Source organism: Thermanaerothrix sp. (assembly GCF_056331585.1).
The window spans coordinates 57672-102706 of record NZ_JBWGPQ010000005.1 but is presented as its reverse complement, the minus strand read 5'-3'; the positions used below and the strand labels follow the sequence as shown (position 1 = coordinate 102706).

Sequence of the window (45035 nt, the reverse complement as noted above, 5' to 3'; positions counted from 1 at the left end):
TTGATCAGGTGGGGTAATCTTAATTCGCTAAGCATAGGGCCTTTCAGGTTATCCGTCTTCCCCCTTTTGGCTAGTCCTCGCTCCTGCCTTTTTTCATATTGAGAATTGCTGGAACAACGCGGCCGGCTTGCAATCCATAGTTCATCATGTTATAATCCAATTACCTTATGGAGCGAGCATATCACTTAGGGGGCCGCTCAGAATTTCTTCATTTATGCGTATGAAACCTCAGAATTAGCGGCTAAAGAGCATGAATGCTCCTCTATAGGCATGGTATAATTCCAACCCCATTCTAAACCCAAACCAATACGGATAAACCCATATGAAGTTCCTTGAGCTTGAAAAAGCCACCCTGGCGGATCTGCGCCAGATCGCCAGAGAAATGAATATCCCCAATGCCTCGCGCATGAAAAAAGAAAACCTCATCCTGGCCATCCGCCAGGTAGAAGCCGAACGCGAAGGGCTAGAAGTGCGTGGGGGAATCCTTGAAATCCTGCCCGAGGGAATTGGCTTCTTGCGTAAAAACTATCAAATTGGCCCGGACGATGTCTATGTCTCGCAGGCTCAGTTACGGCGTTACGACCTACGTATGGGCGATCTGGTTATCGGCGTCGTGCGTCCTCCCCGCGAAGCCGAACGTCACTATGGGCTAGTAAGAGTCGAAACGATCAACGGTCTTTCACCCGAGGAAGCGCGTGATCGCCCTGTGTTTGAACGCCTCACCCCAATCTTCCCCAACAAGCGCTTCGACCTGGAAACTGATCCCACCATCCTTTCAACCCGCCTGATCAATTTGATTGCCCCTATCGGGCGGGGACAGCGCGGACTCATCGTCTCTCCGCCTAAAGCGGGCAAGACAACGATCTTGAAACAGATCGCAAATGCTATCTCCACAAAATACCCTGAGGTTCACCTTATCATTGCCCTGATCGGTGAGCGTCCGGAAGAAGTGACCGACATGGACCGCTCGGTTGAAGCTGAGGTCGTTGCCTCAACCTTTGATGAGCCGGTAACCTCACACGTGCGAACCGCGGAAATCACACTCGAACGTGCCAAGCGCCTGGTAGAGATTGGGCGTGATGTGGTCATTTTGCTTGACTCACTCACCCGCTTGGCTCGTGCTTATAATCTCGTGGTGACCCCATCTGGACGTACACTATCGGGTGGTATGGATCCCTCAGCGCTTTACCCACCCAAACGTTTCTTCGGTGCCGCGCGCAACGTCGAAGAAGGTGGATCACTCACCATTATCGCCACGGCGCTGGTGGATACCGGATCACGGTTAGATGATGTGGTGTACGAGGAATTCAAGGGCACCGGTAACATGGAATTACACCTCTCACGCCGTTTGCAGGAGCGCCGCATCTTCCCCGCCATTGATATCGAGCGTTCCTCAACCCGCCGCGAGGAATTACTTCTTGGCCCTGACATCTTACAGCGCGTCTGGTTAATGCGGCGCATGTATTTGCAAATGATCAGCCCACCACCACAAGGCGCAGGCATGGATCCGGCTGTTGCTACTGAAGCCATTTTGCAACGTATGCTTCGCACTAAAAATAATATGGAGTTTCTGGAAACCTTAACGGAGGAATTGTGACCCAAGTCACCCCGACCCGCGCACCGCGGATTCCGGAGACTTCGGGGGACACTTCATTACCTTGGCTGGCACGGTTACTTTGGCTGGTTGCCGCCGCGATGCTGGCGTTGGCAGTGTTTCTCATTGTCCAACATGTGACCGCGGCATCTTCCTCTGCCCCGAGCGACTCTTTACATACGCCACCAGAACTACCAGCCAACAGCGGCGCTGCCACGCTCCCACCGCTTCCGGAATCACAAGGTCAAGATTTCATAACCCGCACGGCAAACCCCCACACGATTGTGGCTTCCCAACCCCGGGAAGGTGCCATTACTTATGAGGTTCAGAAGGGAGATTCCATTTTTGGAATTGCCAAGAAGTTCAACCTCAAGCCCGAGAGCGTCTTATGGGCGAATTACGACGTCTTGAATGATGATCCACACATGATTGAGGTTGGGCTTAAATTGATCATCCCCCCCACCGATGGGGTTTACTACAAATGGAAAGAAGGTGATACTCTCGAATCGGTTGCCGCTTCTTTCCAGGCCAAACCCGAAGACATCTTACTCTGGCCAGGGAATAAACTGGATATTACCAATCCGGTTATCGAGCCGGGCCAATACGTGATGGTTCCGGGTGGGCGTCGCGAATTCCGCACTTGGGTCGTACCCAGCATTCCGCGCGGTCCCGCGGGGGTTAATAAGAGCATCCTTGGTCCCGGTGCCTGCGATACCAGCCAAGGCGGCGCTTATGGAAGCGGCACCTTCATCTGGCCCACGCCACAACACGTCCTTTCGGGCAATGATTACTGGGATGGCCATATGGCCATTGATATTGCTGCCGGCATGGGCGATCCGATATATGCCGCTGATAGTGGCGTGGTGGTCTATGCTGGTTGGATCAGCGGCGGCTACGGGAATATGGTGATGATTGATCACGGTAACGGCTATCAAACGCTATATGCCCATCTTAGCGCCATCCGGGTAAGTTGCGGTGCAAGCGTGCGCCAGGGACAGGTCATCGGCCTGGCTGGAAGCACAGGACGATCCACTGGCCCTCACCTTCACTTTGAGGTGCGCTATATGGGTGGGTTTGTCAACCCCTGGTATGTGCTACCTTAGTTAGTATTCCGCTCGCATTCTAGAGCAGGCTAGGCGGGTCCACTTCGACCCGCCAGTCTTTTAATTCGGAAAGGTGCGGACGCAATAGAAGGGTTGGATCTTCGCCGCGCAGAACAATCTGCCAACGATACCGGCCTTCTAATCGAGTGTAAAAACAGGGCGTCGGCCCAATCACCTCGCAGCGAGGTTGGTCACTTTCATTCATCCAACGCCGGATATGCTCCGCCATTCTCTCACTTTCCTGTTCAACCGTACGCCGATCTTTATGCCGGAATTCCAAGCGTACCAGACGGGCAAAAGGTGGATAGCCTATGGTGCGCCTTAACTCCAGTTCATGATGGAAAAAGCCTTCATAATCGTGATGAGCGGCAAAGCGAATGGCATAATGCTCGGGCTGAAACGTTTGCAAGATCACGCGCCCCCCCCATGGCCCACGCCCTGCCCGTCCGGACACCTGCGTGAGCAGTTGAAAGGCCCGTTCCGCAGCCCGAAAATCCGGCAGGGTTAATCCTACATCAGCAAGGACGATGCCAACCAATGTAACCAGCGGTAGATCCAATCCTTTGGCCAGCATCTGTGTCCCAATCAAAACATCGGCCTGATGATGAGCAAAATGGGTCAAGATCAAATCTACTGCGCCCTTGACCCGGCTGGTCGAAGAATCCAATCGCAGAATGCGGATTCCCGGAAAAGTGCGCCCCAGTTCCTGCTCCACGCGCTCTGTCCCCAAACCATAATGGCGAAATTCATGCCCTCCACATTGAGGGCAGGTCTTCGGCACCAGCCGCCGATAGTTGCACCGATGACAAATCAATTCAGCCGGATCTAGATGGTAAGTTAAGGGGATATCGCACCGCGGGCACTTAAGCACATAACCGCACTCACGACAAAACACATAAGTAGACGCTCCTAAGCGGTTCAGGTAAAGAATTGCCTGTTGCCCCGCCTGAATGACCTGCTCCAGATTCTCTAACAATGCCCGACTGAAAATGGAACGATTACCGGCCTTAAGTTCCAGCCGCATATCCACAATTTTGACTTGGGGGAGAGGAGCCGGCATAACCGTCACACTTGGGCTTTCTTGCCCTGTTGGAGCCAGAACAGTCTGCACCCGTTCGGGTAACCTTAAAACTGGCCAACCCTCTTTCTGAGCCCGATAATACTGCACAATATCGGGGGTTGCAGATCCAAGTACTAACACACTACCGGTCAGGCGCGCGTATTCTATGGCGGCCTGTACCGCATGGTAATAAGGGGGAGTTTCACTTTGGTAATATGAGGGCTCATGGGCTTCATCTAAAATAATCAGCCCCAAGCGCTCCATGGGCGTAAAAAGCGCACTCCGTGGGCCGACTACAACACCCAAACGCCCATCCCGCGCCCGGCGCCAGGTGTCATAACGCTCCCCCGCAGAAAGGCGCGAATGGATCAGACCCACCTGACCTGGAAAGCGCGCTAGGAAGCGCCGCACCAGTTGAGGCGTGAGCGCAATTTCCGGCACCAGGACAAGCGCCTGCTTTCCTTGTACCAGGGCTTCCGCAACACTTTGGAGGTAAATCTCAGTTTTGCCCGATCCCGTCACTCCGAAGAGCAGAATCGGTTTTTTGGCGGCTTCCTCAGACAGATGCAGACATTCTAGAACGACCTCTAGAGCACGCTGCTGATCAGAGGTAAGGTTAAGCGGCGCCGTGGGTTCGTCTACTATAGCAATTCCTTCCAGCGGATCACGCCAAACCTCAGTTTCACTCAGCCGAATTAATCCCATCTCGGCTAAGTAATCCAAATCGGCGCGGTTTCCCCCACTCACGGCATACAACCAGGTCACATCTAGCGGCCAGGGTTCCTGGATCAGAAAACGCAACATTGTTTGACGACGTATAAGTGCCACAGAACCCGGTCGCCCAAGATAGGGCAACTGGGCTTGCGCCTCTTCCGGTGAGCAAGCCAACTGAGCAGTACGCACGACCTTGGGGCGAACCGAAGAGGGCGGCAAAACTGGCTCGGCACGCAGCAATCCGCGGCGGATCAGGCGGCGGGCGGCAGTGCGCCAGTCCCGATAAGGCAGTGCTGCATCAATCTGTCGCCCCCGTAAGGGACCACGCCGCACCAATAAGCGCATGAGCGCCCTTTCGGTTTCACCCACTTCGCCTATCTCGTCCGCACCAAGCCATGTGTAGAGCACATCGGCTTGCTGGGATAACCCTGGGGGCAACATAGCAAAAAGGATAGCGCCTAAGGGTGAGAGGGTGTTTTCGCTGAGGATACGCGCCAGTTCTATTTGAGAAGGGGTAACCACCGGACGGTCATCCAGCACAGACTCAATCATCCGCTGAGCATACTCGGATTGAGTACAAGTTTCTATGACAATCCCGTAAGCCCGCCGGTCGCTAAACGGGACCACCACTAATGTCCCTTTCTGCACCCGTCCCTGCAATGCCAAAGGAATTACGTAGTCAAATTCTCGCCCCACCCCGGGGAGATCTAATACAACCCGAGCATAACGATGCACTTCGTTGCCCAAAGTTCACCTGAAAATCTATGCGTTAGCGGCGGAGGATAGCAGCAGCACCATACCCTACCACCGAGGTGGTATCCCCCGTGGCATCAGCTGAGGTAGTGTAATCCAGGATTTCGACGTGGTTGGCGCCCAAAGCCTTTGCGGCAATCAGAACAGTTACCACCGCCGCCACACCACAGGCATAACCCGTACCGGTTTCCTCCGCCTGTAAGACCCCTTCGGGAGAGAAGCGCGCTATCTGGCGCAACATCTCACCATCCAAACGGCGCGCCACTTTTTCCGGATAAAAGTGGGATAAATCCGTGCTGGCCACTAATAAATAACCCTGCCCCTTAACCACTTCGGCTAATGTTTGCCCTAATACCTTTAATAAGGTGTCATTTTTACTCCGCAGCATAAGTGGAAGCAGACGAAAACGCCCCCGCAACGCCCGCTGTAGAAATGGAAGTTCAATTTCGAGCGAGTGTTCATCATCATTTGCAATCGAGGTTAAGCCCACCTGAAATTTTCGCCTCAATGCCTGATCCAGTTCTTCTAATAGATCATGAGCAACCTCAATTGTGCCCAATGGTGTCTCGTACATCTGGTGAGCTGTGGTCAGAACAGGAGCCGGATGAAAGCGGTGAAAAGGCGATACCACGACCACTAAATCCCGTTCTTGGTCTAAAACAGTTCGAAAAGCGTAACCCGCCGTACGCCCCGAGTAGCGATGTCCGGCATGGGGGGCAACTACTCCTACCACCTCTCCCACCAGAGGGGGTAGTTTAGCCTCGGCAAGGTAACGGTCCACCCGCTCAGCCAATTCGAGCGGATCACCGCTATACCATAAACCTGCGATGGGTGAAGGACGTACCTCTGGAACGACGGTCATTGAAAACCTCCGCTCTGGTGTTTTATTATAGTATAACCAGTCCCACAAGGGTTTCAACAGGCTTTTTTAAACCCGTGAGCGGAGTTCTTCTCCTTTGCTTACTATCGCCCAGGGGGGAAAATTGCCACCTGATCCCCCGCCACCAATCGCCATTGCTTGGGTTCGAGATAGGCTATATCCCGTCCATTTCGTAGCACCCGCCAACCAGAACGAGGTTGGTAAATCCTTTCCACACCCATCCAGGGGTTTCCACGAGCGTCTTCATGGTGATGGCTTTCCCACCGGCTTTCCAAAGCCTCTGAACGAACTTGAGGAAAATAATTGAAAAACTTGCGCAAGATATCCAAGACGGTCTGTCCGGAAAAGATCCTAATTGAGATCGCCTCTCGTCCAATAAGCATCCGCATACGCCCATAAACATTGACCCTAATCTCAATATCTCCCTCATCAAGCGCCAAAGCACTCTGATAGCCACGCAGCATCATCTGGAGGTGCAGAATAAACACCTTATTCCAACCCGCCAGTGCTCTCAACCTGACATTGGCGTCTAGTTGAGTTTGCTCCAAGACGCGACCAAACGCTGCCGTCATTAACCCAATTGCCCCGGCGACGTAGATGCTTGGGATGTGGATGTGTCGCTTGCCATGCCCGGCGTGCATTTGGCCTGCACGGAAGAGATAAGAGGCGAAATCATGACCAAAATCCAAACCCAGCGTACGCGCTAACCATACTGAGAAAAAGCGCCGCCGCTCGGCCAAATGCGCCGCATCCGCACCCCCACGCCACCCCAATAATGCCGCCGTTTCCGGAAAGGATTCTAAATAAGCATAGTTTTCCACCACTAGGGAGTGCCCTTTTTCCAGCAAGGGCTCAACTGTTTCAAGCATGGCTTGAATATCATCCTCCTCAAGATGGAGAAATGCCTTTAGGTGATCCCACATTTCTTGGGGTAAAGGATCTAAGCCACGAAGTTCCCATGCCGGGGCACTTAGATTCGTTACAGTCCATGCCAAAGGAGTAATCTGCCAATCCAACACTTTCTCCATAATATCTCTGCCTTTCTACAAGGGGAATTTCTTTCATTATAGGAACAAGAATGAATAATGAGTTTGCGATAACGCAACAAGAAATTTGCGCCAACGCAAAGCCGTTTTTTCTACATCAAGTTATAGTAGCCGCAATCTCCAATTTAGAATGTATCGCAATGACAAAACTTTACACTCTTTACAAAGATCTATCCACCATCGTCCCTAACCCACCTCCCAACAGCATATTGAGCCACTCCCTTCTTCAGCATCCCCGCCTAAAGGCCATTCTCTTCCTCTTCGCCACCGGACAAGAACTATCCGAACACACTACCTCCGTTCCAGCAGTCATCCATATCCTCGAAGGTGAGTGCGATTTGAAGGTCGGTGGAGATGAGTACCGGCTCCAAAGCGGTGCTTGGCTCTTTATGGAAGCCAAAACCCCCCACACCCTGGTGGCTCACACCAACGTGCGCATGCTTCTATTGATGCTCCCGGATCCTCTCGTTCATAAGGATGGAGAATGATCACTCGGTTCATCAGATGATGGGGTTTCCGCTTTAGTGGAAGATTGGGTATCTTCAACCCAGATCAAGGACTTCTTTTTAAGATAACGGCGGTAATGCCAATAACCCCATAACACCGCACTCACCAGAAAACTCCCGCCCAAAACAACCGCCCAGATTACCCCCTGAGGATCGGGTTGGAGAGGTTTCGTACTGGTGGTTGCACTCGGCGTAATTATCGGAGATTCGGCGGATGCCTCCGCAGTCTGTGGCGATGGCGGCGTGGTCATACCACCGCTTGGATAACCCTTTCCAGGTGTGATCGTCGTTTGAACTGGAGTTTTTGCCCCTGGATAGGCCGGCTCAGATGTCGAACCGGTACCAGTTGGAGATGACAAGGGATAACCTGCAGGGGTTAGCGTCTGACCTGAAAAACCCGGCGGTGTTGGGGTCACTGAAAAAGTTACCTGACTTGTCAGGGTAACAGTCATCCCACCAAAAGGGGTTCGCGATGGTGTACGCGTCGCGAAAGGTGTGCGAGTGGGCGTCGGGGTACGTGTACGAGTAGGTAAGAGTGGGCGGGTGGGCGAGCGTGTCCAGGTGGGAATGGGTGTAATTGTGCGAGTTACAGTACGAGTTGGGGTGATGCTAGCAGTGAATGTGATCGTAGGGGTAAAAGAGGCAGTTAGCGAAGGTGTTAGGGTTTCTGGGCGGGCTGGTAAACCTACCACAAAAGGCAAGTAGCTCAAATCAGAAAGCAAGTTGGGGCGCCCATCATTATCAATGTCCACCCGAATTTCCTTTTCGTTCGTCAAGCATACGGTCGTTTGACCATTACTTCCCGCTGCTGCCGAACCCGTTGGACGTTGCCCTGTTGTATCCCAGCCTTGGGTGATATTACCGGCCGGATGATACCACCACAGGGGATAAAGCGCCGGATTGCCGCTACCGCAGTACAAAGCAGATTCAACGCTAGAAACGCACCCCGGACTCAGATCATAGCGAAAGAATAGGTTTAACGTGCTGCTCGGAGATGATCCCTCAGCCAAAAAGATATCCCAATAACTACTACAAGGGATCAGGTCATCACTTGAGCCCCCGGTAAAGGGGACATTAAGCGTACTACCTGCTCCATGTTCAATGAGGTAAAGATCAAAATCAGTCCCCCCAACACGCTGGAAGGCAATACGCCTCTCAAAAGCGTAGGTTTTAGTCTCAGTAACTGTTACTCGGGTACCACTCACCCCGGCTTGCTCATTACGGCGTAAAATCGGTGCTCCAAGGGCTTTAATCGGGTCGAATTCACATTGGGACACGGCAGACGTAAGCGAACCGCCCCACCCCAGAAAATTATGGTTGACCTTGCCACGATTGTTGCATTCCACCTGAGCCCCAGCGCGATTTCCATAGAGATTATTCCCTACAGCCACTATCCTGCCGGAAGATGAGTCGGGTTCGCTCAAAATTGCATACCCTTGATTGCCCTGGATGTGGCTAAACTGAACCAGCACCTGCCCGCCGCCACTTAACACATGAAGCGCATCTTTACCATTGATCAGCGTGATATGTTCTACACGCACATCTCCTGTGGGTTCGATGATGACAAGATCACGACTGGGTGAGGAACAAGCGCCATCCTTGATTGTCAAATCGCGCAGAGTCACGCCACCTTTGAGATGAAGCATAGGCTGATCACAAATACTGCCCACATAGGTTAGTGCGGCGTTATTGATCCCTTGAAGAATCAGGGGCTTATCAACGACCACCGTTTGACCTTTGATGCTGTACTCCCCCAGTAGATTGACCACACTCCCGGGATCTACAGCATCCACGGCGTCTTTTAACCCGGTTCCAACGCCGTTGGTGAGGTCATCGTAACTATTGACATAACAAGGGCTGAATTGACCACAGGCTGTAGCATCATTGGCGACATAAACGTTGGTTGCCTTCGGAATGATCCACAGGTAAAGGAAAAGGTCCTGGAATCGCACCCATCCACTACTGGTCCTTTCTAACACTCGGACTCGCAGCGTGCCAGAGGATCCAGCATTTGCCCCAATGCGAAATGCAAAATCTAAGGCATCGCCAAATTGATCTACCCCCAGCGTTGCGCTGGCTCCGTTTTTCAATTCATACCCTGAAGGTGCCGGTTCGCAGGCAGAAAGGTCGCCCACTGCATAAGTTGCGCCGCTAATGATTCCTTCGGGCGAAAAAGTCACCTCGGAAACAGACCAGTTACCAGGAGTGTACACACACACCTGTACATTTGGGGACTGGTTCGGGTCATACACCCCAACCGAGAACGCGGCCCGCACGTTCAGACGCTGCCCAGCCGCACACCCTGTGGTTGGACAAGCCAAAGGACCCACCAAAGACAAGGTATTTGACTGTGCTGTCTGGGCTTGCGCTAAAGGGAGAGTCCCTAGTTCCCAACCAACAAGAATCCCTATCCCGATCAGAATCGTAATAAACCGCTCCAAACCGCGCATATGACCCCACTTAACTTAATACTCAACCAAAACCCTGCCCGTTTAGCGCCATTAATGCAGAACTTTGCTCAAGAATGCACGGGTACGTTCGTGACGCGGGTTGTTAAATAATATGTCCGGCGGGGCTTCTTCCACAATTTGCCCCTCGTCCATCAGAATCGCGCGATGAGCAGCGGCGCGGGCAAAGCCAATTTCGTGGGAGACCACGACCATGGTCATTCCCTCCCGCGCCAAACTAAGCATGACATCCAGCACCTCCTGAATCATCTCCGGGTCGAGAGCACTGGTTGGCTCGTCAAACAGCATGATTTTAGGATTCATAGCCAAAGCACGAGCAATCGCCACCCGCTGCTGCTGCCCGCCTGAAAGTTGAGCCGGGTAATTATGCGCCTTTTCGGGAATACCGACCTTGCGCAGCAGTTCCATGGCAATGGCTTCGGCTTCTTCTTTCTTCCGCTTGCGCACAATCCGCTGAGCCAGGCAAATATTTTCCAGCACGCTGAGATGAGGGAAGAGGTTGAACTGCTGAAAAACCATCCCTACCTCAGTGCGTACAGCATTGATGTTTTCAGCACTGTCCAGTGGGATTCCATCCACAATGATCTTTCCCTCATCGAATTCCTCCAAACGATTGATGCACCGCAGTAAGGTAGACTTACCCGAACCCGAGGGTCCGATGATGACCACAACCTCCCCTTTGTATACATCTAAATTTACTCCACGCAGGGCGTGCACGTGCCCAAACCATTTGTGCACATTTTCAATATGAATAATCGGCTCTCGTTCCATATCCTATTTCTCCAACCGCGTCTTATATTCAATCCAGGCCACCACTCGCGTTGCCAGCAGGGTCATCACCAAGTATAACAAACTCACCATTAACCAGGTCTGCAAGGGGATAAAACTGGCCGCCATAAATTCACGTCCACGCCGAGTCAGTTCTGGCACGGCCACCACGCTGGTCAGGGATGAATCCTTAAGCAACGTAATGAATTCATTCCCTACTGGCGGCAGGATTACCCGCACCGCCTGAGGCAGGATCACGTAACGCATCGCCTGAAAATAGGACATGCCTAGGCTGCGCGCAGCTTCCATCTGCCCCCGGGGGATGCTTTGAATACCCGCGCGGTATACCTCGCTCATATAGGCGGCGTAACAAATGGTCAACCCCAAAATGGCCATGGCCACAGGATTAGGACGATATTCTATTAACGCTTGCCAGCCCAACGAGCGTCCGATATCCTGGACCAACGATGGGAATGCAAAATACCAGAAAATTAATTGCACCAAAACCGGGATACCGCGAATGACTTCAACATAAACGGTGGCGATACCGCGCAATAAAGTTAATTTTGAGAGGCGAATCAAGCCAACAACTAACCCCAGCATCAACACCAAGGCAAATGAAACCAGTGTGACATAAATGGTGACCTGGATCCCGTCCCGAACAAACAATAGAATGCGCTGGAAAGGATCGGGCTGCAACAAGACCAACGCCACAACGATAAGAACAATTGCCAGAACCAATAGCCACCAGGGGTCGCGAAACTTTTTTGCTGCTTGCGGTTGGATCGGGCCACGCATGGTGAGATTCATGGGAAAAACCTCAGATCAAATAGAATAAATGACAAACAGGGCCGGTGCCTAACGCATCGGCCCTGTTAAGGTCTTTTTATCATCACTGAGCGGCTGAGGCAAGCCACTTTTGCTCGAGTTGCTGAATGAATCCCTCATCCTTAAGCGCTTTAAGTGCGGTGTTGATTTTATCCACCAGGTCAGCGCGATTCTTACAGATAGCAATGCCATAGGACTCCTCGGTAAAGACCTCCCCTACGGTCTCCAGTTTCTCCGGGTTTTTACCGATAAAACCAAGTGCAGTTGGATAATCGGCTATCACAGCATCGATCTGACCGTTGGCAAGATCCAAGAAGGCTAAATCATACGTATCATAGGGTTTGAAGTTTACATTGGGGATTTTCTGGGCTTCAATAGCGCCGGTCGTTCCAAGTTGTGCGCCTACCGTCATGCCACTCAGATCATCCTTGCTCTTGATGCGCGTTTCACCTTTGCGCACGACAACAATCTGTCCCGCGTTGATATAGGGATCCGAGAATAACATAGACTGCTTGCGTTCATCGGTAATAGTGATCGCCGCAATGGCTGCATCATATTGGCACTCAGACAGGCCAGCAAGCATTGGATCAAAAGGAAGGTTAGTCCACTCCAATTTGAACCCCGCCTTTTGGGCAATCGCGTTCATCAATTCCACATCAAAGCCGGTTAGTTCCTTCGTGGTTTCATCCACTAGCTCAAAGGGTGGGAAAGTAGCATCGGTCGCCACCCGCACTGTGATTTGTGTCGCAGCAGGATAAGCAGTGGCTTGTGTGGCGGCACCTTCACTCGTCGGTGCGGGATATCCCCTCTGACTACCCGCCGCAGGGGTTGATGTTGCGGCCGATTGACATGCGGCAAGCAGCAAGCCGAAAACGACTCCCAACATCAGGACTTTGAGACCAAACTTTTTCACGGCATCTCCTCCTTTTCTCTTCGATTGGGGAATTCTAAAACTGGATGAGGGTTGAAATTATTATACCATCCCTGTCTCGACCACCCAGCAGGTATAATACGGCAGATGACGAACAAGCCGCTATCCGTTTACACCTTGTGGCGACGCCTGGGACTGGGCTTAGTCCTGGGGTTTCTGGTGATCTTGGGGCTAGCCTTGTTCGGTGACATTCGCCAAGTCATTCAAACGGCCCAAACATTTAAGTGGCGCGTTTATCCACTCGCTTTAGGACTGACCCTATTCAACTACACCTTGCGCTTCATAAAGTGGCATTATTACCTTCATCAAATGGGGGTCACCAACCTGCCTTGGTATCGCAGCCTGTGCCTCTTTGTCGCCGGTTTTCCTCTGGCTGTTACCCCAGGTAAGGTTGGAGAGGCACTTAAAGCCGTTTGGGTGAATCAGAAAAGTGGTCTCCCCATCCCTCAGGGCATCTCGGTTGTCCTTGCCGAGCGCATTAGCGATGGTTTGGCCGTGCTGATTCTTTCGATCTCCGGTGTCCTCGCCTATCCCCAATACTGGCCAGCTTTCGCTACAATTACTCTGCTTTTGGTGACCGGAGTAATTCTCTCTCAGATTCGGCCTTTGATTTTGGGAGTTCTCAACCTCATAAGTCGGCTGCGTTGGTTAAGTCGCATGGTCCCTCCGTTGCGCCAATTCTATGAAGGTGCATTTCTTCTCTTCCGACCCCAAGCAACATTCATCGCGGTCTCACTGGGCAGCATTTCTTGGCTTGGTGAAGGCATCGGTTTTTATATAATCCTGACCGGTTTGGGGTTACCGGCCACTACTCACACTGCGGGATTAGCCATCTTTATTCTGGCGTTCTCCACGGTCATCGGTGCTGTATCCACCTTGCCTGGGGGATTGGGTGCCGCCGAAGCCTCTATCGCAGGGATGTTAGTGTTGCTCGCGCATATCCCTCATGCCCAGGCAGCAGCAGCCACACTCTTAATTCGTTTGGCTACTTTATGGTTTGGGGTAACCCTGGGCTTAATCACCTGGGGCATTTTCCCTGATCTTCTGGGCCTAAAAACACAACCCATCTTTTCACTCGAGCGCGAATAAACCCTTACTCCAAATGAGCCCGTAGGGCCTGGGCTATCTCCGGCGTGATTCCTTTGACACTGGTCAGTTCCTCGATACTGGCTTGACGAATCGCATCCAGGCTGCCAAAGCGCTGCAATAATGCCTTACGCCGCGCCGGGCCGATTCCAGGGATTGCATCCAAGCGCGAAGCTAGCCCGGCTTTCGTGCGGCGGTTACGGTGCGCGGTAATCGCAAAGCGATGGGCTTCATCCCGAATCCGTTGCAGCAAATATAAACCCTGGGAATAACGCGGAAGCACGAGCGAATCCTTGCGCCCCGGAAGGAATAGCTCCTCCTGCTGTTTGGCCAACCCTGCCACTGCAACCTTATCCTGCAAACCAAAGCGTTCGAGCACACTGACCGCACGGCTTAATTGCCCTTTACCCCCGTCCACAATCAAAAGATCTGGTAACAACCCAAAAGCCGGATCGGTTTTGCCTCCGGGCTGTTGGGCTTGTTCTTGAGCGGCTAAATAGCGACGGAAGCGGCGGGTAAGCACTTCCTCCATACTGGCAAAGTCGTCCGGGCCACTTACAGTCTGTATGTTGAAGCGACGGTAATAGGCTTTCTTTGGCACCCCCTGCTCAAAAACCACCATACTTCCCACCGCATAAGTACCCTGTGTATTGGAAATATCATAGCATTCAATGCGATTAGGCGGGTAAGGCAACCCCAATACCTGTTGCAATTCGCTCAGGGCCTGGCTCTGGCGATTCCTATCTGTTTCCCACTGGGTGCGCAACGCCCGTAAGGTCTCAACAGCATTCTCCGCCGCCATCTCTACCAATTCTTGCGAAATCCCTTGTCGCGGCACCACCAATTCAACCTTGGGCCCTCCCCGCCGATCCCGCAGCCACTGCTGGATAATATTTGCCTCCTCAATCTCATGAGGGAGCAACACCTGGGAGGGAATGCTCGCGGCCTCGGCGTAAAACTGCTTGATAAACTCGGCCAGCACCTCGGTATCTTCACTATCTTGGGCACCCTCTAAAATGAAGTATTCACGTCCGATCAATTTGCCATTCCGAATGAAGAACACTTGCACACATGCCTCGCCATCATCCCGCGCCATGGCAATCACATCTGAATCTAGTTGCTCGGTGGTAATGACTTTTTGTTTTTCCACCACGCGTTCGATCGCAAAAATTTGATCCCGCAACGCTGCCGCACGCTCAAAATTCAGCGCCTCGGCGGCCTCTTCCATCTCTTGGCGCAATCGTGTCACAATGGGTTCGGTACGACCTTCCAGGAACTGACACAGGTCATCTATCATCTGGCGGTAATGCTGGCGGTCAATGGCCCCAATACAAGGGGCTGCACACAATTTGATGTCATAATAAAGACAAGCCCGCTCGTCTTTTCCAGTGATCTTGCGATCACATGTCAGGTAAGGGAACAGACGCCGTAGCACGTCTAAGGTCTGGTGGACAGCCCACACACTGGTATAAGGCCCAAAATAGCGTGAGCCATCTTCCATCATTTGACGGGTTACGGTCACCTTTGGGAAATCATCCGCCCAATGGACTTTAATATAGGGATAGCGCTTATCATCCTTGAGCCGCACATTGTAGCGTGGGCGATATTTCTTAATCAGGTTCATCTCAAGGATCAGTGCTTCCAGTTCTGATCCCACCACTATCCATTCAATGTCCGCAATTTGTTGCACCATACGCCGCACTTTGGGCGGATGCGTTGCCGGGCCATGGAAATAGGAACGCACGCGGTTCCGTAGGTTAATCGCTTTGCCCACATATATCACCTCGCCAGCGGCGTTTTTTATGATGTAACACCCTGGCTTGGTGGGAATCGTCTCTAAAATGCCCTGAATATGTTCGCTCAGCGCCATCATGGCATAATTTTAACGCCCCCAACTCCTCAAGGGAATGGGCAGGTCAGATTTGAGCCAGCGCACACCCATCCGCCCGTGGATCACTTCCGCCCCACAACACCCCGCTTTCACGGTCGCGCAGGATAATCTGCCCACGTCCAAAAAGTGCTCGCTCCATCCCGCTAATACGCTCAATCGGATGGCCCATTGCCGATAGAGATTCCAGGGTCTGCTCAGGAATGCCCTCCTCTAAAGCCACACGGCCACCAGGCTCTTGGACTTGCACACAGAAACGAGGTTGATCTAAAGCATTTTGAGGGTCCAACCCATCATCCACCAGGGCAGTGATCACCTGCACATGACCCTGTGGCTGCATATACCCACCCATAACGCCTACTGCGGCAAATAGTGCGTCACCTTCCGCATGGGTAACCAAGGCTGGAATTATGGTGTGATAGGGACGTTTGCCGGGCTGAAGTGCGTTGGGGTGACTTAGATCAAGGCTGAAGTTGAGTCCCCGGTTTTGCAGACTAAAACCACAGCCGCGTGGAACAATGCCGGTGCCAAATCCCATGTAGTTGCTGTTAACCATTGAACACGCATTGCCCATCTCATCCACCACACAAAAATACACCGTGTCTGAGCCTTTCAAGGGTTCGCCAGGGCTCACTTGCATTAAGGCTTGCTGGGGATGGATTGATGCGCGTCGTTCTGCCGCATAGGTCTCACTCAAGAGGGCTTCTACCGGCAAATCAACCCATGCCGGATCAGCAATAAAACGAAAGGCATCGGCAAAGGCTAAACGCAACGCTTCGATTTCGAGATGCAGACGTTGCGCCGAAAGCGGTTCTAAAGCTGCAAGGTTAAACCCTTTCAAGATATTCAGCGCCAATAACGCCGTGAGTCCTTGTCCGTTTGGGGGGCACTCCCAAACCTTAAGATGGTGATAGGTCACAGAAAGTGGTTTGTCCCAGGTACTGGAATGCTCGGCGAGGTCTTCCAACGCCAGGCACCCCCCTGCCTCTTGAACCGTGTCTACAATGGCCTCAGCAATAGGTCCTTCATAAAAGGCTTTTTTGCCTTTTAAGGCAATTTGCTGGAGTACACCTGCCAGGTTTGGGTTACGAAACACCTCGCCGGCCCGCGGTGCGCGCCCCTCGATGAGCAGTTCGCTGCCGTTCAAGGCGTGATGCAGCTGCACCTCTGCACCTCGTTGCCAAAAATGGGCGGCAAGTGGTGCCACCGCAAACCCTCGTTCAGCCAGTTCGATAGATGGTTCAAGTATGGCGGCGAGGCTCAATCGCCCAAACCCCTCCACCAGGTCGCACCAGCCGGCGCAAGCCCCCGGCACAGTGATTGTATAAGGGTGAAATGGCGGCAACTCCGTGCTAAGACCCTCTCGGTGCAAGCGTTCTAGCGTTAACGCGCGGGGAGCACGCCCGGAACCATTCAGAGCATAGATCTGCCGCGTGCTCGCTTCGTAATAGAGCGCAAAACAATCACCCCCTAACCCGGTCGAACCAGGCTCGGTCACTGCCAATACCGCCGCCATTGCCACTGCCGCATCTGCAGCGTTGCCACCTTTCTCCAACATCTGGATCCCCGCGGCAACCGCCAGGGGCTGTGACGCAGCTGCCATTCCGCGAGTACCCACGACCACCGACCGCCGCGAGGGGTAAGGCATGAATTCATTTAACGAAGAAAAACTCCCCATAATTAACCGCCCAAGGCGTTTACAGAACTTCAATACCTCGCCCTTCAACAACTTCGCCGATGATCCACAACGGTTGCCCTTGCGTCTCCGCTTGTGCCAGAAGAATCTCCAATTTTTGTTTAGGCACGGCTATCAGTAATCCACCACTGGTTTGGGGGTCAAATAGCAGCATTTGGGCGGCCTCATCCAATGTGGGGGCAAAACGCACATGCGCGCCGAAATAAAGGCGATTGTCCGATGCACCACCCGGGAACGTCCACTGCTCGGCGTAAGCGCGTGCCCCTTTGAGAAAGGGGATCTTGTCATAGTAAATGCGCAGTCCCACCCGGCTGGCATCCGCCATTTCCAGCCCATGCCCCAGCAAACTAAACCCAGTGACGTCCGTAGCGGCCTTCAGGCCAGCTTGATGCCCGATTTCAGCAGCATGGCGATTCAAACGCATCATCCAAGTTACTGCTTCTTCGACATCTTCGGGTTGGGCTAAGTCACGTTTTAGCGCCGTCGTCGTTACACCAAAACCCAGGGGCTTGCTCAATACCAATACATCTCCAGGACGCGCTCCGCTTTTAGTGAACATCTGCTGTGGATTGACCCAACCCAATACCACTAAACCATATTTTGGTTCCTTATCCTGGATGGTGTGTCCACCCGCGATAACTACCCCGGCCTCACGCGCCTTCTCGGCCCCACCACGTAGGATCTCACTCAGCAATTCATGGGGCAAGTTAGGTGGCAACGCCGCAATATTCAACGCCAGAAACGGCACACCTCCCATGGCATACACATCCGAGAGGCTGTTGGCCGCCGCAATTGCCCCATAGGCGTAAGGATCATCCACAATGGGGGTGAAGAAATCTGTAGTTACGACAATGGCGTGCGTTTCATCAACCCGCCAAACAGCTGCATCATCGGGGGGGTCCAACCCAACCATGAGATTGGGATAGTCCTGCGGGTTAAAAACCTCTCTGAGAGGGCGCAACACGTGCGCCAGCGCTTCCGCGCTTAGCTTGGAGGCTCAACCCGCACAAGTAGCAAGACTGGTCAAGCGAATCTGACGCCCCGAGGGAGGATTTACCATATGTAACCTCACGGAATGGGTGTAACTTGAGGCTGTGGTGTCGGCGTGGTTGACGTTGGCAACGGTAAGATGAACGGTGCATTGCTGGGCAACAATAAGGCTTGGATATTCGGTGAAAGTTTAGTGATGTAAAGATAGTTAAGTAATTCGGGATCTTCGCGCAGGGCTTCTGCAATGACCTTAAGTGCCTCGGCTTCTGCCTTAGCCTGGATAATGCGCGCCTCAGCCTGGCCCTTGGCTTCGATAACCGCCGCATCGGCCTTACCCTGCGCTATTTGGCGCGCTTGTTCCGCTTCTTGCTTTTTCTGTTCAACGATGAATCGCGCTTGCTGCGCCTGTTGCTCGGCAATCTGCTTTTGTTCCACAGAGGCCGCGTACTCAGGCGAGAACGTCACATTGCGCAAAACAAAATCCACCAGCACCAGACCATTCTCTTCTAACTTCTGCGCCAGAGTGGTCCGGATACGATCCACTAACTCAAACCGCTTGCGGCTTACTACCTCTTCAACCCCGTATTGGGAAACCGCATCGCGCACAATGCCCCGCGCCAGCGGGCGCACTAAGTCCTGAGCATAACGGTCCTGCCACTTAATGTGTACCTGTACCACTTTTTTGGGGTCCACTGCAAAGATCACCGAGGCATCCACAAAAATTTCCTGCCCATCTGCTGTACGCGCGGCAATTGAATCATCTCCCACAATATCGCCCTCCCTGGCAACTTTGGACATCGTGTAAGTTTGATTTGAGATCGGGTAACGAACCACGTACTCCGCAAATGGAATCACCCACCGCAGACCCGGCTCTAGCGCCTGGTCGCGGTAGCCTTTGGGAGAAATGGCAGAAATAACCACCCCCCGCTCCTGAGGCTCAATGAAAACTAACCCTGCCGCGATCAGACTTGAGACCACAGCAATTATAACCGTGATCAAAATCATGGAGCCCGCTTTACGCAAGGGCCGGTTCTGCGCGGCACGCACAATACTTAACACCACAAGAGCAATTAAGAGTAACCAGATAAGCGACGCAAACCCTTGTAATAAACTGGCAATATTCATGGCTATCCTCCGCAGTGTGCCATCAGGCTAATTATATCCAAATTCCCAATCTACCGGGGTAAATCAATCCCCAATGGCAATTTTTTGACATTTGCCCGCGTTTATGCTATTGTTAATGCCGTGACCCCTTTTTTACCCCAAGGTCATCAGCAGGGGTACACTCTATTCTTGTCCGCAGGTGTAAGCATGCAACGCGAACGCATCTCCGAAAACGTTTACTGGTTCCAAAGCGACATCTACGCCCAGGTTACCGCCGGCGCCGTAACCGGCCCTCACTGGGCGGTATTAATTGACACCTTGGCGCTTCCAGAAGAGACTCTCGCGATGCGCGCCTTTATTGAAGAACAATTAGGCGTGCCAGTGCGCTACATTATCAACACCCATTATCACGCCGATCATGCCTGGGGAAACGGTTTTTTCCCGGGGGCCACGGTCATCGGCCACACGCTCTGCCGTCAACTGCTTGAACAGCGCGGTCCCGCCGCCCTTGAGTCGGCTCGTCGCCAAAACACCGCCTTCAAGCAAGTCAAACTCATCCTGCCCCACCTCACTTTTGAACACGGCTCTCTTTCCCTACGGGTGGGCAAGAAAAACCTGGTGCTCTTTCCTACGCCCGGGCACAGTGCTGATGGTATCTCGGTATTAGTGGAAGAAGATCGCGTGCTTTTTGCCGGCGACGCATTCTTACCCCTACCCTATTTTGTGGATGGCGATCTAGACACCCTCGCAGATACGATTCGCGCCATTGGGAAAATGGGGTTGGAAAACATCGTCCAAGGTCACGGTGATATTATTTTGCGCGGAGAAATAGACGAAGCCGTGCGCGAAAACCTGGCCTACCTGAGCGCCGTGCGCAAAGCTGTGCGTGCTGCGCTTAAGCGACGCAACCCGCAGGAAATTCTGGACACCATTGATATCGAATCCTGCGGGAAGAGTCACGTCTATCTCGGTGGATTAGCCCGTGAACTCCACCGCCGCAACGTGCGTTACCTTTATCGTTTACTCAGCCGTGAAGAAGGGACGCCGGTTTCCCAATCCACTCCCGCCAGCGACTAAACGGACTTCACGGCATCGCATTCTGGTTTCCGGAATTCATCGAAGAGCCACCGCGCTGTCCGTGGCGTTTTTGGAGATAGGCTCTCAGCCCTACAGCGCGTTCAGTCCCTCGTCGCAAGCGCTCAAGGTTAGGTCGTAGGGCATATAACACTACCCCCAGGACGGCTACCCCGTAAAGGACATAAATCCACGTCGCCTCGCCCTGAAGCGCCCGAACCGTGAACACCACCGTGGTGACCACCGCCACGCTAATCGTGGTTACCGAAGCATAACCTATAAAAAGATATACCAGCACGCCAATTGGAAGGATATACATCCAAATGGAAGGCCATATGGCAATGGCACCGCCCAATGCGGTTGCTCCCCCCGCACCACCCCTTAAGCGAATCCCGCCTTGCTCGCGTTTTTCGATCAGAAACACCGAATAATTGTGACCAACAACAGCCAGCAGTGCCGAACCCACTAAAACCCAGGGATTATCAGGCACCAGCGCTCGTGCTATCCATCCTGTTGCCAACCCCTTTACCACGTCCAAAATGCCTGTAATTGCCCCTGCTAGCCATCCTGCCGCACGCATGACATTTGTCCCCCCAGTGCGGCCACTCCCAATACGGCGTACATCTTGACGCCGCGCCACCCATACCACGATCAACCCAAAAGGAATGGCTCCAACTAGGTATGATCCTAACAGAGTGAGCAGAATCTTTTCGACTTCTGACATTATTGTTTACCTCCTCTTTTCCAAACCCGAACTCCTCTTTAAAGTTACTCTTTTTCTATTACTATATCAACCTCACGAAAGGTGTGATGCTCCGTGTCAATTTCAAAAGCACGCAGTTGCCAATCGTTACCTTGGGGTGAAAGAATCACCATCAGACTTTCCGGGTAAGCAAACTCGTTCAAATCCGTCTCGGAGGGCACTGCCGGCCCATGGGGATGCGAATGAAAAATCCCTATTAACTCTAACCCTTCTTCTTCCAGCGCCTCTAATGCCTTCAGAAGTTCAGTGGGCTCCATATAAAAGCGTACCGGGCTGTGGAGACGATTGGTCACTGGAATAATGCGCTTTACAATAGATCCACACCCCCCTAGCAAGCCACAGGCTTCTTCAGGAACGCAATGCACAACATGCTCTAATATTATCGCCTTCTGCTTGGCGGATAAACGCAAAGACCGTTCCATCAGCGTTCAAGAACAACCGCTAATAACAGCAAAACCGATAACATGACCACCGGCTCCACCCACGCACTACGCCAGGGACGTCCTTCCTCAAGCGCCCCTGCCAGGCTGGTCAAAGCGTAAGCCAAACCTGTTAAGGTTAACCCATAGGACAAGGGTTTTAGGGGAAGGTAATGGAGACCAGTAGAAACTTGAACCATCAATAGCCCCACCACTGCTGCCCACTCCCAGGCCCACCGTTCGGTCAAACGCAGGGAGAGATGCCGCAAAACAATCAGCATAATGGCGGGCACCAGCACCAGCCATTGAAGATACAAGCGCGTTCCGGTGGCACGCAGAGTCACCACAAGAATTAAAAAGAGGGCAAAAGAGGCCGCGGTAAGGGTGATATATGCCCAAAATTGCCCTGCCCCGACACGTCCTGCCGCCACATACTCAGCAGCCATAACTGCAATTAACAACGCGCTGCCTAACCCAAAGATCAGCCACCACTGAAGTCCCACCTGAAGCGTCCCCAGTGGAACGCTCAGAGCCCAAGCCACAAGCGCTGGTAGCGGCCAATGTACCACACGGGAACGTAAGGGTAAAGGGTCTCTGCGCTCTTGTAACATCCAATCCATACCGCTTATGACCAACAACGTTACCCAAACGGCCGGCAAACTGGAAAGAGAAACCGGCAAAATAAGGAGGAAACCGGGTAAAGACAAGACGGGCGACTCTAACGAGGGGTGCAAGAAGGGCAAAGCAGCATATCCCAAACAAATTACGGCAGCCACCTGACTGAGGTGCGTCACCGGGATACGCTCCCCCTCGGTATCGACTACGTGTATTTCTTTAGAACGAGGATTCCCCTCTTGCACCATGGTTTGTACGATTGTTTACGATTTCTCTTCTTCAACAGGAAGGTCACCCACCACCCCATAGAAGAGTGGCAATGGCTCCACCGGCTGATCACTCCACTGGCACGCTGTAAGCAATTGTTCTCCCGCCACGGTAACGTGATCAGAATGGTTAGCGTGGATGACAAACAAAGGCTCTCCCAATGCAACGAAATCTCCCACCTTGCGCAACACCTCTATCCCTACCGCATGATCAATCGGGTCGCCTTTTTTAGCCCGCCCTGCACCAAGGAATAGAGCTGTTTCGCCTACCCGTTGGGCATCCACCTGGCTCAGGTAGCCGCTTTTGGGCGATTTCACCGTCTCTATATATTTGGCCTGGGGGAGAAGTTCCGGGTGATCCACCTGTTCAACATCCCCTCCCTGCACTTTGACTAAGGTGCGGAATTTATCCCAGGCTCGGCGCTCTTGGATCGCGTCTTCCGCCATCTGACGGGCTTGATCTAAATCTTTGGCTTTACCGCCAAGCACCAGCATATAACTAGCCACCACCAGGCAGTGCTCTATAAAATCAGCCGGTCCGTCCCCGTGCAGAGTTCTGATGGCTTCTTCAACCTCCAAGGCATTCCCTACTGCCCTTCCCAGGGGTTGATTCATATCGCTAAGTAGCGCAACCACACGTCGTCCACTTAATTTTCCTATTGCCACCATCAATTCAGCCAAGCGGCGCGCCTCATCCAGGGTACGCATGAACGCCCCTTTGCCTACTTTTACGTCTAACACAATTGCCTGCGCGCCCGCCGCAATCTTTTTACTCATGATTGAGGAGGCAATCAAAGGAATAGAGGGCACAGTTCCCGTAACATCGCGTAAAGCATAAAGAATGCCATCCGCAGGTGCCAGGTTCGCTGTTTGGGCACTCAAAACAATCCCATAGTTTTTCAGGTTGAAGAGAAACTCTTCTACACTGAGGGTAGTCCGGAAACCGCGAATGGACTCCATTTTATCTATCGTGCCTCCGCTAAAACCCAACCCGCGCCCGGACATTTTCCCAACTGGTAGACCACAAGCCGCCACTGTGGGTTCGACCACCAAGGTTGTCTTATCCCCTACCCCACCAGTAGAGTGTTTATCCACCGCCACGGGCACAATTTGACTTAAGTCTAAAACCTCGCCAGAGTAGGCCATGGCTAAGGTTAGGTCAGTTGTTTCTTGCTCGGTCATTCCCCGAAGCATCACGGCCATTGCCCAGGCCGCGACCTGATAGTCCGGGATCTCTCCCGAGACCATTCCACGAATGAAAAACTCTATTTCCTCCCGGCTAAGTTCCAGCCCATCTCGTTTTTTGATAATGATATCTACCGCTCGCACGTGATACCCTCCACTTCAAAGATCATAACCAGCGAATGCGCGGCTTGACCAATCGCCGCCCCTTCCAGGCTGAAACACCTCGCAAAGTAAGTATGCATGAGTATAAACCAATTAGGACGCTTATGCCTATGGTAAGAGGATAGAAGACTGTAAGGTAAACAGGGATCCTCAGACGGGCATAAATAAGTCCAAAGAGCGTTAATGAGGCTAGCACGGCCTCCAAGGCCTTTTGCACACTAAACACCGAAGGAATACCCAACCCATACATCCCGATCACCACCCACGGCTGGAGAAAGACCCACCCTAACCAGCCCAAGACGAAAAGGAAAGGTAACACGCGATAATTGAAAACCGCAAACAAATTTTTCGCAAAACCCGCAAACACCTCACGCCAAGAGCGATACATACGACAGAGCACCAATTCACCTCCATCCATCAAGCGCCATCGAAAGCCCGCTCTGACGGTATTGCGACCTAACGCTAAATCATCCACAACGATATTTCGAATCGCCGCATGCCCACCAATGGCAAAATAGGTTTGTCGCCGAATCAACAAAAACTGACCAATCGTGAAGGATAAATCTGCCCACCGAAGACGAAATGCCAGCCCCAACGGATAAAACGCCAGCATCGCCCACAGGAAAAAGGGCTGAATCAGGCGTTCGCCCCATGTCTGCATAACCTCATAAGGAACTAGCGAGAGCAAATCAATCTGGTCCAATTCAAAGGTCGCCACGGCTTTTTGCACGGCAGACGGAACAAGAGTTGTATCTGCATCTAGGAACAGTAGGATCTCCGCCTTAGTGGCTTCGGCCAATTGTTGACAAGCCCAGTGTTTTCCTAACCATCCTTCTGGCAAGGGCAACCCGCGCAGGTAGTGAAAGCGGCTGTCCTTAGCGGCAAACTGCGTGGCTATCTCTCCCGTTTCATCGTTAGATTCATCATCCAACACCCACACTTCTAACCCGCCGGGATAGTCCTGCTGAGACACACTCTCTAAACATTGGGGAAGGTTATGCGCTTCATTCCGCGCTGGAATTAACACAGCCACTTGCGGCCAATGGGAAATACGAAAAGACGCAAAGGGCCGTTTGAAGAACCACAGATTGGAACACGCAATCGCCAGAAGCACCAGCAGAAAAAGCAAAATACCATCCTGAGGATCACTCCAATGAAACGTCATTGTGGCTCCATAAGTTAAAACCTCCCCGTCGGGGGAGGTTTGTTATCACTAAGGTCGTCTGGAGTGACGCTTGGGCACAATCGTGACCTTACGATTGGGCTCCTCGCCAATGCTTTCGGTCACCACATCCGGATGATCACGCAGTTCCAAGTGAATGATACGGCGTTCGTTTGCCGGCATGGGTTCCAGCACCTGTCGCCGTCCAGTGAGCACGGCCTGTTCGGCCATTCGCCGTGCAAGGATACGTAACTGTCGTTCACGCCGGGCACGATATCCCTGTACATCAATAATGAGCGGCACCCAAACCCCCATTTCGCGGCTCACAATCAAACTGCTGATATACTGCAACGCATTCAGCGTCTCCGAACGGCGCCCGATTAAAATGCTCAAATCATCCCCTTGAACTTCGATCCAAACTGCAGGCTGAGTATTCTCTTCTTGTGGGGGTTGAATGCGAACCCGCAATCGGGCCTGTACTTTCATCTTTTCAAGCAATTCACCAACAACCCGTTGTGCCACCTCAAGGGCTTTTTGTTCATCCCATTGTCCCAAGGGCATTCCTGCCTCAGTCGGGTATTCCTCTTCTAGAGTACCAGCACCACTGACATCTGACCGAACAGAGGCCTGAGCCTCGCCGGCCGCCTTGACCGAGATTTTTACCCTCGCTTGGCGGCTGCCGATTCCCAGAAAACCCCGACTACCCGGATCCAACACTTCCACCTCCACCTGATCCTGGGAAAGCCCTAATTGATTCAATCCACGCGCAATGGCTTCCTCAACGGTCGGCGCAATGACCTCCAGAGTTGTCCGCTCTTGTTTCATAAGACCGCCTCATTATGGTGATATTTCACGTTTTATTTTTTCGCCCCCGCTTTAGAGGGTTTTTCGTTGGCCCGCTTGGGGAGGATATTTTTCCAATTCAGTTGTCCCAACATCGCATATTGGAGGATACCAATAAGGTTAGAGACGACAAAATAAAGCGCCAGCCCCGATGCTAAAGTCAAAGCCAGATAGCCCATTAGAAATGGCATGTAGAGATTCATCATATTTGAGAACATCGCCGACTGATCTTTGGGATTCGCGCTTGGCGGTGTCATCAATTTACCTTGTAAATAAGTGGTCACAGTCACTACAACCGCCAACACCGGTATCCCGACCGGTAAAAACGGCAACACCAAACGCTCGGGTAGCCCTAAATCCATCCATAGAAATTGACTATTTAATGGAATAAGGGCTTCAACCTTAAGCAGAGCCGGGTAGATGTGGCGGATTAGATTCAGAAGTTCGATCGGAGTACTTGCCAATGCGATAATTAGGCTCTGATACAAGCCGATGATGATCGGGAATTGGATCAATGTCGGCAAACAGGACGCAAAAGGGTTGATACCCAATTCGCGATAAAGCGCCATTTGCTCCTGCGCCAACTTCTCACGATCGTTTTTGTATTTCTCCTGAATTTTGAGCCACTTCTCATTCTTTTGCAGTTCCTGCATGGCCTTCGCACCCTTGATCTGCTTAACCATCAAGGGGTGCGTGATCAGGCGAATCAGCAACGTAAAGAGAATGATTGCCAGACCAAAATTCTGGCCTACCAGGTTGTAGATAAACAACAATACATTTACAAAAGGCGTAATAATCAACGCGTCCCACATATCGTTTACCCATCCTACCTATTTTGGAGGCTCAAACGCCCAGGCTTGTTGCCCGCCAGAGGTCAATGCCTGAACCAAGACTTTGCCCTGGGCAATGCCAACCAACAAATGGCTATTGGCAACCACAGGACCATTATAAAGTTTACCCTCGAGGGTAACTGTCCATTTCTGGTTGCCATCCTCACTATATGCGACCACCTTCCCATTCTCCGTGGTAAAGACCACTTCTCCATCCATCCAGGTTGGGGCACCAGTTAGTGGCTCACCCAGATTATTTTCCCAGACAACCTTACCATCCTGAGCCGAGATCGCATAAACCTTACCCCCCAAATCCCCCAGATAAACCCGATCACCGTGAAGTAAAGGCTGCGACCAGAAGTTGTTCTCAAAGGCCTTCTGCCAAATGATGCTTCCATCCTCAGCCCGAATGGCCAGGACGTTGCGAGCCAAGGTCGAGATATAGATGATCCCCTTGTCACTCAATACCGGGGAGTAAATAACCGCCCCCCCGAGGTCCCGCGCCCATATCTTTTGCCCGGTAGAAGGATCCAATGCATAGAGAAAATGATCCATCGAAGCCTGGTAGATTCGCCGACCATCACTCACTGGTTGCGACCAAAGGGCTTTTGAAGCCTTAAATTTCCACAGCAGGTTACCTTGGAGATCTAACGCATACAAATGGTGATCGGCATTCGGCGCGTAAATGCGCGAATCCAAAACCAATGGGCTGGCTATCCAACGCCCTTGGGCCCCGGTGAACGTCCATTGTTCCTGGCCAGTTTGGGGATCCAAACTATGAAGAACGGCTAGATAATCCCCTACCACTAAATGCCCGTCTGCGATCGCCGGAGCGGCAAAGAAAAATCGTTGCCCTTCAGCCTTCTCTGGAAAGCGCCAGAGCATGCTACCATCACTAACGCGGAGCGCATAGACGTGGTTTCCATAAGCAACATAGGCTGTTTCTTCCACCACGGTTACACCCGGCCAGGAAGAAGATGCCAGGGTTCCTGCGCATCCCCCCAACGACAACGCAATGAGCACCACAATCACAAACCAGAAAATTTTTGACCAATGCCTCATTGATGTTATCCCTACATTACCTCAAGAAAGATCATGGTACCGGGTCATAACCACCCGGATTAAACGGATTACAGCGCAAAACCCGCCATACCGCCAACGCTGTTCCCTTTATAACCCCATACTTATAAACCGCCTGATACCCATAATGGGAACAGGTGGGGTAAAAACTACAGGTGTTGGGTGGTAGGGCAGGTGAAACAAGCAGTTGATAGAGTCGGATCAAAGCCAACAGCAACCAACGTGGCAGTGTAAAAAGATTCAGCGGTAAATCCCGCAAGCGGGGTTCATTCGGATAATCGCTCATGACTTGTTTCAACCGATTCTTGCACAGCCAATGCCCGCCACAGGCCACCCCGACGGAGCAAATGCTCCATCGTTTCTAAAAGCGCTCCGAAAGGCGCTTCAATCACGCCTGGGCGGGCATACACGATCACATCCCATCCTGGTTGAACATGTGGGAAAAGCTGCTCGACGCAAGCCCTCAACCGTCGTTTGGCGCGATTGCGTCGAACAGCCCTGCCCACACTGCGCCCAGCTACGACCGCAACCCGCGAATATGGCAACCCATTGGGAACAAATGCTAGCGCCATCAGCGGATGCCCAAGAGATTTTCCCTCGGCTCGAACGCGTCTGAAATCGTTGGCGCGTTTCAATCGGTGTTTGCGTTTCACCCATACACCCGTTCACAAATGGTGCCAGCCGGGCAGGGAACCACCCAGTTCTAACCAATGACTACCACCGAAACTTTTTAACGTGCTCGTTCATGGTGACTGTAACACGATAGCGTCCTTTGAGACGGCGCCGCTTCAGCACCTTTCGTCCATCTGCCGTGGCCATGCGAGCGCGGAAACCATGCACCCTCACCCGGCGACGAATTTTGGGTTGGTAAGTTCGCTTCGGCATTGCTATATCACCTCACATCTTTTTGTTTGGGTCAACTCAGCAAAGGTAAATTATACCCTAAATTTTAGAGATAAATCCTTTAGATGTTTTCTTCAACCCGCCAATGATAGAGGCGTCACACCTTCGGTAGATGGCATTGAGCCTCGTCATAGGTATTAGCCTGAGCCTGCACCCAGGCACGGTGCGAGCGGTCAATCACATATTTCTTTAGAGGGATAGTGAGGACCATGGTAACTGAGGCAAAAATGACTGCTGGCGGTTCTTTAAGTACCAACGCAAATGAGATCAATAAGCCGATCCCCACGCCAACACTAAGATCAAGATGGTGCGATAACGCATACACCATTAAAAATGCCACCAACGCCCCCAGGAATTCTGCCGGTAAGAAGATAAACAAAATACCCAAAATGGTGGCTAGTCCCTGACCACCGCGGAAACCCACAAACACCGGAAAGTCATGCCCCAACACTGCACAGCCAGCCGCCAGCAACTGCCATTCGAGCGGAAAGCCTAATGCTCGGGCCAGTATTACCGCTAAGATGCCTTTGTTGAAATCTACCGTGAACACAATAAGGCCGTAACGCCACCCCATTACCTGGGCCACGTTACGCGATCCCATATTACCATCCCCCAAATAACGAATATCTTTACCCAGCACTGCCCGCGAGAGCAACACCGCTGTGGGAATAGAGCCCATCAAATATGCCACCACCAGCAAAATTACCCTGGCTACCATGACAACCTCCTCAACTTATAAGTTAATCCGCCAGGGGAATGCCAACCTATTGCCTTAATGGTTCAGGTTTCTTCTGGCGGCGAAAGTAACTCAGCTAACTGTTTAGCGCCTTCATGATCTATCACTGCCAGGATCTCATCCCCGGGCTCAATGGCCGTCACCCCACGCGGCACAATAACTTCCCCGTTGCGAATAATGGCTGCAATGACACAATGCTCAGGAAGTTTCAAATCCTTTATCGGGATTCCAATAACCCTTGCACCGGGTAAAATCTTTTCCTCTACTAACGAATAATGCCCACGACGCAACTTCAACAGCGTTAGCATATCCCCCAATGACATTTCCTCTTCAATAATGGCTGCCATGATCTCAGCCTGATTTACGGCCACATCCACGTGGAATTTCTCATCAAACAACCAAGCATTGTGAGGATTGTTTATCCGGGCAATTGTGCGCGGCACTTGATAGCGGCAACGGGCAAAGTAACATAACGTCAGGTTCACTTCATCCGATTGAGTGCACGCCGCCAGCACATCGGCTTCACGGATTCCGGCCTGTTCCAACACCCAAGGTTCAATCGGATTCCCCTCGTAGACCACCTCAGTGGGTAATTCGCGATGGATGCGTGCTAAGACCTCTTTGCGATGTTCGATCAAATGCACTTTATGACTCTGGCTAACCAAGATACGCGCCAATTGCGCCCCAGTACGACCACCACCCGCGATGATGACAAACATAGCCTTACCTCGTCCTTTCTTGCAATGCCTTACGTAGAGCTGTGATCCCTTCAAACGTTGCTCCAACTACCAACACATCACCGGTCATCAGAGCAAACTCCGGTGCCGGTAAAAACGCCCTACCGGCTCGGCTGAGCGCCACCAGGATACATCCCTTAGAAGGTACAAGTTCCTTAATTGGATAACCGTTCCACGCTTCGGGAATATCCACCTCGTAAATTTCCACCTCGCCATTACCAGCAGAAAATACAGCCCGGATATCACCGCCAGCGATTAATTCTTCAATGCGCTGTGCCCCCCATGACGTCGAACTCACCGTCTGTAAGCCAAACGCCTCAAAAATCGGGCGAAAGTGGGGGTCATAGTTACGCACCACCACATGTGGGACGTGATATACCGAACGCGCAATATGCCCCACCACGGCATTCAACGGATCAGAATTGGTCACCGCCGCCAGCGCATGGGCTTTTTCAATACCTGCCCGCAACAGCACATCCTGCCCCATCGCATCGCCCTCGTGCAGTCGCCCACTAAAATCCGGGGGTAAATTGTTGAAAGCCTGCGGGTTAGAATCCACGACGGCCACCTCGTGGCCGGACTTGAACAAACGATAGGCCAACTGCGAACCCAATCGGCCACATCCTACGACAATGATATCCATAAGAGTCTAAACCTCCCCGGGAATGTCAATCAATTTGATAGGGCACACTTGTGATGACCAAATCCTTATGAAAGAGCAAAGCCGCGCGCAAAGTCACCGCTGCTCGAGCGTGCAAAATGCCGCTCCACCAATGATGGGAGACGAATTCCGGTACCACCACGGTGATAACTTCGTTGGGTTGGCGCTGGCGGTGGACCTCATCAATGTATTCCAACAGGGGCTCAATGTAGAGGCGGTAGGGAGAATCCAAAACTACCAAGCGCACGCCATCGCCCCATACTTCCCACTTGCGGCGCACTTTTTCAGCCTCTTCTGAATCTATAGATACGTGCACGGCAGTAATGTCATCCGAGAGCGTTCGCGCATACCGCAATGCTGCCAAGGTTCCGCGGTGAACGCCAGAGATAGGCAAAATAATACGATGGCGCGCAATACGCGGCGGTGCTCCATAATGCTCCAACGAGAGGCGTTGTGCCACGTGGCGGTAATGGGTCTCAATCGCGGTAAACATCGCCACCAGGCCGGGAATCACCAGCACCACAATCCACGCCCCATCGACAAACTTCGTCACCGCAAAGATGATCATCACCACCCCGGTGCAAAGCGCGCCAAACCCATTGATGAGCATCTTTATCTGCCAAGCAGGATCATAACGCAGCGTAGAACTGCGTTCCTGAATTTCCTCACCTGGCTTGAGGTGTCCTACTTTCCACCAACGATGCGCCATACCAGCCTGGGAGAGAGTGAAGGATAGGAATACACCAATCGCGTAAAGCGGGATCAACCGTGTCACGCTGGCGTTAAAAACAATAATAAGCAGAGAGGCAAGGACGGCTAAAGTGACAATACCACGTGAATACACCAGACGACTACCACGAAAGGTCATCTGGCGCGGCAAAAGGCTATCTTTTGCCATAAAGGCGCTGAGACGTGGAAAATCAGCGAAGGACGTGTTGGCCGCCAAGATCAAGATGACCGTCGTGGCGGTGATGGTTGCAAAGTAAAAGAAACCACGTTCTCCATAAGCCGTACGCGCTAATTGAGAAATAACCGTCTCAATTTCAGAGGGCACGGCTTGAATGTGAGCGCTTAGGAACGAAATTCCCAATAAAAGTGACCCCAAAATAGTGGACATAATGAGCAGGGTAATACCCGCGTTTTGAGAACGTGGTTCTTTAAAGGCAGGGATGCCATTAGATATCGCTTCAACCCCGGTAAGCGCTGCCGTTCCACTTGCAAAAGCACGCAATAGAAGGAAAATCGAGAAGCCTTCCCCTAAATGTAAAACCTCGAGAGGGGGCGGATTCTGGACCACGCCTAATGACCCCCTGAAATAGCGAAATAAGCCTACCCCGACCGTTAGATACATAGTTACGATAAAGTAGTACGTGGGTATAGCAAAGGTTGCCCCAGACTCTTTTACTCCCCTCAGGTTAATCAACATAATAAAAAGGATAAAACCCACCGAGATCCAAACCCGCCAGGGGAAAAGTACTGGATAGGCGGAAACAATTTGGGCCACCCCGGAGGAAACCGAAACCGCAACCGTGAGGATATAGTCAGTCAATAAGGCTGCACCAGCAACGCGCGCCGGCCAGGCACCCAGGTTCTCACGAGAGACAATGTAAGCACCACCACCATTGGGATAGGCATGGATGGTTTGCTCATACGAAAGGGTAACAATGGCCAAAAGGACAACAATTGCCAGTGAGAGCGAGAAGACATAACCATAGGCCATCGTCCCCAGTACGGCCAGGATGACCAACATTTCCTGAGTAGCATAAGCGGTCGAGGACAGGGCGTCCGAGGCAAAGACCGCTAAACCGATGAACTTGCCGATGGTCTGATGGGGAGCATCAGCGGTGGGAAGAGGACGACCGATCAGCCAGGTGCGCCAGGAACGCGGCGGTTTATATTCTGTCTCGCGGTGCACAATCGTCGTACTACCACGACCTTCAATATTCATAGAAAACCCTTCAGGCCTCCTACCTTTACGATCCGACAAAGCCTTGGATTATACAAGCAATTGATTGCCGCGTCAATTATAATATGAGAAGACCAAAAACGATTTTCGCCATTGCCATAGCATCCTCCGGGGGTTGACACCACACCATCTATCTTTCCCCCTTTCAACCAGCATGAGTGATAGTCTTTTGCAAGCCCAGTTTTCCATCCGTACTGGCCATGTTACCTTTTACCCCTCCCTCACCTACCCGCTCACAGCCTCCTCTGTACTCGGCCTGGCTATCACGTTGGCTCCAAGTCACTGGTTGGCTAATCTTAACCCTCCCCATCCTTGTCACTTGGCTCGTGCTAGCGCTGCGTCGCCTATCCTTTGACCTCTCCGCCTTTATCCAAGTCCAAATCCAAACACCCTGGCTTTGGCTTATAGATGGCGTTGCTCTTGTTATAAGTATGACCTTATTCAAGGCCGGTCATGGTCTTGATCGCTTGAACCGTTATACCTGCGCCCTCCTCACCGCCCTTAATGAAAGAACGGCGGAATTGCACACTACGAAGGAGCAAGCCCAACGTGAAATTCTGGAGCGTCATCAAGCCGAAACCATTATCAGCCGTGCCAAACGCGAATGGGAAACCACCTTCGATGCCATCCCCGATCCGATTATCCTGACCGATTCAAATGGAAAAATTATCCGCTGTAACCAAGCCACAACTGCCCGGCTCAAGCAACCCTATACAACCATCATTGGGCAGGTGATGGACACCTATTTTCCCGGGGTCATTGAAGCGTTTCGCAATCCCAGATCCTCCCATCTGCCCCTCTCAATGCCCTCCCAATATGGCTGGTTTGAAGTAACCGCGCATCCCTTTCAACTCGAAGATAACACCCAGGGGCAGGTGTTTATCTTTCGCGATATCGAGCAACACCGCCGTGCCGAAGCCGAAATACAACGCCAGAAGCAGTACTTTGAGGGCATCTTCCAAAACAGCCCGGTTGCCATCGTTACTCTAGCCCTAGACAGCACCGTGGTCGCATGCAATCCCGCCTTCGAGCGTCTTTTCGGCTACACGCAAACCGAAGTACTTGGAGGCCAACTGGATCATCTGATTACCCCAGAGACTCATCGGCACACCCCTCAAGAATTCAACCGTAGCATGCAACGCGGTGAGGTGTATCACAGCGTATCGCGCTGTGTTACAAAGAGCGGGCAACTAATAGATGTGGAGATTTTCGGCGTTCCGGTCATCGTCCACGGTCAAACATTGGGGTTTCTCGCCCTTTATCACGATATTACCGAACTGGTGCGCGCCCGTCGCAAGGCCGAAGAAGCCGACTTGGCAAAAAGTGAGTTCCTGGCTAACATGAGCCATGAAATTCGTACGCCATTAAACGGCATTATCGGCATGCTCAACCTGGCCCTGGAAAGCGACCTTTCCCCCGAGCAGGCCGAATATTTACGCGCCGCACTAGAAAGTGCCGAGAATCTTCTAACCCTGCTTAACGATATCCTGGATCTTTCCAAAATCGAAGCCGGGCGGATGGAATTGGAAATTGCCGATTTTAATCTCCGCACCGTTATGGAAGGTGTGGTAAGCACTTTAGCCCAACGTGCCGCCAGCAAAAATCTAGAACTGATTTGCCACATTCCCCCCGATGTGCCCACGTTATTACGGGGGGATGCCAACCGCCTGCGCCAAGTTTTGACCAATTTGGTGAGCAATGCGGTTAAGTTCACCGAGCAGGGGGAAGTTGTCCTTCGCGCTAAGCGAATCTCCGAATCTCGCACCCACGTGACCCTCACGTTCTCAGTCCAAGATACCGGGATTGGCATTCCTCCTGAACGTCAGGCCGCGATATTCGAACGCTTCACTCAGGCCGATATGTCCACCACGCGGCGTTATGGAGGCACCGGGTTGGGCTTGGCCATCTCGGCTCAACTTGTTGAACTGATGGGGGGCAAGATTTCCCTTATTAGTGAACCTAACCGAGGCAGTCTATTTTCCTTTAGCTTGACCCTGCCCAAGCAGGATATAGCCCATGAGTTACCTCCTCCGGCGCTAACGGCTTTGCCACCACAGCGCCTCCTGGTTATTGAGGGCAATACTCACAACCGCCTACTCCTTTCGGAGATCATCGGCGCCCTTGGCTGGCAAATCACCACCGCCCGCAATCCCAAAGAAGGGATACGCCTTCTGAATGAAAGGAATCAAGATCGGGAACCTTATAACCTTTTATTACTGGATACGCGCTTCCTGAAAGCCGAGGGTGAGGGCTTAATCGCTCGCCTGCGTGAGGCCCAAGCCTCACCTTATCTTCCGATTATTTTGGTCACACCGTTGAACCGCACTTATACCCATGCCCAGGTGCAAGAGTTACACTGTCAGGCACAATTACTAAAACCTATCCGCCTTCAAGCGCTTTATCAGGTATTGCTCTCCCTCCTAACCCAGCAACTCATGGCAACACCATCCACCTCCACTGCCATCCGTCCCCCGTCTCCATCCGAACGGAAACTCATCCTCCTGGTCGAAGATAACCCCATAAACGCGAAGGTCGTCGTTAACCTACTGACGAAGGCAGGTTATCAAGTGGATACCGCCGAAAATGGCGTCCAGGCCCTGGACGCTATCCGCCATAAAACATACGACCTGATCCTCATGGATGTGCAAATGCCGGTTATGGATGGTTATGAAGCTACGCTGCAAATTCGAGCCCACGAGGGAAACACCCACCATACGCCTATTATCGCCATGACCGCCCATGCTTTTCGCGAAGACATCCAACGCTGCCTGGCTTGTGGCATGGATGATTATCTTGCCAAGCCTTTAAGACCCCCGCAGCTCTACGATACCATTTCGCGCTGGCTCTACCCTGACCGCGCCGAGAGGCTACAAAGCATGGAAACACCTGCTCCCATTTCACCATCTCCTCAAAACATTGCCTCGGATGCACTCCGCTCGCTTTCTCCTCTTCCATCGCAAGTAATGGAAATACCTAACAGTCGCCGCTTTCCCTTAGGTCATCCCAATTACCTGGAAACCATTCTTCCCCGTTTCGGTCATGAACCCGCCTTCTTTATTGAAATGTTTAAAGCCTTTGTCGACCAAACGGCACAAAAAGTCAAAGAACTTCGATACGCGGCGCAGAAGAACGATGCTGCTACTCTCAGATTATTAGCCCATAACCTTAAGGGCGTTGCCGCCAACTTTGAAGCCACTACCTTGATGGGGTACTGTACCCAATTAGAGCAAATAGCTCGTCAAAGTCGCCTCCAGGACGCTCCGGCTCTCGTTGAAGCCATTGCTGAAACACTACCAGAATTGCGCCATTATCTGTCTGAATTAAAAACAACCTTACAGGTTTCACCCCCAAAATCGGAAGGATAACCAATTATGCCCACCATGCTGTTGATCGAAGATGAAATTATCTACCACCGCATGTTAGAACATGCACTACGTCCGCTTGGCTTCGTCGTTTACGCTGAACTCACAGGCAGTGAGGGCCTAGAAGCCGCTCAAGTAGTCAATCCCGACATTATTATCACCGACATAAATCTACCCGACATTTCCGGCTATGAAGTGACTAAACGCCTGCGCCGAAATCCTCGCTTTTCCCATGTCCCAATCATTATTCTAACCAGTCAGACCACCCTGCAAGACAAACTGGCTTCGTTTGAAGCCGGTGCCGATGACCATATCAATAAACCATTTGAACCCGAGGAGTTGATTGCCCGCATGCGGGTGTTGCTACGACGGGCGGAACTCCTGCGGCAGGCTCTACCCGCCGGTGCTGTTCAAGCCCCACCTAAACAAGCCCGCTTGATCGCCGTGCATACCCTGCGCGGTGGAATCGGCGCCTCACTCTTAGCCGTCAATCTGGCGATTGGGTTAAGGGGATTATGGAACGTCCCCACCCTTTTGCTTGACTTAGCCATGCTCGCCGGGCAAGATGCCCTATTACTCAATCTTCCCCTGCGCCGCACCTGGGGTGACCTGGCCAACATATCACCTCAAGACCTGGATCTGGAACTACTGCAATCCATCATTGTGACCCATGAAAGCGGGGTTGACCTGATCGCTGCTCCCACTACCCCCACCCAGGCCGAGATGATCTCTAACGAAACGCTCTCCAGGGCACTGGAAATTCTCCGCCCCAACTATGACTACATTGTGACCGATTTACCCCATGATTTTAACGATGTTACCCTGCAAATTTTGGACGCGGCGGATGTAATTATCATGCTGGTAGCGCCCGAACTTTCGTCCATCCGCGCTGCTGCAGCCACCTTAGACACTTACACCAAACTCAACTATGAAAAAGATAAAATCAAGCTTGTGCTCAACTATACCTTCCCGCGCTACGCCCTGCCACGTGATAAGATTGAAGTGGCGCTGGGGCATCGTATTACTCTGGTCTTGCCCTATGTTCCCGACCTATTGATCCAATCGGTGAACTTGGGTAAACCTATTCTCTACTATCAACCGGAAGAAAGGTTCAGCGAGTTGCTTGAGGATTTTGCTTTTTACCTCAGTACTCCTGAGCACAAAAAGGTTCAACCCAGCATGCCCACCATTGCATGGAAGCGCGTCTATAATCGTTTTCTTAAAGCGCGTAAAACCGCCGAACGCAACCGTTAATCCTATTTGACCAAAGGAGGATCATCATGGTATCCCACTTCAAACGCCCCACCCGAATCGCTATCGTGGGCACCGGCAACGTCGGTGCCACCTTTGCCTACGCTCTGCTCTTAAGCGGACTTGCCTCGGAGATTGTCTTGATTGATGCCAACCGCGCAAAGGCGGAAGGCGAGGCGATGGATCTTAACCATGCTGTGCCCTTGTTGCCCCAACCGGCGCGCGTCTGGGCGGGCACTTACGAGGACTGCGCCACAGCGCTGATAACTGTTGTGACTGCTGGTGCGGCTCAACGGCCTGGAGAAACACGGCTCGATTTGGTCCACCGCAATGTCGCCATTTTCAAGCAAATTATTCCCGAAATTGTGCGCCACAACCCAAACACTATCTTGTTAATCGCAACCAATCCGGTGGATATCCTCACCTACGTTGCGCTGAAACTTTCGGGATTGCGTAAAAATCATGTGATTGGTTCCGGTACGGTTCTGGATACGGCGCGCTTCCGCTACTTACTGAGCCAGCACTTCGACGTTGATCCCCGTAGCGTTCACGCCTACATCATCGGGGAGCATGGCGATAGCGAGGTTCCGGTATGGTCATTGGCCAATATCGCCGGGATGCGTCTATCCCAGTACTGTTCGATGAACCAAATGGAATGCCAGCCCTCCATCCTTGAGGATATCTTCCAACAAACCCGCGATGCAGCATACCACATTATTGAGCGCAAGGGAGCAACCTACTATGCCATTGCCTCAGGACTGGTGCGCATTTGCGAATCCATCATCCGCGATCAGGGTAGCGTTCTTTCAGTCTCCAGCTATCTCGAAGATTACTACGGAATCAGCGATATTTGCCTGAGCCTCCCCTCGGTGATAGATCTGGATGGGGTCGAAAGGGTGATTCGCCTTGACCTCAGCCCCGAGGAAGTCGAGGGACTGCGCAAGTCGGCTGAGGTCTTAAAGGGCATCATTAGCACCCTTGACCTCTAAGGACCGGGGCTGAATTTATCTTGAGCGCTGGCCGGTAATTGCATGCAGCCAGCGCTCGTTTGGCTTTTCAAATCGAGCAACTGGCTAGGTTTCGCCGCTTGTCCTACCACCGGGGTAATACTAACGGGCGAATACGATTCCAAAGAGAATTTCATCCTTCAACCGGGGAACTGCCTACTTGGAGTACTGTTATCGCACCTTTGTTAGATCCGTGTTCCAACCATTCCGAAAGGCTATCCCAAACTCGCGCGTTTTGCCAACCTCGCCACGTTTCTCGAAAGTGAGTAAAGGCACGATGGCGTTCAGCACGGCAATGATCTTGGAATGCCGTTAACCCCGGCTGTAATCGGGCAAATGGGCGAGCATGTCCATAATAGGATAACGTACGTTCGTATTCCTGGGTTGAGAACTCGGGCAAATAGAGTAACCAAACATCCAGATCATGTACCGCGCCCAACAGTTCCTGGCATGTCCGAGCCGCTTGAATATACGGCTTGAGAGATTCTCCGTAAAGAGAACTAAAGGCTTCCAAAGTATAGCGCAAATGTTTCGCCCGAATCCGCATCAGATGTAGTTCATTGACGCATTCGGGACGCTCCACACAAACCTGAAGCGCAAGAAAATCGGACAGACGCTCGTGAATCGTCTGCCGCGCCAATTCTGATAAACCAGCATCTACAACCAACGGCCAGGCCATCCCCTTTACCATAGTCGCCAAAGGGACTAAAACCTCGCGCATCTCATCGGCTACTCGGCTCTGTTCAAACAACGCCAGAGCATCAAGCACCTCTGCCTGCAGTGCCGAGCGCTGTTGCTTAAGGCGCAGTAATAAGCGCGCTATGCCTGGGTGCTCTCTTTTTCCCACCTCTTGCAAGAAATTTTTAACACGTTCAATGTGGATATCCGTATCTCGGGCACTCCCCAAAGCGCGTCCAAGTTTACGGAATGCTCGCCGCCAGCGTTTATAGCGTTTGGGTGCAAGATATGGGCCAAAGACGGGCAATAAACTGCGTAAACGACGGCAGGCAACCCGCATGCGGTGCACCGGCTCGATATCCGTATTCTCGCGCACGCCTTCAATTTCCCCCACTAGCCCTTTCAAATACTTCAGTAAAATTTCACTGCCGTATCCGCGCAGTAACCAGGTTTCTGGCATTTAGCCCTCGATCCTTCACCCTTGCCCTAACCATAAGCACCCTGGCTATTTTGGAAGTAAATAGGTCTTGATGTAATCACGGAGATCCGAAAAGACGTCCTTTACCGGACGGGTGGCATCCACCGTAACAAAGCCGTATTCCTTAGCCATTTCATCAAACTGGGCAATCAGCAGGGACTGATAAATGCAAAAACTATCATAGATATTATTGGCGAAGCGCACATCCATCCCCGACTCCCAGTAATCGAATCCACGGCCGTGCACAATCCGTGAGACGAGAGTCTCAACATTGGCTCTAAGGTAGAAGACCACATCGGGTTTAAGCGCAAATCCATATACTTTACGCGCCCACTGTGGATCTGCTCCCCGTACGACATCCCGGGCAATGATCGAGAAAAAGTAACGATCCGAGAGGACAAAGAAACCTGCCTTCAGAGCAGGAATAATGTGATTTTCCAGACGATCGGCGAAATCGGTAGCATAAAAAAGGCTCATCGTGGTTCGGCTGAACGTATGCCCTTGTTTCGCCGCATCCAAACCGGGTTGAGTTAATGGAGAGCGCCGCAACCCGGTATCCGAAACTGCAATGCCCTGGGCTTCCAGCCATTCGCGGAGCATTTGGATTTGAGTGGACCGTCCTACGCCATCGCTCCCCTCCAAAACAATTAACCGCCCCGGCATGTCTTTAAGTTTTAGATAAGGAAATCCCTCGCCATAGAACTGCGCCTTGGTCATGCCGCCTCCTCGTGCGCTGTGGATGTAATCACGGCGGCTTCATCCATAACCCCACCTGCGCCTACCGGTTCTTCATGGATGACCTCCGATTGTCGCGCTTTGTGGGCCTCCCGTGCGCGCTGAGCCAATTTATCTGGCGTAGGCAGACCCTCCCAGCCACGTAGCAATTTACGCACCGTTTTACGCACGAGATTCTGTTGCGTTTCTACAGGTAGCGTGCCATCAATGACCGTAAAACCGAACTCCTCAATCATAGCATCGTATTCGTTGACAATCCGCTGCTGAAATAGGCGGAAACTGGTGACTTTATTGTCCGAAAGCCCCAGGTCCATCCCGGCTTCGTAGTACTTAAGTTTGGCCCGCCCCGAAAGGATGCGTTCTACAGCAACATTAACCGGAACCTGGAAATAAAATACCAGATCGGGCTGAGGGGCAAAGGCATATAAATTGCGCACCCAACTGCGGCTCACTCCCCGAGCGACATCACGGGCAAATGCGGTGAAGGCATACCGATCCGCCAGCACAATCACTCCCGCCTTGAGCAAGGGAAGCAGATAATTTTCCCAGCGGTCGGCAAAGTCGGTCGCCTGGATTAGACTAAAGGTCGTTGGAGTAAAGATTTTTTCCTTCTTTCCGAAGCGAGTCGTGCTTTTGACCAACGGGGATGAGTTCCACTCCGTGAAATGAACTGATTTGCCTTGTGCCTTGAGCCATTTATATAACAGGTCAATCTGTGTGGATTTGCCACTTCCATCAATACCTTCAACAACGATTAACTTTCCTCGGTAGGAATGCGGAACTAACACGGTTAACTCCTGTTGATTTTGCTAACAATCTTAACCTGATCAGTCAAATTTATTATATAACACGAACGCTTTTCGAACCAACCCTAAGCGGATCGAATCTGGAAAAATTACCCCATAGGTAATCGCCCTATGGGGAGAAAACGATGGGATCCACGGCTTCAAACGTTTAGATCATCCTCATCCATGCCGTCGACTTCAAAGAGTTCCCCCGTTGCACAGAAAACCGTTCGTTCACAAATATTGGTCACACGATCCGCCATACGTTCCAGGTTGTGCGCTACCCACATGAGCAGGTTAGCGAGATCAATCGTTTCAGGGTTGCTGATCATGGTCTGGACGACCAGACGATAGACTACGTTATAAAGTTCATCTACCTTGTCATCTTCCTTGGGGATTTCAAGCGCGGTGGCCACGTCTTCGGCTACAAAGGCCCCAAGCGCCCGATGTAACATCGAGACCGCCAACTGTGCCATCTGATCAATCTCTTGGATCGGGATGGGGATATCGGCATCACCTAAGAGCATGGTGACCTTAGCAATTCCTTTAGCATAATCACCGATGCGCTCGAGTTCGGTGTTTACCTCTAGCATGGCCGCCAGTTGACGCAGGTCATGGGCCATTGGCTGTTGGGTCGCCATCAAGATCAAGATGGCGTTCTCGATGGCAAACCGCTTTTCATTGATTTGCTGGTCCTCTTCAAAAATTTCTTTGGCTGCCTTAACATCGTGACGCTTCAGAGCATCCACTGCCCCCAACGCCGCATGTTCTACCATGCTTCCTAAAACGAGCAGTTCATCCTGAATTTGATTGATTTGGCGGGTTAGCGTGTTTCGCAAAGGCATGGAAAGCGTCCTTCCTTAAGGTCTAACCAAAGCGGCCCGTGATGTAATCTTCAGTGCGGCGATCACGCGGACGAGTGAAGATCTGGTTCGTCGGCCCATATTCGACCATAATCCCCGCACGATCTTCGTCTACGGTGAAAAACGCCGTGTAATCGGAGACTCGAGCGGCTTGCTGCATATTATGGGTCACGATTATTATTGTATAATCGCGCGCCAACTCCCGCATCAAATCTTCGATTTTCAAGGTAGCAATAGGATCCAATGCCGAACAGGGCTCATCCATCAAGATGATTTCTGGCTTGACCGCAATGGTTCGCGCAATGCATAAACGCTGCTGCTGTCCTCCCGAAAGTGCCAGCGCGTTCTTATGCAGGTCATCCTTAACCTCATCCCACAATGCCGCCTGGCGTAGGGATTCCTCAACCAATTCATCCATGTTCCCACGGTAGCCGTTGATACGCGCACCCCAAGCAATATTCTCATAAATGCTCTTGGGAAAAGGATTGGGTTTTTGAAAGACCATCCCGATCAACCGCCGCACCTGTACTGGATCCACATCGGGATCATAGATGTTTTTGCCATGAAAGAGTACTTCGCCAGTCAGACGTGTGCCAGGAATTAGTTCATTCATACGGTTAAAGCAGCGGATGACCGTGCTCTTTCCACATCCCGAAGGACCAATAATGGCAGTAATCTTACGCGCCTCGATTTGTAAATTTACATCTTTGACGGCGCGAAACGCTCCATAATAAACATTTACGTTTCGCATCTCAATGGCGTAATCTTTTGTGGCTGGGGACTTCACTGGTACGTGCGCTTGGGTCGCGATTCGGATGAGGGCATCAGGCTTGGATTCCATAAGGTATCAACTCCGCCACTAATTTTATCACATAAGAAAAAAGCCATCTCCGGCACGGTTTTTACGACATCGTTTTAATAATAACCCAAAAAGATTAAGGGAAAATTGTGATCTGGTAAACTCTCGCTTAAGTCATGGGAACCCAACCATATTTCTTCAGTCCCTCGAGAAAATAGCACCTTGGTATAATTGGGGAGCGTAACCTAAAAGGATGAAAAAAAACATGTCGGATATGCTGGACAAATTGGCCTTAATTGAAGCACGCTACAATGAGATCAACCAATTGCTCGAAGAGGTCGCAGATGATTACCAGCGGGCAGCGGAATTGGCGAAGGAACGCGCCGAACTCGAAGAAATTGTGACCAGATCACAGACCTATCGCCAGATGCTGCAACGCCTTGAAGAAGCGCGGGAACTGCGCGACTCCGATGATCCTGAGATTCGCGAACTCGCAGAACAGGAAATTGAAGAACTGGAGCCGCGCCTGGAACAACTGGAGCGCGAATTAAAAGCACTTCTCTTACCCAAAGACCCCCGTGATGAGCGCAACGTCATCATGGAAATTCGCGCTGGCACTGGTGGCGAAGAAGCGGCGTTATTTGCCGCCGATCTTTTCCGTATGTATTCCCGCTATGCCGAACGCCAAAGTTGGGAGGTTGAGGTCCTTTCGCAAAACGAAACCAGCATTGGTGGGTTTAAGGAGATCATCTTCCTGGTCAAAGGGAAAGGAGCGTATTCCCGTCTTAAATATGAATCGGGAGTCCATCGGGTGCAGCGCATTCCGGTTACAGAGGCGTCAGGACGCATTCATACCTCAACCGTAACAGTTGCTGTTTTGGCCGAAGTGGAAGATGTGGACATCCACATTCCCGAGTCGGATTTGCGCATTGATGTTTACCGTTCTGCCGGCGCGGGGGGACAAAACGTTCAGAAAAATGCCACGGCGGTGCGTATTACCCATCTGCCTACAGGTATTGTGGTTGCCTGTCAGGATGAACGCTCCCAACTTCAAAACCGCCTGCGGGCTATGAGCATCTTGCGTGCCCGCCTCTACGAAATGGAGATGCAAAAGCGCCAGCAAGAACTGGAAGCCACTCGACGGGCGCAGGTCGGTACGGGGGAGCGGGCTGAGAAAATCCGCACTTACAACTACCCTCAAAACCGTGTAACCGATCATCGCATCGGCCTTTCGTCCTACAACCTGCCGGCGGTTATGGATGGCGACTTGGATATGTTCATCGAAGAACTTGCCCTACGCGATCAGACGCAACAGCTGGCCGCCGGCCTTGATGAGGATGACGACGACAATAACCATCGCTGAGTGGCTTAACCGGGCCATCCAAACCCTTCGCCCGGCCACAGAAACCCCAGCCATTGAAGCTCAAGCCTTGCTAGCACATGTATTGGGGGTATCTCGTGCTTACCTCCTAACCCACCCCGAGCACCCCTTGAATGAGGTTGCCCTTGAATCGCTTGAACACCTTCTAAAGCGACTTGAGCAAGGCGAACCCCTGCCCTATGTACTGGGATGGCAAGAGTTCTACGGACTCCCCATAAAGGTTTCCCCAGCTGTGCTTATCCCCCGTCCTGAAACCGAAATGTTGGTTGAGTATGCCCTTGCCTGGTTGCGCGAAAATCCCTCGCGACGTAAGGCTATTGACGTGGGTACCGGCTCGGGCTGTATTGCAATTGGTCTAGCATACCACTTACCAGATCTTAAGGTTCTGGCTTTAGAGCGTTCTCGGGCTGCCCTCCAGGTAGCCCGAGAAAACTTGATCCAGTTCGGCCTAATGAGCCGGATTTACCTGGTACAGGCAGATTTGCTTAGCCCGGTAGGCGTCACTTGGGATCTAATCTGTGCTAACCTGCCCTATATTCCCTCCCCACGCCTGTCTACACTGAGGGTGATTCAATTTGAGCCACGCGAAGCGCTCGACGGTGGTTCGGAAGGGCTTGACCTTATCCGGAGTCTGCTTGAGCAGGCCCCCCCACGCTTAACCTCGGGAGGGCTGCTTCTGGCCGAAATTGACGCCTCACATGCAGACATTCTGCCATCCCTGGCCCAGCGCTTCTTTCCCCGCGCGCGGATTGAGGTTCGCCCTGATCTTGCCGGTTTACCGCGGCTGCTCGTTATCCAGACCTAGCACTTCCGGTAAACGTTACCGCCGCAGGGGAGGCAAGTCGGCAATTCCCTCAAAGAGATCTCGTTCGACGTGTC

General features: G+C 52.1%; 42 protein-coding genes (1 of these 42 only partly in view). 10 read left to right on the top strand and 32 right to left on the bottom strand.

Annotated elements, in window-relative coordinates; all coding sequences use genetic code 11:
• Nucleotides 1–322: 322 nt before the first annotated feature.
• Nucleotides 323–1597 carry a transcription termination factor Rho gene (gene rho, locus AC01YT_RS03665; protein WP_315625973.1) on the top strand — a complete coding sequence of 425 codons (1275 nt, stop codon included), beginning with the start codon at nt 323–325 and terminating at the stop codon, nt 1595–1597.
• The gene (locus tag AC01YT_RS03660; RefSeq protein ID WP_476672852.1) at nt 1594–2697 is read left to right on the top strand and encodes a peptidoglycan DD-metalloendopeptidase family protein; all 1104 of its coding nucleotides are present in this window, start codon (nt 1594–1596) and stop codon (nt 2695–2697) included. Before rho ends, AC01YT_RS03660 begins: the two co-directional genes overlap by 4 nt.
• A 19-nt stretch (nt 2698–2716) precedes the next feature.
• Here the strand turns inward: AC01YT_RS03660 and priA are convergent, their stop codons facing one another.
• The 3 genes from priA to AC01YT_RS03645 all read right to left on the bottom strand — a co-directional run bounded on the left by priA (nt 2717) and on the right by AC01YT_RS03645 (nt 7132).
• A complete protein-coding gene (priA, locus tag AC01YT_RS03655; RefSeq protein WP_476672851.1) occupies nt 2717–5218 on the bottom strand; it encodes a replication restart helicase PriA in 2502 nt (833 codons plus the stop codon).
• A gap of 22 nt (nt 5219–5240) precedes the next feature.
• On the bottom strand, nt 5241–6086 hold the full coding sequence (gene amrB / locus AC01YT_RS03650; RefSeq protein ID WP_476672850.1) for an AmmeMemoRadiSam system protein B: 846 nt from the start codon (nt 6084–6086) through the stop codon (nt 5241–5243).
• Nucleotides 6087–6187: 101 nt separating this feature from the next.
• The gene (locus AC01YT_RS03645) at nt 6188–7132 is read right to left on the bottom strand and encodes a protoglobin domain-containing protein (RefSeq protein ID WP_476672849.1); all 945 of its coding nucleotides are present in this window, start codon (nt 7130–7132) and stop codon (nt 6188–6190) included.
• Between the two features lie 158 nt (nt 7133–7290).
• On the opposite strand from AC01YT_RS03645, the gene AC01YT_RS03640 reads away from it, so the two are divergent.
• Nucleotides 7291–7638 carry a cupin domain-containing protein gene (locus AC01YT_RS03640; protein WP_476672848.1) on the top strand — a complete coding sequence of 116 codons (348 nt, stop codon included), beginning with the start codon at nt 7291–7293 and terminating at the stop codon, nt 7636–7638.
• Here AC01YT_RS03640 and AC01YT_RS03635 read toward each other — a convergent pair.
• From AC01YT_RS03635 to AC01YT_RS03620, 4 genes are all read right to left on the bottom strand, one after another.
• On the bottom strand, nt 7620–10106 hold the full coding sequence (locus AC01YT_RS03635; protein ID WP_476672847.1) for a right-handed parallel beta-helix repeat-containing protein: 2487 nt from the start codon (nt 10104–10106) through the stop codon (nt 7620–7622). The two genes, AC01YT_RS03640 and AC01YT_RS03635, sit on opposite strands and share 19 nt — an antisense overlap.
• Before the next feature lie 51 nt (nt 10107–10157).
• Nucleotides 10158–10895 (bottom strand): amino acid ABC transporter ATP-binding protein, encoded by a 738-nt coding sequence (locus AC01YT_RS03630; protein WP_476672846.1) that lies wholly within the window; start codon nt 10893–10895, stop codon nt 10158–10160.
• A gap of 3 nt (nt 10896–10898) precedes the next feature.
• Nucleotides 10899–11702 carry an amino acid ABC transporter permease gene (locus tag AC01YT_RS03625; RefSeq protein ID WP_476672845.1) on the bottom strand — a complete coding sequence of 268 codons (804 nt, stop codon included), beginning with the start codon at nt 11700–11702 and terminating at the stop codon, nt 10899–10901.
• Between the two features lie 82 nt (nt 11703–11784).
• Nucleotides 11785–12633 carry a basic amino acid ABC transporter substrate-binding protein gene (locus AC01YT_RS03620; RefSeq protein ID WP_476672844.1) on the bottom strand — a complete coding sequence of 283 codons (849 nt, stop codon included), beginning with the start codon at nt 12631–12633 and terminating at the stop codon, nt 11785–11787.
• A 105-nt stretch (nt 12634–12738) separates the two neighbouring features.
• Between AC01YT_RS03620 and AC01YT_RS03615 the strand changes: the two genes are divergently transcribed.
• Nucleotides 12739–13740 carry a lysylphosphatidylglycerol synthase transmembrane domain-containing protein gene (locus tag AC01YT_RS03615; protein ID WP_476672843.1) on the top strand — a complete coding sequence of 334 codons (1002 nt, stop codon included), beginning with the start codon at nt 12739–12741 and terminating at the stop codon, nt 13738–13740.
• Nucleotides 13741–13744: 4 nt separating this feature from the next.
• On the opposite strand, the gene uvrC is transcribed toward AC01YT_RS03615, so the two are convergent.
• From uvrC to AC01YT_RS03595, 4 genes are read right to left on the bottom strand one after another with little or no spacing between them, the layout of a single operon-like run.
• Nucleotides 13745–15610, bottom strand: coding sequence for an excinuclease ABC subunit UvrC (gene uvrC / locus AC01YT_RS03610; RefSeq protein ID WP_476672842.1), 1866 nt, complete (start codon nt 15608–15610; stop codon nt 13745–13747).
• A 43-nt stretch (nt 15611–15653) separates the two neighbouring features.
• Nucleotides 15654–17303, bottom strand: a complete 1650-nt coding sequence (gene ggt, locus AC01YT_RS03605) for a gamma-glutamyltransferase (RefSeq protein ID WP_476672841.1) — start codon at nt 17301–17303, stop codon at nt 15654–15656.
• Nucleotides 17304–17322: 19 nt separating this feature from the next.
• A complete protein-coding gene (gene selD / locus AC01YT_RS03600; protein WP_476672840.1) occupies nt 17323–18381 on the bottom strand; it encodes a selenide, water dikinase SelD in 1059 nt (352 codons plus the stop codon).
• A gap of 8 nt (nt 18382–18389) precedes the next feature.
• Entirely contained in the window at nt 18390–19436 is a 1047-nt protein-coding gene (locus AC01YT_RS03595; RefSeq protein ID WP_476672839.1) for a prohibitin family protein, read from the bottom strand.
• Nucleotides 19437–19622: 186 nt separating this feature from the next.
• On the opposite strand from AC01YT_RS03595, the gene AC01YT_RS03590 reads away from it, so the two are divergent.
• On the top strand, nt 19623–20492 hold the full coding sequence (locus AC01YT_RS03590; RefSeq protein WP_476672838.1) for an MBL fold metallo-hydrolase: 870 nt from the start codon (nt 19623–19625) through the stop codon (nt 20490–20492).
• Between the two features lie 7 nt (nt 20493–20499).
• On the opposite strand, the gene AC01YT_RS03585 is transcribed toward AC01YT_RS03590, so the two are convergent.
• The 15 genes from AC01YT_RS03585 to AC01YT_RS03515 all read right to left on the bottom strand — a co-directional run bounded on the left by AC01YT_RS03585 (nt 20500) and on the right by AC01YT_RS03515 (nt 32799).
• Complete coding sequence (locus AC01YT_RS03585; protein ID WP_476672837.1) at nt 20500–21213, bottom strand: glycerol-3-phosphate acyltransferase; 714 nt, start codon at nt 21211–21213, stop codon at nt 20500–20502.
• A 44-nt stretch (nt 21214–21257) separates the two neighbouring features.
• Entirely contained in the window at nt 21258–21674 is a 417-nt protein-coding gene (locus AC01YT_RS03580; protein ID WP_476672836.1) for a M67 family metallopeptidase, read from the bottom strand.
• Nucleotides 21674–22465, bottom strand: coding sequence for a hypothetical protein (locus AC01YT_RS03575; protein WP_476672835.1), 792 nt, complete (start codon nt 22463–22465; stop codon nt 21674–21676). The genes AC01YT_RS03580 and AC01YT_RS03575 overlap by 1 nt, the downstream gene beginning before the upstream one ends.
• 84 nt (nt 22466–22549) lie before the next feature.
• The gene (locus AC01YT_RS03570; RefSeq protein WP_476672834.1) at nt 22550–23881 is read right to left on the bottom strand and encodes a thymidine phosphorylase; all 1332 of its coding nucleotides are present in this window, start codon (nt 23879–23881) and stop codon (nt 22550–22552) included.
• Nucleotides 23882–23903: 22 nt separating this feature from the next.
• Complete coding sequence (locus tag AC01YT_RS03565) at nt 23904–25064, bottom strand: glycosyltransferase (protein ID WP_476672833.1); 1161 nt, start codon at nt 25062–25064, stop codon at nt 23904–23906.
• Nucleotides 25065–25112: 48 nt separating this feature from the next.
• A complete protein-coding gene (gene jag, locus AC01YT_RS03560) occupies nt 25113–25886 on the bottom strand; it encodes an RNA-binding cell elongation regulator Jag/EloR (RefSeq protein WP_476672832.1) in 774 nt (257 codons plus the stop codon).
• A 32-nt stretch (nt 25887–25918) separates the two neighbouring features.
• On the bottom strand, nt 25919–26716 hold the full coding sequence (locus AC01YT_RS03555) for a YidC/Oxa1 family membrane protein insertase (protein ID WP_476672831.1): 798 nt from the start codon (nt 26714–26716) through the stop codon (nt 25919–25921).
• An 18-nt stretch (nt 26717–26734) separates the two neighbouring features.
• Entirely contained in the window at nt 26735–27796 is a 1062-nt protein-coding gene (locus AC01YT_RS03550; protein ID WP_476672830.1) for an outer membrane protein assembly factor BamB family protein, read from the bottom strand.
• 31 nt (nt 27797–27827) lie between these two features.
• Complete coding sequence (gene yidD, locus AC01YT_RS03545) at nt 27828–28100, bottom strand: membrane protein insertion efficiency factor YidD (protein ID WP_476672829.1); 273 nt, start codon at nt 28098–28100, stop codon at nt 27828–27830.
• Complete coding sequence (rnpA, locus tag AC01YT_RS03540) at nt 28081–28467, bottom strand: ribonuclease P protein component (RefSeq protein ID WP_476672828.1); 387 nt, start codon at nt 28465–28467, stop codon at nt 28081–28083. The genes yidD and rnpA overlap by 20 nt, the downstream gene beginning before the upstream one ends.
• A 61-nt stretch (nt 28468–28528) precedes the next feature.
• Complete coding sequence (gene rpmH, locus AC01YT_RS03535; RefSeq protein ID WP_476672827.1) at nt 28529–28699, bottom strand: 50S ribosomal protein L34; 171 nt, start codon at nt 28697–28699, stop codon at nt 28529–28531.
• Nucleotides 28700–28814: 115 nt separating this feature from the next.
• Nucleotides 28815–29435, bottom strand: coding sequence for a glycerol-3-phosphate acyltransferase (locus AC01YT_RS03530; RefSeq protein ID WP_476672826.1), 621 nt, complete (start codon nt 29433–29435; stop codon nt 28815–28817).
• 62 nt (nt 29436–29497) lie between these two features.
• Entirely contained in the window at nt 29498–30172 is a 675-nt protein-coding gene (locus tag AC01YT_RS03525; RefSeq protein WP_476672825.1) for a potassium channel family protein, read from the bottom strand.
• Between the two features lie 4 nt (nt 30173–30176).
• Nucleotides 30177–30833 (bottom strand): potassium channel family protein, encoded by a 657-nt coding sequence (locus AC01YT_RS03520; RefSeq protein WP_476672824.1) that lies wholly within the window; start codon nt 30831–30833, stop codon nt 30177–30179.
• A 25-nt stretch (nt 30834–30858) separates the two neighbouring features.
• The gene (locus AC01YT_RS03515) at nt 30859–32799 is read right to left on the bottom strand and encodes an APC family permease (protein WP_476672823.1); all 1941 of its coding nucleotides are present in this window, start codon (nt 32797–32799) and stop codon (nt 30859–30861) included.
• Nucleotides 32800–33248: 449 nt separating this feature from the next.
• Here AC01YT_RS03515 and AC01YT_RS03510 point away from each other — a divergent pair, with 449 nt between their 5' ends.
• Genes AC01YT_RS03510 through AC01YT_RS03500 form a run of 3 tightly spaced genes read left to right on the top strand, consistent with a single transcriptional unit; the run spans nt 33249 to nt 38419 of the window.
• Nucleotides 33249–36182, top strand: a complete 2934-nt coding sequence (locus tag AC01YT_RS03510) for a response regulator (RefSeq protein ID WP_476672822.1) — start codon at nt 33249–33251, stop codon at nt 36180–36182.
• A 6-nt stretch (nt 36183–36188) separates the two neighbouring features.
• Nucleotides 36189–37433: a CpaE/TadZ family protein gene (locus AC01YT_RS03505; RefSeq protein WP_476672821.1), complete on the top strand. Its 1245-nt coding sequence runs from the start codon at nt 36189–36191 to the stop codon at nt 37431–37433.
• 26 nt (nt 37434–37459) lie between these two features.
• On the top strand, nt 37460–38419 hold the full coding sequence (locus AC01YT_RS03500) for an L-lactate dehydrogenase (RefSeq protein ID WP_476672820.1): 960 nt from the start codon (nt 37460–37462) through the stop codon (nt 38417–38419).
• Between the two features lie 151 nt (nt 38420–38570).
• Here the strand turns inward: AC01YT_RS03500 and AC01YT_RS03495 are convergent, their stop codons facing one another.
• From AC01YT_RS03495 to pstB, 5 genes are all read right to left on the bottom strand, one after another.
• Nucleotides 38571–39575: a CHAD domain-containing protein gene (locus tag AC01YT_RS03495; RefSeq protein ID WP_476672819.1), complete on the bottom strand. Its 1005-nt coding sequence runs from the start codon at nt 39573–39575 to the stop codon at nt 38571–38573.
• Nucleotides 39576–39620: 45 nt separating this feature from the next.
• On the bottom strand, nt 39621–40310 hold the full coding sequence (locus AC01YT_RS03490) for a dTMP kinase (RefSeq protein ID WP_476672818.1): 690 nt from the start codon (nt 40308–40310) through the stop codon (nt 39621–39623).
• Complete coding sequence (gene tmk, locus AC01YT_RS03485; RefSeq protein WP_476672817.1) at nt 40307–41116, bottom strand: dTMP kinase; 810 nt, start codon at nt 41114–41116, stop codon at nt 40307–40309. The genes AC01YT_RS03490 and tmk overlap by 4 nt, the downstream gene beginning before the upstream one ends.
• Nucleotides 41117–41274: 158 nt before the next feature.
• The gene (gene phoU, locus AC01YT_RS03480) at nt 41275–41958 is read right to left on the bottom strand and encodes a phosphate signaling complex protein PhoU (protein ID WP_476672816.1); all 684 of its coding nucleotides are present in this window, start codon (nt 41956–41958) and stop codon (nt 41275–41277) included.
• Nucleotides 41959–41980: 22 nt separating this feature from the next.
• Nucleotides 41981–42727 carry a phosphate ABC transporter ATP-binding protein PstB gene (gene pstB / locus AC01YT_RS03475; RefSeq protein WP_476672856.1) on the bottom strand — a complete coding sequence of 249 codons (747 nt, stop codon included), beginning with the start codon at nt 42725–42727 and terminating at the stop codon, nt 41981–41983.
• Nucleotides 42728–43049: 322 nt separating this feature from the next.
• Between pstB and prfA the strand changes: the two genes are divergently transcribed.
• Together prfA and prmC are read left to right on the top strand one after the other, a co-directional pair.
• On the top strand, nt 43050–44138 hold the full coding sequence (gene prfA, locus AC01YT_RS03470; RefSeq protein WP_476672855.1) for a peptide chain release factor 1: 1089 nt from the start codon (nt 43050–43052) through the stop codon (nt 44136–44138).
• A complete protein-coding gene (prmC, locus tag AC01YT_RS03465; protein WP_476672815.1) occupies nt 44113–44961 on the top strand; it encodes a peptide chain release factor N(5)-glutamine methyltransferase in 849 nt (282 codons plus the stop codon). The genes prfA and prmC overlap by 26 nt, the downstream gene beginning before the upstream one ends.
• A gap of 15 nt (nt 44962–44976) precedes the next feature.
• Here the strand turns inward: prmC and AC01YT_RS03460 are convergent, their stop codons facing one another.
• Nucleotides 44977–45035 carry the 3' end of a PIG-L deacetylase family protein gene (locus AC01YT_RS03460; RefSeq protein ID WP_476672814.1) on the bottom strand. 832 nt of this gene lie beyond the right edge of the window, so only the last 59 of its 891 coding nucleotides appear in the window; its start codon lies beyond the right edge, outside the window; the stop codon is at nt 44977–44979.

What these genes read in the sequence shown, in the direction of transcription:
- rho (WP_315625973.1), top strand. Translation starts at nt 323, where the DNA reads ATGAAGTTCCTTGAGCTTGAAAAAGCCACCCTGGCGGATCTGCGCCAG.
- amrB (WP_476672850.1), bottom strand. Translation starts at nt 6,086, where the DNA reads ATGACCGTCGTTCCAGAGGTACGTCCTTCACCCATCGCAGGTTTATGG.
- AC01YT_RS03645 (WP_476672849.1), bottom strand. Translation starts at nt 7,132, where the DNA reads ATGGAGAAAGTGTTGGATTGGCAGATTACTCCTTTGGCATGGACTGTA.
- AC01YT_RS03640 (WP_476672848.1), top strand. Translation starts at nt 7,291, where the DNA reads ATGACAAAACTTTACACTCTTTACAAAGATCTATCCACCATCGTCCCT.
- AC01YT_RS03635 (WP_476672847.1), bottom strand. Translation starts at nt 10,106, where the DNA reads ATGCGCGGTTTGGAGCGGTTTATTACGATTCTGATCGGGATAGGGATT.
- AC01YT_RS03630 (WP_476672846.1), bottom strand. Translation starts at nt 10,895, where the DNA reads ATGGAACGAGAGCCGATTATTCATATTGAAAATGTGCACAAATGGTTT.
- AC01YT_RS03625 (WP_476672845.1), bottom strand. Translation starts at nt 11,702, where the DNA reads ATGAATCTCACCATGCGTGGCCCGATCCAACCGCAAGCAGCAAAAAAG.
- AC01YT_RS03615 (WP_476672843.1), top strand. Translation starts at nt 12,739, where the DNA reads ATGACGAACAAGCCGCTATCCGTTTACACCTTGTGGCGACGCCTGGGA.
- uvrC (WP_476672842.1), bottom strand. Translation starts at nt 15,610, where the DNA reads ATGATGGCGCTGAGCGAACATATTCAGGGCATTTTAGAGACGATTCCC.
- ggt (WP_476672841.1), bottom strand. Translation starts at nt 17,303, where the DNA reads ATGGGGAGTTTTTCTTCGTTAAATGAATTCATGCCTTACCCCTCGCGG.
- AC01YT_RS03595 (WP_476672839.1), bottom strand. Translation starts at nt 19,436, where the DNA reads ATGAATATTGCCAGTTTATTACAAGGGTTTGCGTCGCTTATCTGGTTA.
- AC01YT_RS03590 (WP_476672838.1), top strand. Translation starts at nt 19,623, where the DNA reads ATGCAACGCGAACGCATCTCCGAAAACGTTTACTGGTTCCAAAGCGAC.
- AC01YT_RS03585 (WP_476672837.1), bottom strand. Translation starts at nt 21,213, where the DNA reads ATGTCAGAAGTCGAAAAGATTCTGCTCACTCTGTTAGGATCATACCTA.
- AC01YT_RS03580 (WP_476672836.1), bottom strand. Translation starts at nt 21,674, where the DNA reads ATGGAACGGTCTTTGCGTTTATCCGCCAAGCAGAAGGCGATAATATTA.
- AC01YT_RS03565 (WP_476672833.1), bottom strand. Translation starts at nt 25,064, where the DNA reads ATGACGTTTCATTGGAGTGATCCTCAGGATGGTATTTTGCTTTTTCTG.
- jag (WP_476672832.1), bottom strand. Translation starts at nt 25,886, where the DNA reads ATGAAACAAGAGCGGACAACTCTGGAGGTCATTGCGCCGACCGTTGAG.
- AC01YT_RS03555 (WP_476672831.1), bottom strand. Translation starts at nt 26,716, where the DNA reads ATGTGGGACGCGTTGATTATTACGCCTTTTGTAAATGTATTGTTGTTT.
- AC01YT_RS03550 (WP_476672830.1), bottom strand. Translation starts at nt 27,796, where the DNA reads ATGAGGCATTGGTCAAAAATTTTCTGGTTTGTGATTGTGGTGCTCATT.
- yidD (WP_476672829.1), bottom strand. Translation starts at nt 28,100, where the DNA reads ATGAGCGATTATCCGAATGAACCCCGCTTGCGGGATTTACCGCTGAAT.
- rpmH (WP_476672827.1), bottom strand. Translation starts at nt 28,699, where the DNA reads ATGCCGAAGCGAACTTACCAACCCAAAATTCGTCGCCGGGTGAGGGTG.
- AC01YT_RS03530 (WP_476672826.1), bottom strand. Translation starts at nt 29,435, where the DNA reads ATGGTAGCCAGGGTAATTTTGCTGGTGGTGGCATATTTGATGGGCTCT.
- AC01YT_RS03525 (WP_476672825.1), bottom strand. Translation starts at nt 30,172, where the DNA reads ATGTTTGTCATCATCGCGGGTGGTGGTCGTACTGGGGCGCAATTGGCG.
- AC01YT_RS03520 (WP_476672824.1), bottom strand. Translation starts at nt 30,833, where the DNA reads ATGGATATCATTGTCGTAGGATGTGGCCGATTGGGTTCGCAGTTGGCC.
- AC01YT_RS03515 (WP_476672823.1), bottom strand. Translation starts at nt 32,799, where the DNA reads ATGAATATTGAAGGTCGTGGTAGTACGACGATTGTGCACCGCGAGACA.
- AC01YT_RS03510 (WP_476672822.1), top strand. Translation starts at nt 33,249, where the DNA reads ATGACCTTATTCAAGGCCGGTCATGGTCTTGATCGCTTGAACCGTTAT.
- AC01YT_RS03505 (WP_476672821.1), top strand. Translation starts at nt 36,189, where the DNA reads ATGCCCACCATGCTGTTGATCGAAGATGAAATTATCTACCACCGCATG.
- AC01YT_RS03500 (WP_476672820.1), top strand. Translation starts at nt 37,460, where the DNA reads ATGGTATCCCACTTCAAACGCCCCACCCGAATCGCTATCGTGGGCACC.
- AC01YT_RS03495 (WP_476672819.1), bottom strand. Translation starts at nt 39,575, where the DNA reads ATGCCAGAAACCTGGTTACTGCGCGGATACGGCAGTGAAATTTTACTG.
- AC01YT_RS03490 (WP_476672818.1), bottom strand. Translation starts at nt 40,310, where the DNA reads ATGACCAAGGCGCAGTTCTATGGCGAGGGATTTCCTTATCTAAAACTT.
- phoU (WP_476672816.1), bottom strand. Translation starts at nt 41,958, where the DNA reads ATGCCTTTGCGAAACACGCTAACCCGCCAAATCAATCAAATTCAGGAT.
- pstB (WP_476672856.1), bottom strand. Translation starts at nt 42,727, where the DNA reads ATGCGAAACGTAAATGTTTATTATGGAGCGTTTCGCGCCGTCAAAGAT.
- prfA (WP_476672855.1), top strand. Translation starts at nt 43,050, where the DNA reads ATGCTGGACAAATTGGCCTTAATTGAAGCACGCTACAATGAGATCAAC.
- prmC (WP_476672815.1), top strand. Translation starts at nt 44,113, where the DNA reads ATGACGACGACAATAACCATCGCTGAGTGGCTTAACCGGGCCATCCAA.